Annotated in this window: 57 protein-coding genes and 1 pseudogene; 39 read left to right on the top strand and 19 right to left on the bottom strand. The window is 62.7% G+C overall.

Translation table 11 applies throughout. The features are described from left to right. Positions 1-176 precede the first annotated feature (176 nt). From ABMA32_RS22765 to ABMA32_RS22755, 3 genes are all read left to right on the top strand, one after another. Positions 177-362: a hypothetical protein gene (locus ABMA32_RS22765; RefSeq protein WP_034462712.1), complete on the top strand. Its 186-nt coding sequence runs from the start codon at positions 177-179 to the stop codon at positions 360-362. 323 nt (positions 363-685) lie between these two features. After that, entirely contained in the window at positions 686-844 is a 159-nt protein-coding gene (locus ABMA32_RS22760) for a hypothetical protein (RefSeq protein WP_349016040.1), read from the top strand. A gap of 684 nt (positions 845-1528) precedes the next feature. Next, positions 1529-1843, top strand: a complete 315-nt coding sequence (locus tag ABMA32_RS22755; RefSeq protein WP_349016039.1) for a DUF736 domain-containing protein — start codon at positions 1529-1531, stop codon at positions 1841-1843. Between the two features lie 68 nt (positions 1844-1911). Here the strand turns inward: ABMA32_RS22755 and ABMA32_RS22750 are convergent, their stop codons facing one another. Then, positions 1912-2175 (bottom strand): WGR domain-containing protein, encoded by a 264-nt coding sequence (locus ABMA32_RS22750; RefSeq protein ID WP_349016279.1) that lies wholly within the window; start codon positions 2173-2175, stop codon positions 1912-1914. A 125-nt stretch (positions 2176-2300) separates the two neighbouring features. Further along, entirely contained in the window at positions 2301-2498 is a 198-nt protein-coding gene (locus ABMA32_RS22745) for a hypothetical protein (RefSeq protein ID WP_349016038.1), read from the bottom strand. 176 nt (positions 2499-2674) lie between these two features. On the opposite strand from ABMA32_RS22745, the gene ABMA32_RS22740 reads away from it, so the two are divergent. After that, positions 2675-3568: a hypothetical protein gene (locus ABMA32_RS22740; protein WP_349016037.1), complete on the top strand. Its 894-nt coding sequence runs from the start codon at positions 2675-2677 to the stop codon at positions 3566-3568. A 214-nt stretch (positions 3569-3782) separates the two neighbouring features. Here ABMA32_RS22740 and ABMA32_RS22735 read toward each other — a convergent pair whose 3' ends face one another. The 6 genes from ABMA32_RS22735 to ABMA32_RS22710 all read right to left on the bottom strand — a co-directional run bounded on the left by ABMA32_RS22735 (position 3783) and on the right by ABMA32_RS22710 (position 8852). Beyond that, positions 3783-4739 (bottom strand): hypothetical protein, encoded by a 957-nt coding sequence (locus ABMA32_RS22735; RefSeq protein ID WP_349016036.1) that lies wholly within the window; start codon positions 4737-4739, stop codon positions 3783-3785. 5 nt (positions 4740-4744) lie between these two features. After that, positions 4745-5395 (bottom strand): DUF2971 domain-containing protein, encoded by a 651-nt coding sequence (locus tag ABMA32_RS22730; protein ID WP_349016035.1) that lies wholly within the window; start codon positions 5393-5395, stop codon positions 4745-4747. 70 nt (positions 5396-5465) lie between these two features. Then, positions 5466-6713, bottom strand: coding sequence for an abortive infection family protein (locus ABMA32_RS22725; RefSeq protein ID WP_349016034.1), 1248 nt, complete (start codon positions 6711-6713; stop codon positions 5466-5468). Position 6714: 1 nt separating this feature from the next. Continuing rightward, positions 6715-7869, bottom strand: a complete 1155-nt coding sequence (locus ABMA32_RS22720; RefSeq protein WP_425475578.1) for an RHE_PE00001 family protein — start codon at positions 7867-7869, stop codon at positions 6715-6717. A 263-nt stretch (positions 7870-8132) separates the two neighbouring features. Further along, on the bottom strand, positions 8133-8579 hold the full coding sequence (locus ABMA32_RS22715; RefSeq protein ID WP_349016033.1) for a plasmid maintenance toxin (PemK-like): 447 nt from the start codon (positions 8577-8579) through the stop codon (positions 8133-8135). A gap of 3 nt (positions 8580-8582) precedes the next feature. Next, positions 8583-8852: a type II toxin-antitoxin system Phd/YefM family antitoxin gene (locus ABMA32_RS22710; RefSeq protein WP_159602504.1), complete on the bottom strand. Its 270-nt coding sequence runs from the start codon at positions 8850-8852 to the stop codon at positions 8583-8585. Between the two features lie 62 nt (positions 8853-8914). Between ABMA32_RS22710 and ABMA32_RS22705 the strand changes: the two genes are divergently transcribed. From ABMA32_RS22705 to repC, 5 genes are all read left to right on the top strand, one after another. After that, positions 8915-10009: a hypothetical protein gene (locus ABMA32_RS22705; RefSeq protein WP_349016032.1), complete on the top strand. Its 1095-nt coding sequence runs from the start codon at positions 8915-8917 to the stop codon at positions 10007-10009. A gap of 7 nt (positions 10010-10016) precedes the next feature. Next, positions 10017-11186 (top strand): site-specific integrase, encoded by a 1170-nt coding sequence (locus ABMA32_RS22700; RefSeq protein ID WP_349016031.1) that lies wholly within the window; start codon positions 10017-10019, stop codon positions 11184-11186. A 496-nt stretch (positions 11187-11682) separates the two neighbouring features. Then, positions 11683-12906 carry a plasmid partitioning protein RepA gene (repA, locus tag ABMA32_RS22695; protein WP_349016030.1) on the top strand — a complete coding sequence of 408 codons (1224 nt, stop codon included), beginning with the start codon at positions 11683-11685 and terminating at the stop codon, positions 12904-12906. Continuing rightward, positions 12903-13889, top strand: coding sequence for a plasmid partitioning protein RepB (gene repB, locus ABMA32_RS22690; RefSeq protein ID WP_349016029.1), 987 nt, complete (start codon positions 12903-12905; stop codon positions 13887-13889). The genes repA and repB overlap by 4 nt, the downstream gene beginning before the upstream one ends. A 193-nt stretch (positions 13890-14082) precedes the next feature. Further along, complete coding sequence (gene repC / locus ABMA32_RS22685; RefSeq protein WP_349016028.1) at positions 14083-15315, top strand: plasmid replication protein RepC; 1233 nt, start codon at positions 14083-14085, stop codon at positions 15313-15315. A gap of 746 nt (positions 15316-16061) precedes the next feature. On the opposite strand, the gene ABMA32_RS22680 is transcribed toward repC, so the two are convergent. From ABMA32_RS22680 to ABMA32_RS22660, 5 genes are all read right to left on the bottom strand, one after another. After that, the gene (locus ABMA32_RS22680; protein WP_349016027.1) at positions 16062-16922 is read right to left on the bottom strand and encodes a TniQ family protein; all 861 of its coding nucleotides are present in this window, start codon (positions 16920-16922) and stop codon (positions 16062-16064) included. After that, positions 16919-17800, bottom strand: a complete 882-nt coding sequence (locus ABMA32_RS22675; RefSeq protein WP_349016026.1) for a TniB family NTP-binding protein — start codon at positions 17798-17800, stop codon at positions 16919-16921. Before ABMA32_RS22675 ends, ABMA32_RS22680 begins: the two co-directional genes overlap by 4 nt. 12 nt (positions 17801-17812) lie before the next feature. Then, the gene (locus ABMA32_RS22670) at positions 17813-19426 is read right to left on the bottom strand and encodes a Mu transposase C-terminal domain-containing protein (RefSeq protein ID WP_349016025.1); all 1614 of its coding nucleotides are present in this window, start codon (positions 19424-19426) and stop codon (positions 17813-17815) included. Between the two features lie 240 nt (positions 19427-19666). After that, positions 19667-20599, bottom strand: a complete 933-nt coding sequence (locus ABMA32_RS22665; RefSeq protein WP_349016024.1) for a recombinase family protein — start codon at positions 20597-20599, stop codon at positions 19667-19669. Between the two features lie 131 nt (positions 20600-20730). After that, positions 20731-21969 (bottom strand): site-specific integrase, encoded by a 1239-nt coding sequence (locus ABMA32_RS22660; RefSeq protein WP_349016023.1) that lies wholly within the window; start codon positions 21967-21969, stop codon positions 20731-20733. A 113-nt stretch (positions 21970-22082) separates the two neighbouring features. Here ABMA32_RS22660 and ABMA32_RS22655 point away from each other — a divergent pair, with 113 nt between their 5' ends. The 3 genes from ABMA32_RS22655 (at position 22083) to ABMA32_RS22645 (ending at position 25104) form a co-directional block, all read left to right on the top strand. Continuing rightward, positions 22083-23111, top strand: a complete 1029-nt coding sequence (locus tag ABMA32_RS22655) for a DUF1403 family protein (protein ID WP_349016022.1) — start codon at positions 22083-22085, stop codon at positions 23109-23111. 2 nt (positions 23112-23113) lie between these two features. After that, on the top strand, positions 23114-23839 hold the full coding sequence (scpB, locus tag ABMA32_RS22650) for an SMC-Scp complex subunit ScpB (RefSeq protein ID WP_349016021.1): 726 nt from the start codon (positions 23114-23116) through the stop codon (positions 23837-23839). A 68-nt stretch (positions 23840-23907) separates the two neighbouring features. Then, a complete protein-coding gene (locus ABMA32_RS22645) occupies positions 23908-25104 on the top strand; it encodes an alpha/beta hydrolase (RefSeq protein ID WP_349016020.1) in 1197 nt (398 codons plus the stop codon). 388 nt (positions 25105-25492) lie between these two features. Here ABMA32_RS22645 and ABMA32_RS22640 read toward each other — a convergent pair whose 3' ends face one another. From ABMA32_RS22640 to ABMA32_RS22630, 3 genes are read right to left on the bottom strand one after another with little or no spacing between them, the layout of a single operon-like run. Further along, on the bottom strand, positions 25493-27076 hold the full coding sequence (locus ABMA32_RS22640) for a DHA2 family efflux MFS transporter permease subunit (RefSeq protein ID WP_349016019.1): 1584 nt from the start codon (positions 27074-27076) through the stop codon (positions 25493-25495). Beyond that, positions 27066-28235 (bottom strand): HlyD family secretion protein, encoded by a 1170-nt coding sequence (locus ABMA32_RS22635; RefSeq protein ID WP_349016018.1) that lies wholly within the window; start codon positions 28233-28235, stop codon positions 27066-27068. The genes ABMA32_RS22640 and ABMA32_RS22635 overlap by 11 nt, the downstream gene beginning before the upstream one ends. 1 nt (position 28236) lies before the next feature. Beyond that, entirely contained in the window at positions 28237-28638 is a 402-nt protein-coding gene (locus tag ABMA32_RS22630) for a MarR family transcriptional regulator (protein WP_349016017.1), read from the bottom strand. A gap of 85 nt (positions 28639-28723) precedes the next feature. Here ABMA32_RS22630 and ABMA32_RS22625 point away from each other — a divergent pair, with 85 nt between their 5' ends. The 5 genes from ABMA32_RS22625 (at position 28724) to ABMA32_RS22605 (ending at position 31231) form a co-directional block, all read left to right on the top strand. Further along, positions 28724-29221: a universal stress protein gene (locus tag ABMA32_RS22625; protein ID WP_349016016.1), complete on the top strand. Its 498-nt coding sequence runs from the start codon at positions 28724-28726 to the stop codon at positions 29219-29221. Continuing rightward, a complete protein-coding gene (locus ABMA32_RS22620; RefSeq protein WP_349016015.1) occupies positions 29218-29727 on the top strand; it encodes a MarR family winged helix-turn-helix transcriptional regulator in 510 nt (169 codons plus the stop codon). The genes ABMA32_RS22625 and ABMA32_RS22620 overlap by 4 nt, the downstream gene beginning before the upstream one ends. Positions 29728-29811: 84 nt before the next feature. Then, on the top strand, positions 29812-30108 hold the full coding sequence (locus tag ABMA32_RS22615) for a hypothetical protein (protein WP_349016014.1): 297 nt from the start codon (positions 29812-29814) through the stop codon (positions 30106-30108). Between the two features lie 170 nt (positions 30109-30278). Then, positions 30279-30761 carry a PaaI family thioesterase gene (locus ABMA32_RS22610; protein WP_349016013.1) on the top strand — a complete coding sequence of 161 codons (483 nt, stop codon included), beginning with the start codon at positions 30279-30281 and terminating at the stop codon, positions 30759-30761. A gap of 8 nt (positions 30762-30769) precedes the next feature. After that, positions 30770-31231, top strand: coding sequence for a PaaI family thioesterase (locus tag ABMA32_RS22605; RefSeq protein ID WP_349016012.1), 462 nt, complete (start codon positions 30770-30772; stop codon positions 31229-31231). Between the two features lie 126 nt (positions 31232-31357). On the opposite strand, the gene ABMA32_RS22600 is transcribed toward ABMA32_RS22605, so the two are convergent. Continuing rightward, positions 31358-31750 carry a winged helix-turn-helix transcriptional regulator gene (locus ABMA32_RS22600; protein ID WP_349016011.1) on the bottom strand — a complete coding sequence of 131 codons (393 nt, stop codon included), beginning with the start codon at positions 31748-31750 and terminating at the stop codon, positions 31358-31360. A 115-nt stretch (positions 31751-31865) separates the two neighbouring features. Between ABMA32_RS22600 and ABMA32_RS22595 the strand changes: the two genes are divergently transcribed. The 9 genes and pseudogenes from ABMA32_RS22595 to ABMA32_RS22555 form a co-directional block, all read left to right on the top strand. Then, complete coding sequence (locus tag ABMA32_RS22595; RefSeq protein ID WP_349016010.1) at positions 31866-32276, top strand: DoxX family protein; 411 nt, start codon at positions 31866-31868, stop codon at positions 32274-32276. Continuing rightward, a complete protein-coding gene (locus ABMA32_RS22590; RefSeq protein ID WP_349016009.1) occupies positions 32273-33100 on the top strand; it encodes a DODA-type extradiol aromatic ring-opening family dioxygenase in 828 nt (275 codons plus the stop codon). The genes ABMA32_RS22595 and ABMA32_RS22590 overlap by 4 nt, the downstream gene beginning before the upstream one ends. 18 nt (positions 33101-33118) lie before the next feature. After that, the gene (locus ABMA32_RS22585) at positions 33119-34018 is read left to right on the top strand and encodes an SDR family oxidoreductase (protein WP_349016008.1); all 900 of its coding nucleotides are present in this window, start codon (positions 33119-33121) and stop codon (positions 34016-34018) included. A gap of 77 nt (positions 34019-34095) precedes the next feature. After that, positions 34096-34725: a TetR/AcrR family transcriptional regulator gene (locus ABMA32_RS22580; protein WP_349016007.1), complete on the top strand. Its 630-nt coding sequence runs from the start codon at positions 34096-34098 to the stop codon at positions 34723-34725. Positions 34726-34769: 44 nt separating this feature from the next. Further along, positions 34770-35720 (top strand): HlyD family secretion protein, encoded by a 951-nt coding sequence (locus ABMA32_RS22575; protein WP_349016006.1) that lies wholly within the window; start codon positions 34770-34772, stop codon positions 35718-35720. Between the two features lie 2 nt (positions 35721-35722). Further along, positions 35723-36697, top strand: a complete 975-nt coding sequence (locus ABMA32_RS22570; protein WP_349016005.1) for an ABC transporter ATP-binding protein — start codon at positions 35723-35725, stop codon at positions 36695-36697. Further along, positions 36694-37863 carry an ABC transporter permease gene (locus tag ABMA32_RS22565; protein WP_349016004.1) on the top strand — a complete coding sequence of 390 codons (1170 nt, stop codon included), beginning with the start codon at positions 36694-36696 and terminating at the stop codon, positions 37861-37863. The genes ABMA32_RS22570 and ABMA32_RS22565 overlap by 4 nt, the downstream gene beginning before the upstream one ends. Positions 37864-38254: 391 nt before the next feature. Further along, positions 38255-38905: a hypothetical protein gene (locus tag ABMA32_RS22560; RefSeq protein WP_349016003.1), complete on the top strand. Its 651-nt coding sequence runs from the start codon at positions 38255-38257 to the stop codon at positions 38903-38905. Positions 38906-38995: 90 nt separating this feature from the next. Continuing rightward, positions 38996-39414, top strand: a pseudogene (locus ABMA32_RS22555) (IS66 family transposase); the annotation flags it as partial. Between the two features lie 816 nt (positions 39415-40230). On the opposite strand, the gene ABMA32_RS22550 reads toward ABMA32_RS22555, so the two are convergent. Then, positions 40231-41160 (bottom strand): LysR family transcriptional regulator, encoded by a 930-nt coding sequence (locus tag ABMA32_RS22550; protein ID WP_349016002.1) that lies wholly within the window; start codon positions 41158-41160, stop codon positions 40231-40233. A gap of 85 nt (positions 41161-41245) precedes the next feature. On the opposite strand from ABMA32_RS22550, the gene ABMA32_RS22545 reads away from it, so the two are divergent. The 7 genes from ABMA32_RS22545 to ABMA32_RS22515 are packed head-to-tail and all read left to right on the top strand — an operon-like array spanning position 41246 to position 48432. Beyond that, on the top strand, positions 41246-42769 hold the full coding sequence (locus ABMA32_RS22545; RefSeq protein WP_349016001.1) for a sulfatase: 1524 nt from the start codon (positions 41246-41248) through the stop codon (positions 42767-42769). A gap of 23 nt (positions 42770-42792) precedes the next feature. Beyond that, the gene (locus ABMA32_RS22540) at positions 42793-44133 is read left to right on the top strand and encodes an extracellular solute-binding protein (protein ID WP_349016000.1); all 1341 of its coding nucleotides are present in this window, start codon (positions 42793-42795) and stop codon (positions 44131-44133) included. 55 nt (positions 44134-44188) lie between these two features. Continuing rightward, positions 44189-45109 (top strand): carbohydrate ABC transporter permease, encoded by a 921-nt coding sequence (locus ABMA32_RS22535; RefSeq protein WP_349015999.1) that lies wholly within the window; start codon positions 44189-44191, stop codon positions 45107-45109. Beyond that, positions 45106-45933: a carbohydrate ABC transporter permease gene (locus tag ABMA32_RS22530; RefSeq protein WP_349015998.1), complete on the top strand. Its 828-nt coding sequence runs from the start codon at positions 45106-45108 to the stop codon at positions 45931-45933. The genes ABMA32_RS22535 and ABMA32_RS22530 overlap by 4 nt, the downstream gene beginning before the upstream one ends. Before the next feature lie 43 nt (positions 45934-45976). Next, positions 45977-47062, top strand: coding sequence for an ABC transporter ATP-binding protein (locus ABMA32_RS22525; RefSeq protein WP_349015997.1), 1086 nt, complete (start codon positions 45977-45979; stop codon positions 47060-47062). Between the two features lie 12 nt (positions 47063-47074). Continuing rightward, entirely contained in the window at positions 47075-48058 is a 984-nt protein-coding gene (locus ABMA32_RS22520) for a DUF4432 family protein (protein ID WP_349015996.1), read from the top strand. Positions 48059-48108: 50 nt separating this feature from the next. Then, entirely contained in the window at positions 48109-48432 is a 324-nt protein-coding gene (locus tag ABMA32_RS22515; protein WP_349015995.1) for a hypothetical protein, read from the top strand. A 183-nt stretch (positions 48433-48615) separates the two neighbouring features. Here the strand turns inward: ABMA32_RS22515 and ABMA32_RS22510 are convergent, their stop codons facing one another. Further along, positions 48616-48903, bottom strand: coding sequence for a DUF433 domain-containing protein (locus ABMA32_RS22510; RefSeq protein ID WP_349015994.1), 288 nt, complete (start codon positions 48901-48903; stop codon positions 48616-48618). Positions 48904-48940: 37 nt separating this feature from the next. Between ABMA32_RS22510 and ABMA32_RS22505 the strand changes: the two genes are divergently transcribed. From ABMA32_RS22505 to ABMA32_RS22480, 6 genes are all read left to right on the top strand, one after another. Continuing rightward, entirely contained in the window at positions 48941-49438 is a 498-nt protein-coding gene (locus ABMA32_RS22505; RefSeq protein WP_349015993.1) for a cation transporting ATPase C-terminal domain-containing protein, read from the top strand. Positions 49439-49917: 479 nt separating this feature from the next. Continuing rightward, positions 49918-50103: a hypothetical protein gene (locus tag ABMA32_RS22500; protein ID WP_349015992.1), complete on the top strand. Its 186-nt coding sequence runs from the start codon at positions 49918-49920 to the stop codon at positions 50101-50103. Positions 50104-50389: 286 nt separating this feature from the next. Then, entirely contained in the window at positions 50390-51382 is a 993-nt protein-coding gene (locus ABMA32_RS22495) for a DUF3991 and toprim domain-containing protein (RefSeq protein ID WP_349015991.1), read from the top strand. Positions 51383-51495: 113 nt separating this feature from the next. Beyond that, complete coding sequence (locus ABMA32_RS22490) at positions 51496-52101, top strand: DUF1419 domain-containing protein (RefSeq protein WP_349015990.1); 606 nt, start codon at positions 51496-51498, stop codon at positions 52099-52101. Positions 52102-52113: 12 nt separating this feature from the next. Then, positions 52114-52512, top strand: a complete 399-nt coding sequence (locus tag ABMA32_RS22485; RefSeq protein WP_349015989.1) for a DUF3085 domain-containing protein — start codon at positions 52114-52116, stop codon at positions 52510-52512. 86 nt (positions 52513-52598) lie between these two features. Continuing rightward, on the top strand, positions 52599-56341 hold a 3743-nt coding region (locus ABMA32_RS22480; RefSeq protein WP_349015988.1), incomplete at its 3' end, for a DEAD/DEAH box helicase family protein.

Below are 56341 nucleotides of genomic sequence, written 5' to 3'. Positions count from 1 at the left end.
CCGCTCTTCAGCGATGGCGTCCTGGCCCGCCTCCGGGTCTTCCACGATCAACCCGCAAGGGGTCGGCTAGCAAGCTGCCGCCGCTACGGCTTCGCCTTCGCGGTGATCGCGACCGAAGGCGGTCCTTCGAGGAGCCATCGAGCGGGAATTGGCCCGCTCCGGATGGAGCCTTCGAAATGTCGCACGATCTTTCCCTTGCCCAGAACCACGCCTTCCAGCTCGCTCGCACTCTGATGGTCCCGGTGACGCTCTTCAAATCCGGCGATGCCTACGGCGCGCTGCCCTCGAACGAGCTCGACGACAGCGACGACCTCGAGCTGATCCACGAGTTTGATCCTTACGAGCGCGGCCCGGCTCACTGAGCCGGTTCCGATGGCGCCGCGCGACGCGGCGCCTCGACTGTTGCTTCGCGACGACCGCGGCCTTGCGCGGCCGGGGGAAGGAAGAGGCAGCCAGCCGCACCGTTGTGCCAGGGCCATCTCTCTCTCAGAAACGGCCGATGATACCGGCAGTCGGACCGCGTCAAGGACGCGCGGTCATCCCCCAATTTTCCGCCGCCACCCGCCGGGCGGCGACAGAAAATCGGCACCCCCGCGCGCCGGCTCTGCCGGTCGCTGCGCGATCCCTGACCCGGCCCTCCAACGCCCGGCGGCCTGCCTCCGTCATCGAGACGAAGGAGGTTCACATGGAAAACGTTCACGACATCTACGCAGAAATCGCCGAGCTCCGCGCTGAGCTTGCGCATTGCATCCTGACGCGTAAGGAGCGCCGCGAAACGCAGCAACGCCTCGATCAGGCGCTCACGGAAGCCGAACGCCGGCAGCGCGAGGCGGAGGGGGCTTAGCCCCCTTTTTTGTCGGCGATGGCCGGCGATGATGCTGCATCGGGACCGAAGCGCTTGCGTCCCTCGGGCCAAGGTCACGCCTTGCGACGTGGACTTTGTCGGGCGGGTGGCCGCGCCGCCGGCGCAGAGGCATCTGCAGGGCCAGCCTTTGGCAATGACCGGCGTTTGGCGCTGGCGAGGCCGGGAGTACGGGGCGTCGGCTCGGTTGGACATGAGGGGCGGCAACCTGCCGATCGGGTGCCTGGCAAGGGCAGGCGCATGACATTCGAGCGAAGGCTGGGGATCGTGGGTCCGCTGCGGGGATGCGGTTGCGGTTGGCGAGCTGGACGCCGGCCTGGGGGAGAGCGAGTGCACCGTGATGGTGCCGTCGGGCGTGATTGTGGCAGCGATAGTGACGCGCATGTCGTCATTCCCAAGGCGTTTACGACAGCCACCCCCAATACGAACCCGATTGGCCTGGTCTGACCGAAGGACGAGCACGCCGCGCGTTCTCTCGATCTTGTCCCCGCAACGTCCTGCGACGACTTTTTTCCGCCGCCTTCGGCTTTGCATCGCGAGGCAAAAAAGCCGTCTCCGGCCGCCTTCCACTTCGTTTCAGCCCTTCGGGTGCGGGTCGATCGCCTCCGGTCTCACGACCGCCATCGGGTCGCGATGGGCGCGGCCCTGAAACAAGGGAATGAGACAATGGCTAACATCGGCACCTTCACCTCCAACGGCAACGGCTTCACGGGCACCATCCGCACCCTGACCCTGAACGTCAAAGCTCGGCTGGTCCGCATCGAGAACCCCTCCGACAAGGGTCCGCACTTCCGCATCTTCGCAGCGGCGAATGTTGAGCTCGGCGCCGCTTGGCAGAAGCACTCCGACCAGACGGATCGCGACTACCTCTCGGTCAAGCTCGACGATCCGAGCTTCCCGGCCCCGATCTACGCGACCCTGGTCGAAGTCGAAGGCGAGGAAGGCCTGCAGCTGATCTGGTCCCGGCCGAACCGGGACTGATCCGGGCGACAAGAGGGCCCCGCCGCAAGGCGGGGCCTTCGGCACGCTCGTGACGCGCCTCGAAGGCCCTAACTGCGAGCTGGAACGTCGGCATCGCGATAGCCGCGGCGCCTTTTTGTACGCTCGAGCCGGCCGAGCGCGGCCGTCGCCTCTTCCGGCTCGTCGAAGGTCTCCATCATCGACTGGCCATTCGTTCCGATGCGACCCCAATTCCGAATGAGCGACGCGCCGCCGAACAGCGTCGGCTGAAGCGCAAGCGCGTAGAAGCGCCGCATGTTCAGGTCCGGATCAATGCGATGCAGATGGAGCTGTTCGGGATCCTCGCTGGCCATGTCGTGAGTCTCGCTTCCTTTGGAAGCGACGTCCAACGCCATTTATGAATCGATCTGATCTGATCGATTCACCGGCTTGATCAATCCGTCACACCAGCTTCGGCGCGATCCGCCTCTCGAGCCAGTTATGCGTCGCTGGGATGTGATCGATCCAAGGCCGCGAGGCGCTCTGGCATCGCGAGCAACTTCTGCGCGGCGGCGGTGATTGCCTCCGCGATCGTTGGATAGGTTTCCGCCGAGCTCACCGAAACGCCGCCCGGAAACGTCACCGTCGCCTGATAGCCGTTGCCCTTCGGCGTCGCGGAGAGTGTGATTTCCGTCATCTCAATTCCTCCCAGCATTTGAGCGGCAATCGAATTGCAGGCGTTCGTGTTCTTGCTATCAGCGCCACATGGCGCCGCGAAATCGCACGCTCGCCCGGCCGTTGGCGAGGCCGGGAAAAATCTGTGACACAGACTTTCAAACGCGGCCTGGATGAGTAATCGTCGAGGTCATTGCAATGACGCGCGAGACGACGATGCCCTTTAATGAGTTCGGGTTTCAAGAAGTCGAATATGAAAGGTCGTATCGGCAGTTTGCGGCTCCTTTCCTGATCGAAGGAAATGCGGCGAACAATTTATTCTTCATACATGAAGCGCAGCAGAACCACATTTACGGGGTCAACAATGCGCTGCTTGAACTAACGGGAGACGCCCTGACCCTCCTGTCACGAATAGCGTTCACCGCGGAGGCTTCCCACTTTTGCCGGTTCGGGGTGATGCGTCGCTTGCGCATGATCGATTCATCGTTCAAAAGCTTCCAGAGCATCGTTCCGCCAAACCGAACCGTTCCACTATCGCAGGAGCAATCCGATCGGGTCTGCCGCGACCTCAACGCGATTTACATCGACCTCCTCGGCCTTCTCGACAACTACGCTTGGGTGGCGGTGCATCAGCTCGGGTCAGAGGCGACAAAAACTGCGAAGCCCCTGTCGATCGGCCTGTTCAAACAGGCCTTCGCCGCCGATCCTGCCTTGAAACCCATAGCCGACGCCTTGCAGCCGTTCAGTGGCTGGGAGAAAGATGTGAAGACCCGCCGCAATCCGGCTGCGCATCGCATGCCGCTCTATGTACCGCCGGCGGCGCTGACCCCTGAGGACATTGTCGAGTACGAGCGGTTCGAGGCTTTGATCTCCGAGGCGCTTCATGCGCAGGAGTTCGACAAGCTGGACGCTCTGCGCGAGGGCCGTCGTCGTGTCGGAACGCTTGTTCCAAAATTCCTTCACGATCCGGGCGAGCCAGTGATTGATATCTATCCTACCGTCCCGGAAGATATCGGTCAGGCGGTGAAGATCGGTCGGACCATGCAAACGTTTTTTCTGGAAGCGGGTGAGGCGGCGGCTCGGCCCCGATAGTGCTAGCAGCCGATCGCTATGGTCGGTTGGGCGAGACGCCTGCGGCCGTCTCGCTCTACTCGCATCGCTCCGCGACACTCCCGGAGCCCGCTGCGCAGTCTCCGCCCTCACGGGTGACGATCCATCTCGCGGGATGAGATCGTCGAGGGCAACATGGAGTCTCCTTACGCTGGGCTCACCTATGCGGCAGCGCGGCTATCGTTCAAAGGCCGATTCAATCGTCCTTTGACGCAATGTGGGCATGATAGCTGCATAGCCCATCGTGCTCGTAATATTCTTCAGCACTCAGGCCGGTTCCACAAACCGCGCAAGCAGCGTCTTCAGGCAGTGCAAAATCGCAAGCCGCACATCGTCCCTCCTCAAGCACATACGTTTCTTCGCTGCATTCTGGGCAGGTCGATATCGGCGGCTCCCCGCCATCTTTTACCGCGATGTGGGCTTCGCCGCCGAAGGTCTCGTCGAAAGCCTGGCTGAGGACGGGTCCAAGTTCCGCCTCTTTGCCGCATGCGCTGCAGATCAATACAGCCTTCTGTTGCGACGTGTTCGCGGGATCGCGCTGTCGGATGAGCGCGGAGCGGCAGGACGGGCACGCGAAGTCGGGAAGTGCGCGCGCTGCGGCCTCGGTCTCCCAGTCGACAGTTTCCAGCGTCGCGCGGCAGGTCTGCAGCTCCGCTTCAAACAAATCGGCGTTTTCCAGGAGTGCCGTCCAACATTCCGATCCGAGAGCGTTCCGGGGATCCTCCCGCAATGCCTCGACGAGGAGTTGGCGAATGACGAGCAAGGCGTCAGCGACGGCTTGGCGTGCCCGTTCCCGGCTGCCCTTATAGTAGGAATGTTCCATGTGATGGCGAATGTCGGCCATCGCGTCGAATCGCTTCCAGTCCAGCGATACGCCGAAGGCCTTGAAACGCTTCTTAATGTCATCGACGCCGACGGTGTTTCGTCCGACAGCTTCGATTGAAACGTCACCGTTATTGTCCGGCTGCGGCTCAAAACGCTGGGCGAGCAGGATCTCACCGTCGGGCGATAGCCGCCGCAGCTTTTCCTTACAGAGCAGAAGAACCCCCGCGTGGACGTTCCGCACCGCCGATAGCACTCGACGATCGTCGTTCTTCAACAGGTCTTCAACGCCGATCTGAATTGATTCGAGTGCATTGGCGAATAGGGTCACTAACTTTACTCCCACAGGCGATCGTTCTTCTGACGCACGACATCGAAGCTCCGAAACGCAAGCCGAGCCTTGTAGGCGGTGATCTGTGGCGTGAGCGGTCCAAGCGCCTGCGCGATATCGGCTCGACTGATCGCGGATCGGTGGCCGACGATCACCTCGCGTAGAGCAACTTGATCGTCGAATTCCAAGAAGTAGTGCCCGCTCGGATCCCGCTCCTGTAACCGCGGAAACAGGCGGTACTCGTCCTCGTAGCTCCAATGTTCGAACTTGGTCGTCAGAATCTCGGTCACGTGAGCCTCCGCCTTCGGCCCCTCGATTTCCATGGCCGACGGCCGCGCCAGCAATCGTTCCGAAACGTAGGAGACCTTCTGCGCCTGAGCGCTCACTTCAAATCCCAGACATATGCCCCGATGACGATCGGCGTAATGAGCCCACTGCACCGGATTGTTCCAGTTAGCGCTGAAACAGACCACGCCCATATACTCGTTGAGTCCGTCTTTGAGGCGCTGATAACGCCTGCGCAGACTTGTGCTCTTCGTTGCGACTCCGAGAAACTCGAACGGATCGTTCAGTTCGTTGATGCGCCCGATCTTGAGGCGCCGATGGCGGATGTTGAGGAGGCCGTATTCCGCATTCAGGAAATGATAAAGCCGCATCGCTCCCCTCCCATCGAGAGGGCGATCAGTTGCCGTGCTGCTGCTGCTGCGCCTATGGCTGCTAGCATCGTCATGCGCTCTTTTTCCCGCCCGTCGCGGACGATCCTGGCGCCGTCGTTGGGCTAACCGGATCGCTCTTGCGCGCCTCCCAGGTCGCAACAAGAAACGTTGCCATCGCGCCAGCCAGATTGACTGCCAGCTCCGCGTGCCGCGGCTGCGGGCGCGCGCGCTTCGGTCCAGGGCTGTGCGCATCACTGAGCTTGTTGCGCAGCGCGCCCAAGGACTCGACGACAGACTGGCAGCTTCCCAGAATCTGTTTGAAGACCTGTTCCGTGTGGTCATCGGGTGCGAGCTTCAGGACTTTGGCGAGCTTGCGATAGAGGGCAGGCAGATCGTCAGCCTCCTGCCAGGTCTCGCCCGCCTGATCGAGAATCCATTTGCAGACGTCTTCGAGCAGAGTGCGTGCCAAGGTGATCGCGCCGGCAGGCTCCGAGGCGCGCCGCTCCATAGCCATGGTCCAGCGCGCGTGGACCTGGGTCGGGTCGAAGGCGGCCAGCGTCGCGGAGATGCTCGCATCCGCTGGCGATCCGGTCGGGGCCGGCCGCACAGCGTAAAATGGACTTCCTGAGATTCGGCCCGCCAACGCCAAGGTGTAGCCATCGGCCCGCAACAGGCCGTCGATTTTCTCGGCCAATTCGACCTGCTCATTGCCCGAAAACGCATCCGGCGCCGTGACAGCCGCCAGGAATTTGAACAGATGCGCGCGCGAGCAACTGAGTATGCCCAATGTCTCCAACACGTCGCGCTGGCTGAGGTCGTCGTTGCGGACGGTATGTCGATGCAGATAATCCTCCAGCGATGCCTCATCACTCGGATGCGGCGCGCGCATCGACGCGATTGGCCACAGGCTGCGAATGAGCTCCATGTCGTCGATCTCGCGCGCCAGCGGACGGCCTTCGAACAGCGCGATCAGGCGTCGTCGCGTGAGTGTCGTCACCGCCGGGCCGTTTAGCTCGTCAATCTTAGCCAATTGCTCACTGAGCTCGAAATGCTGCTCTTCAGCAGCGAGCTGGCGCGCGCTCGCTACAACCTGTTCGGCCGAGACCTCTACGAGCCGCTTCTGCGCATATTTGTACTTGCTGGAGAACGCCTCCTGTTCGTCGCCGTCCGCCAGGTTCAGCCGACGGCATAAGCCCGGCACGTCATAAGCCTTGGCGTCAGAGATCGCTGATGCCAACAGGTGGCGAAGCTCCTTGATCATGGCGGGCGGAATGGCGACGGGCATCGGTGCTGATTTCGGCTGGCGTGAGGTCGTCATACTAGAGGATTCCCCACGCCCGATAACGCCCTCGGCCTGTCGCCTCGCGCAACCCGAGCTCCGCCACCAGATCCTGGGCGGCGCGCGACGTGATTTTCAGTTCCTCCGCGACCATGCCGGCCGAGACGATCGGGCGGGTCAGCACGTAGTCGAGCAGCGCCGGCAGCCGGGAGGTGGAGCGGCGGCCGTCGAGCTTGCGGGCCAGCAGGGTTCCGGCGGTCAGCCAGCGGTCGTGGTCCTTCAGCCCGGCCGCGGCCGCGGCGGCGATCGCCTCGAGCTGGACGGCAAGGCGTCCTGCCCTGTCGCGCGGCCGCCGCCGTTCGCGCGGGATCGCCTTCAGGCCGTCGTGCAGGCATGGCAGATGCACGCGGCTCTTACCGCGTGCGCGTAGCAGGCTGGCGCCGAGCAGGCGTCCGAGCCAGGGCGTATGCTGCAGCGGCTCGATCGCGGCCCAGGCGTCTGCCGCGATTGCCGACGCCAGCGTCGGGGGCAGGTTGCGTGTTTGGTCGACGACCGTACGCCAGGCGTCGAGACGTTCGTCCTCGTCCCAGTCGATGTCGTAGACCAGCGGGTCTCGCTCGGGCTGCGGCTGGCGCGGACCATTGTTTTCGCCCGCCAGCGTGCGATCGGCCTGGGCGATCGCGGCGTCCACGGCCGCGAAGACGTCGGCCAGCCGGTCGTCGGTTGGGGCCACGCGAAACGCCTCACCGGTATCAGCGTCGCTGTCTTCGTCCTCCGAACCGCGCGCCTCATCCTCTTCCCCATTCCGGTTGACCCGTTCCGCTTCCCGATCGCCCTGCCCTCCCCTGCCCCGCAGCCCGGCGAGGCCGGCCGCCGACAGCGCCCAGTCGGGCTTGGCCGCGGCGATGCGCCGGCGCGTGCGCAGCACGGCGTGGGCGCGGGTCAGTTCGTGGGTTGGGGCGCGGATGTCCATGCCGGCATCGTGGAGAACGAGATCGTCGAGGTGGACGAGCTCGCCTTCCAGCCACAGACTGGCGCAGGCGTCGGTGAAGTGGGTGCGGGCCATCCAGCCGTCGCGGATCGGGCTTTTGGCCAAGCGCTCGTCGAGCCGGGCCAGTGCGTCCTCGGCCGCCGCGAGCGGTCCGGCGAGGGCCGCCCAAGGCAGCGGATCGGGGATCTGGTAGTTGGAATGCAACGTCTTGATAACCTTAATGGGAATCGTTCAAACGGAAGCTATCACGGCTTTCGCTTCCGTCATAGCGATGCCCTCCGGCGCACCCTTCTCACTATCGATAACCACTCCTTATCGATAGTGATGGACACCGAATCGCAAATCAGCGATTCTCAGCGTCCTCAGCCCGGCAAATCACGCCCGCCGGGCCTCAGATCGACGCGAGGACGCCGCCGCTGCCAGCCCCCTACCCTCTTTCGGATGCAATCGGCCGCCGCCGGCGGCCGTCACTCGGTGCGCGGCACGCTCCGGTGCGGCGCGCTGGTCGCGACCTCACCGCGGGCGATCGCCACGAAGCGGCGCTTCACCTCGGCGAACAGGCCCGGCGTCAGGGCGCCGTAATAGCCGCTTTCGGTGTCGATATTGCGCAGGTCCGGCCCCGGCCAGGTGAAGCGGTTGCTCTCGGTCAGCACGATCCACGAGCGCTCCGCGTCGAGCCGCAGGCGCGTCTTGACGTCGGCCGGGATCTCGATCGCGTCGGCCGGATTGGTGGGCGGCGTGTGGGTGATCGGCAGCACGCGCACTACCGGATCGCCCGCCTCCGTCGTCATGACGATCGCCAGCACCAGGCACGGGCGGTCCTTGTCGCCCTCCTCCCGGCCCTCGCGGTGCTGCCAGTCCCAAAGGTAGGCATAGCGGAAGACCCAGCCGAGCCTGATGTCGGTCGGCAGCACCCCTCAGCCGGCGGTCTGCTTGGCGGAGGCGCCGACCTGGTCGGGGTCCGGCGTCATCTCGGCGGCCTCGACCGCGGCGATCTCGGCGTCGCTGAGGTCGACGGTGCGCTGGACGCGGCGGTCGCGCTTCGACAGGCGGACGAAGTCCTCGTAGGCCATCAGCACGGTGCGCGGGCGGCCGTTCTTGGTGATCACCACCGGCTCGCGCACGGCGGCGTCCTGGTAGGCGCCGAAGTTCTTGGAGACCTCGGCGGCGGTCACGGTGGAAGCCATGATGGGTTCTCCTTTGTTCCGGAATATACGGAAATCCCGCTAATCCCGCAAGAGGTCCGCTAATGACCCCTCCTCCCGTCCGCTTGCCTGATTCAGCCTCGCTGCAAGCCGCGCTGGCCGCCCTCGACCCAGCCACGGCCGACTCCGGCCTCGTCCCTGCCCTCGCCGCCGCCTTCCCGGGCTTCGACTTCACCCTCGCCCAGGTCGACGACGAGTACTGGCGAGATACCCGCACCGTGATCCGGCCAGACGGCACGAGCGTCGGCGAGCTACGGCCATGGATGACGGCCGAACTCGCCAAGGACGGCGGCGACATCAAGGCGACCTGGGCGCGCTTGAAGGACACCGACCTGCAGATCACCGAATGGCGTGGCTCGAGCGCTTTCGTCTTCGCGCCGACTGGGCCCGCGCCGGCCGACTACATCCAGATTGCGCTCGGTCGCGAGATCGAGTGGCGCGCCGGCCCGGTCGTCAACCCGGACTACCGGCCCTGGGGTGAGCAGGAACTGCTCGATCCGAGCTGGCCGCGCCGGGATACCCTGCCCGAGAAGGACCGCCTCGCCGGCCCAGTCTACCGCTCGCTCGACCGTGCCGGCGGCGCCTTCATTCACGTCCGCAGCTTCCTCGACCGCTGCGGCCGAATCGAGCGCGAGAAGCGCGAGGCGAAGCGGCCGGAGATGGAGCGGCGGGTCGTTCGCGAAACCGGACCCCATGGCGCCACACGCGAGACCCCCTTCCTTGAGCTGGTGCCGGACTATTTTGAGTTCGTACCGCGCGAGCTGCGCTTCTTCCAGGATTGGGAGGAGTCGGGCGCGCGGTCGCAACGCGTCTTCGCGCACTGGGCGCTCGACGCGCGCGACTATACCTACAAAGGCGAGCGCGAAATCGGCTTCATTCCGCGGCCGCTGAAGCCACCGCGAGAGCGTCTCCTGATGGTTCCCGAGACGTCTGTCCACCAGCTGATGGATCGGATCGAGGCGGTCGACGGCGAGGTTGGCCTGCCCTTCGGATGGTTCTTCCTGATGACCCACGGCCACTGGGTCGAGCCCGACGTCGGGCTTGCGATCGCCGAAGGGCTCAAGGCGCAGCGCGTCCGTCTGCCCGACCCGGACGCGGCCGTGCTGCTGCGCTGGGCCGAGCGGACCTACGGATTCTGAGGCGCGCATGGACGATATCGTCAAAGGCCGATCTCTCGACGCCGAATCCCGCCGCGCCCTTGAGCTCGACACGCTCTCGGCCATCCTGCCGATGGACCGGCGCGACCGGCTGGCGCAGCTCCTCACCAACGACGACGTCGCAACACTTAAGCACCTTGCGCGCGAGGGCATGGGCGAGAACAGCCTGCGGGCGCTGGCGTCGGACCTTGCCTATCTCGAAGGCTGGGCGGCGGCCGCGACGGGTGAGCCGCTGCAGTGGCCGGCGACGGAAGCGCTGGCGTTGAAATTCGTCGCCCACCACCTGTGGGACCCAGCACAGCGTGAGAACGACACCAGGCACGGGATGCCGGCGGAAGTCGCGCAGGCGCTGCATGAGGAGGGGCTATTGCGGAGCGACGGCCCGCATGCGCCGAGCACCGTGAAGCGGCGCCTGGCGAGCTGGGGCACGCTGCACCGCTGGAAGGGCATCGACGGACCGTTTGGCTCTCCAGCCTTGCGGTCGGCTGTGCGCCTCGCCGTGCGGGCTTCGCCGCGGCCGCGCCGCCGCAAGAGCAAGCGCGCCGTGACGCGCGACGTCCTCGACCGGCTTGTTGCGACGTGTGCGACGGACCGGCTCGCCGACACGCGCGACCTCGCGATCCTGCTGCTGGCCTTCGCCTCCGGCGGGCGCCGGCGCAGCGAGGTGGCGCGCCTTCGTGTGGAGCAGCTGAGCGATGAGGCGGCCGTGCCGCTCGATCCGACCGACCCGAAGTCGCCGATGCTGCCGTGCGTCTCTATCCAGCTCGGCCGCACCAAGACCGGGGACGCCGAAGACGAGGGCAGGGTGTTCCTGGTCGGCCCGCCGGTCGAGGTGCTGCGGGAATGGCTCGAGCGCGCCGACATCCAGAAAGGGCCGGTCTTTCGTGCGATCGATCGGTGGGAAGCGCTCGAGGAGCGGGCTCTTACGCCGCAGTCGATCAACCTGATCGTCAAGCGGCGGTGCCAAATGGCCGGGCTCGACCCGAGCGAGTTCGCGGCGCACGGCCTGCGCTCAGGATATCTCACTGAGGCGGCGCGGCAGGGCGTGGCGTTGCCCGAGGCGATGCAGCAGTCGCAGCACCGGTCGGTCCAACAGGCCGCGAGCTACTACAACGAGGCCGAGCGAGCGCAGGGGAGAGCGGCAAAACTGGCGGTGTAGCTCACCGACGAGGCGTGGTGGTCGACCAACCACGATCGCACCTCGGCAGCGGTGGCTAACCCGGTCGCGGAGGAAGTTCTCAGCTGAGAACCGCGGGCTTACCAGCCTTGGATCTCGCCGCTATGCAAGATTTCCCTCGCGTGCGAGCTCCGGAGGCCTGAGCATGAGATGCCGGAGCGAGTCGTCGGGGGGAGGGGGCGAAAACCGGCTGAACAGCAAAGTTCTCAGCTGAGAACTTCCGATTGGCAGGAATTGAAACAGCGCTCGTGCCATCGGTCCTGCCCGACTACCCAAGCGTCTTATAGCGAATCGGATATGATCTGGAGACCACGTGCTACGGCAAGTGGGCGACCCCGCGAACGCAGCTTTGAGACGTCCCGGATGGTGCCTGCGCCGTGCCCTAATGGTTAATACGCGTTAACCCTAAATCGCTTGACCGACTCGGAAGAACGGAAGAATTTACGCTCAACACGAAAAATAGCGGCATCGAGCGTAGATGACAGAGCAAGCACAAATCGACCCTAGTCATCGCACCGGGAAAAAGGTGCGCTCGCTGACGCGCCTCATCGAGTCGGACGCGGATCTGCTGAGCGCGCAGCTGAAGGAGTTACGCACCCGCGCATTTCCGCCGGCCGCTCAAAAAGAGCTTCGCAGATTCACCTCAGGCGAGGCCGCCAAGTTGGTGGGGGTCACCGACGCCTACATCCGGCAGCTGTCCATCGCAGGCGACGTTCCCGAAACCGAGAAGAACTCTCGCGGCCGTCGCCTTTTCACGCTCGAGCAAATCCACGAGGTGCGAAGAACGCTCGCCCGCTCGAAGCCGAACTACCTGCCGACTCGCCGCCCCGGCGACCACCTCCAGGTGATCGCCGTCACAAATTTCAAAGGCGGGTCCGGCAAGACGACGACTGCTGCGCACGTCGCGCAGTATTTTGCGATGCGCGGCTTCCGCACCCTCGCAATAGACCTCGACCCGCAGGCATCGCTCTCCGCCCTGTTCGGGCTACAGCCGGAATTCGATCTGCAGGAAAACGACACTCTGTACGGCGCAATTCGCTATGACGAGCACCAGCGCGCGATGAGCGAGGTGATCCGCAAGACCTATTTCGCTGGCCTCGACATCGTTCCCGGTAACCTCGAACTCCAGGAGTTCGAGCACGACACGCCGCGGGTACTTGCCGAGGGACGGAGAAGTTCCGATCGGATGTTCTTCTCCCGCATCGCGACGGCGTTGGCCTCAGTGGAAGATCGGTACGACATCGTCGTCCTCGATTGCCCACCCTCGCTCGGCTTTCTGACGCTGTCGGCGCTTTGCGCGGCCAGAAGTGTGCTCGTCACCATCCATCCGCAAATGCTCGACGTGGCCTCGATGTCCCAATTCCTGCACATGACGTCCAGCCTCCTTGACGTTGTCGAGCAGGCAGGCGGGGACGCCGACTATGACTTCTTCCGCTATGCAATCACCCGGTACGAACCCTCCGACGGACCGCAGGGACAGATTGTCGGCCTCATGCGTAGCTTGTTCGGAGAGCGGGTACTCACGACTCCAATCTTGAAGTCGACCGCAATTGCGGACGCCGGCCTCACAAAGCAGACGCTCTATGAGATCGGGCGGGAGAACTTCACCCGGACCACTTACGACCGTGCGATCGAGGCGTTGGACACCGTCCACGCGGAAATCGAGGCCCTTGTTCTCGACGCATGGGGGAGGGCGGCATGAATAAGCGTCGTGACCAACTCAAGGCGATGATGGCGCCCATCACTGCGCCGCCGGCACCGAGTGAAGAGCGGTCAGCGCGCCCCCCTGTGACATCGGGCTCGCTCAAGGCCATGGGGCTTTCGCTGAAAAGCCTCTCGGATGACGCAGACGAGGCCCAAGCGCTCCGGGCACAACTCGCGTCGGGCGCACAAGTTGTCGAGCTTGATCCAAAACTTGTCGATCCCTCCTTCATTCGAGACCGTCTGGACGATGTCGAAGGAGCGGACTTCGAGTCGTTTAAAGCAGGCCTCCTGGAAGTTGGACAGCAGGTCCCAATCCTAGTCCGTCCGCGCACTGACGCGCCGGGGCGCTACCAAGCTGCATACGGACACCGGCGGGTCGCCGCACTTCGCTCCCTTGGACGGCCGGTGAAGGCGATCGTACGAGAGCTCAGCGATGAAGAGCTCATTGTCGCGCAAGGAAAGGAAAACACCGATCGCAAAGACCTCTCATTCATCGAACGGGCACTGTTCGCCGCTCGTCTCGAGGATCGAGGGTTCACGAGAGCGGCCTTGATGTCGGCGCTGTCGGTGCAAAAGGGAAACCTGTCGACGATGATATCGCTGGCAAGAGACTTGCCGGAAGAGCTCATCGTCGCAATTGGCGCAGCCCCGAAGATTGGTCGGCCGCGATGGGAGCAACTAGCGTCGCTCGCAAAGCAAGGCGACGCGAAATGGCGTGAGATCGTCTCAGGCCCGACTTTCCCAGCCTTGGCGAGCGATGCTCGATTCGAGCGCGTGTTGAAGGCGCTGGTACGCCGGCCGAAGCGGCCAACAGCACATATCGTCAAGAGCGATGACGGCAAGCAAGTCGCGCGCGTCGAGCGTGCGAAGGATCAGATCCGACTTACCATCGATAATCGGCACGACCCGGACTTCGGTCCCTATCTCGTCGATCAGCTCCCAGAAATCTACGCGGCGTTCAAACGCCGTGAAGATGCGTGAACCGCGTACCCTGAACACACGAAAGGAACCATAGCGGCAAAAGAAAAAGGCCCCCGAAACGTCTCCGTCCCGGAAGCCCTCGTCTTGTTTGGCGACAGATAGAGAATCACTTCCGCGAATCGCAGTCAAGTGTCTCATGCGAGACAGCGTCGTTTCGGCGAGCAGATTTCCTTTGCCCGGATGAGGGCAAGACATGGAGCCACACACACCAACGACGCCCTTCGGGCGGCGATCGCTGACGCTTGCCCACGTGGCAACGCAGATCGCCGCATCGTCGCGGCCGCCTGAGAAGGTTGTACACAAGTGGAAGATCTTCCAGGCGATCTGCAAGGCGCGGCCGAGCCTCGGCGTGACGGAGCGCGCGCTCTCGGTCTTGAACGCGCTTCTCACATTCCACCCCGAGACCGCGCTGACGGGTGAGGACGACCTCGTCGTCTTCCCTTCGAACCAACTCCTGTCGCTTCGCGCGCACGGCATGCCGGCGTCGACGCTGCGACGGCATCTCGCGGTCCTGGTCGACGCGGGCCTCATCGTCCGGCGCGATAGCCCGAACGGCAAGCGCTACGCCCGCAAAGGCGCTTCAGGCGAGATCGAGCTGGCGTTCGGCTTCGACCTCTCGCCGCTCGTCGTCCGCTCAGAAGAGTTCGAGAGCCTGGCGGCGGCCGTGGAAGCCGAAGCGCGCGCCATTAAGCTCGCGCGCGAGCGCATCACGCTGTGCCGGCGCGACATCGCCAAGATGATCGCGACCGGCATCGAAGAGGGCGTGCCGACACGCAGGGGAGGGCAGGGGCCTGCGGACTGGGCTGAGGTGCATGCCGGTTTCCGCTCGATCGTCGAGGGGATTCCACGCACAGCGACGCGCGACCAACTCGAGGCGGCTGCCGAGGAACTATCGCAATTGGCTGATGACGTCCTCAACTTGCTGGAAACGCATGTCAAAACACAAGATATGAGCGCCAATGAGTCCCGAAGTGAGCGCCATATACAGAATTCAAATCCAGACCCCTTAATTGATCTTGAACCTGGCTTTCGAAGAAGCCGGGCGGCGACGGCGGTGCCAGATCCTGAAACGCCGAGGGTTGCGGAAACGGCCTATCCGCTTGGGTTGGTGATGAAGGCCTGCCCCGACATCGCCGACTACGCCAAGGGCGGGATTTCGAACTGGCGGGACCTGCTGGCGACGGCGGCCGTGGTGCGGTCGATGCTCGGGATCAGCCCCAGCGCCTGGGAGGAGGCGCAAGCCGTGATGGGCGAAATGCAGGCGGCCGTGGTTGTGGCGTGCATCCTCCAGCGCGGCGCGGCCATCCGATCGGCCGGCGGCTATTTGCGCGGCCTGACCGAAAAGGCGCGGGCCGGGGAGTTCTCGCTCGGGCCGATCCTGATGTCGCAGGTCAACGCGCAGCTGCGCACCAAACGATCGGCGTGACGGCGTGGCGGTCTCGAGGGGAGGGAGCGCCCGATTCTGGCGGGTCGGTGCACGTTTGCGACGGCGCGGCCGGAATTTCGCGGACCGGCTTCCGGTCGTGCCCGGGCCGTTTGCGCTGCTGTCCTGCCGTTTGGCCAAGGCGCACGGTAGCTGGTCGCTGCTGCTGTCTCCGTTCGGTGTGCCGTCGACTGCTTGGATCGCCCCGAAATCCAGCGCTGCGTTTTCTCGCTGGTGCAACGTCCTCGATGGATTGGCATCGACAACGCGGATTCTTGCCGCCGAATTTTGGCCCGGCGCGGGGCGATGGCGGTACGGCGACGATTGCTCGCTTCTCCCCGTTGGGCAGCGCTCCCGGTTGCATGGCTGGATTCCTATGGCCGTCGCCGGCACGTCGGTCCCTACGCCCGAGAATTTTCCCGTGCCGCCACCCGCAAGCGGGTCCCGTCGGCATTCCTCGCGCACGCGCCTGCGGCGCCAAAATTCACGGGCTGACGGGACGCAGCGCTGCGCTCGCCCTTCGCCCGCGTCTCGCGGGCTTCGGCTCTGTGCTGTCTTCCCGGCCATAACGGATCGCCATCGCAACGGGGCGCAGCCCCACAAGATGGAGAAAGACTATGCGCAACATCGCCGAATTCACCCTCATCGGTCGCGTCGGGACCATCATGTCGTTTGGCATTTAAATACAAGAATGCGGCGATTTTGTTCGAGGTGGGCACTTAATCGTGAGAGTCCCAACAAGCAGATTCTCAAATTAACTGCATTTGCCTGGAAGCTCGCAGCTTGGCGGCTCGAGCTATCATGTTCTCGGCGGCGTCAGAGAATCGGACTTTGTTGTCGCCCATCATGTGCCCTCGCAACATCCGGAGCATTTCCGGGCCGGCGCGCTCGACAATGGCTACACCGGCCAGCAGTGCCGGCCGCAGGTGAAGCGGGAGAATAGGCCTTGCAGGGGTTGGGAGGTTCTCGTGTTCTGCGGCAACGACATCGTCGAGATCGGGAATGATGGCACCGAGCACCCTGTAGCGCCAAAGCTCATGCTCGCGCGGCAGGGGCCAGATCACTCGCCGCATCAGGAGAAGCCGTGCGATTTCGGCAGGCGAAGTCCAGGTTCGGACGCCACGTTCGGCTTCATCATCGAGCAGCTTTTCGCCACGAAGAGCTGCACCGTAGTATTGCCGGAAGGGGGAGGGGAGTTCGCGCCCACCGGCATCCCGGAGTTGGTTTCCACACAGAGGGCAAGTGATGCGCCATCCGAGCAGCTGGCTTCGCAGGATTGGCGCAGTGTGACCAGGGCTACAGTTCGTGCAGTACTGCGCTGGCATCGCGGCGAGAAGCCGATGCGATGATTGCACGACATTGCCGAAGGTCATTCGGCGCACGATAGCCGGCTCTGTAGCGAACACCCTGGCGAGACGGATTTCCTGATCACCGCTCAAATGGAGATCGGTTGCTCGCAATGAGGAGGCCTCCGGCAGGCAATGTTGGAGCATGACCAACGGCGGGACCGCATAGAAACTGGCGTGCCGGCCTATCCAGGAGGACAGCAGTTCGTCCGCATAGGGCGCTAACCGCACCGGCAATTGCCGAGGCGGCGTGGTCTCCGTCATGCGAATGCCGCCTCGGCATCGAATTCCGGCTCCCATCTCTCGATCGCTTCGTCGGCGATGTGCTCGCGACCGCTTTCGACGGCGCCGATTGCGAGGCTGTTGATCATGTGGAAGATGTTTGCCGTGATCCCTTCGGTGATCTGAAGTATCCGACGCAGCGATTTCGGGGTGAGCATCGAAGGCTGACGCAGTGGCGTGTTGCGCAGGATCGACGCCACAAGGTTCTCGAACTGCTCGTTCGCAGCCCACCTGTTCAGGGTGAATTGCTCGAACCGGCGCGCAAGCTGAACGTCGCCGCTAATCGCCTCGCGCGCCTCGTTGACGCCGAAGCAGACCAGCGAGATCTGCAGACGATTGCTGAGGAAGCGAAGAGTGTTCAGGACAATGCGCTGCTCGCGATAGGATCCAGCGAGAATGTTGTGCACCTCGTCGATCACCAGCACCTGTACGCCGATGGCCTCCATGATGCGTAACGCAGCCTGTTCCATCTGGGCGATGTCAGCGCGGGGCCGTTGCGGTGCGCCGAGAAGGGTGAGCAGTTCGGCGTAGAACCGCCGCTCGCCGGGCCGGCTCGTCATCTCCATGGCCAGAACGGGCGTCTTTAGCGTACCCGTGACCGGGTTGAAGCTCGGCGGGTGTTCGTCCCGGAACCGCTTCATAATCATGGTCTTGCCCATGCCGCTGTCGCCATAGATCGCGACCGAGGGCATGCGCGTGCCACGTGGATGGTCGAGGAGCACGCTCAGCCGATCGAGCGCCTGCTTGGCGCGTGGGTAGAGCACCCAACGGCGCGATCGTATCGCGCGAATGCGCCGCTCGTCCGTTTCGACAAGCAGTGCGCCGGCGCCGGCGGTCAGGTGGGAGATTTCATCGCTCATGTTTACTCCAGCTCAATCTGTATCCTCGACAAAGGGTACAGGTTTGCTGGAGTCGACACCGCGGAGCGAGCCCAATCCCCGATCATCCACGTTCGATTTCGAAGAAGTCTTCCCGCGTCGCGCAGCCGCCGTCTTCTTGGTTGCCGCCTCGACCAATTCTCGCTGCGCGACGGCTGTGCGGACGATGGCGCGTGTGTCGACTTCGCGACGGCCTTTTGCACGTAAGGTACGCCGGGCGGTTAGTGCCTCGTGCAGCGTTATCGAGGGCAAAGTCACGTCGGCATAACGGGCCTCCACGAAGTTTCCCGATGGCCGTCGGACGAAGACGCGCCCCATGTCGCGCGGATCGTATTTTACGAGTAGGCGCCGGTCAGAACGTCCAATGTCAGCGCTCAATGCCGGCGACCAGTAGCGCAGTTTGAACAGATGAATCCCGTCCGGCATCAACGTCCGCTCCTGCTCCGGCAGGAACGTCAGCCAGAAGCGCATTCGGTCTTGCGGCAGTCGAAGCGGGATTTCGCCCTCGTGCTCCCGCCACACCGCGATCGGCGGGCGGCCCAGAGTGCTGTGGATCGATTGATGGTAGGCGCCGACGATGTCGAGAGCGATGTATCGCTCAAGCTCCCTCAAAGTCAGTGCCGCATGCCGCTTGGAGTCGTAGTCGCCCAACTCCTGTTCGTTGCTGAAGGTTGTTCCGGGCAGGAGATGCAGCCTCCCCATCTGAGTGCCGATCAGGCGCTCGATGTGACCGCCGAAACGCGGCTCACCCGGTGGCCGCCAGTCGATCGCGATGCCCGCGTCCTGGCATCCTCGTTTGAAGGCCCGGCTGCGGAAGTCGGCACCATTGTCGACATGCACCATGTCCGGCAGACCGGCGACGGGCCAAGGCTCCATTATCTCGCGTTCACGCAGCCATGCCGATTTGTCGAAGACGGAGTGTAGCAGGCACAGGCTGGTGGACAGGCGGGACGGCGCCTCCATCGTGAGATAGAAACCGGTCACCATCCGACTGCAGACATCCATCGCCAGCGTCAGCCATGGCCGTCCGATCGGCCTCCGTGTCTCCTCGTCAACGACAAAGATGTCGGCCTTCGTATGGTCGATCTGGACCACCGCCAGTGGACGAGAGGCCTCGAACGATCCGGGAACGGCCGTTGTCGCCTTGACGACTTTCTGTTCGCCGCGCCGCTTTGCGCGCTTCTGCAGGTCGATGTCCTTGACGCGGGCGACGATCGTTCGGCGATGCGGCTGCTTCAGTCCGACCGATACGCAGTTCGTCTGCACGTCCCGCACCAATTGCGAGATCGTCGGTCGGGTCCGCTTCAGGAAGAATCTTTTGATAGTGTTGCCAACGATCTCCTCCCGCTTCTCGTCCAGCGTACGATGACCCTCAGGCCGTCCGCGCCTACGATCGACAAGAGACAGAACGGTCCCGCCGACGCGGAACAGCTTGATCAGCCGGTAGGCCGTCGCCTGGCTCACATTAATCTCAGCCGCGAGCCCGGAAACCTCTGCGGCGGTCGCACCGTCAGGATTGCGCTTCAGGAAGCTGCGGATCGCATCTGCCCGTCGGCAAGCTTCATCCCAAGGCGCCTCGTCGATTTCGTCAGGGAACCGATCGTTCATGGCAGGCTCGCGAGGAAAACATCACAAGACTCATTCTCACATTAAGTAACAAAAGCCAACACACATTATCGAATAAACTGCCCATTCGCAAATTAAGTGCCGGCGTAAGCGTCTGAAATCATAGAGGCATGATTCTCATATTTAAGTGCCGAGCGACACCAAGGGAGGCGCCAGTTCGTTGGAGATCAGCAGCGCGCTGCGTGACAGCATGAAGAAAAAGGGCTGGTGACGATGGCTCGGCTACCCGGCGGGCGCGTCGGCGATGAGCCCGGATCGCGTAGCTCGGTCGATCAGGTTCTTGACGGATGACGGCGACCATTTCGAGCCGCCGCGAGGCGTCCGTTCATGCAAACGCTCAAGCTGGGCGGCGATTTCTCGCAGCGTCAAGTCCGGGTTTGAGGCGTGGATGCCGGCCACCAGGGTCATCAACCGGTCTTCGGGCACGCGGGGCGGAGACTTCCTGAGCAAACCCGCATCGGCGAGATGCTCAGCGACGAGCCACTTGACCGCCCGGCGCAGGCGCTCAGGCGTCCAGTCGAGACCCCGCTGCTTCAGGAGCCTGGCGATGTCGTCCCAAGTATGATCCGGCCGCCTCCGGCGCACCGTCGGCAGCCATTGGTTCATCGTCGCTTGTACACGGACGCCGAATGCCGCCTTCTGGGCCGCGGTGACCTTGGCCAGGGCTTCCGGCCGGCGCTCGCGGATTCCAGGGTTGCCCGGCAGCTTTCCTTTAGACTTCGCCGCTCTGATCCCGGCCTTGGTGCGTTCGGAGATCAGCGCCCGCTCAAGCTGGGCGACGGCGCCCAGAACTTGCAAGGAGAACATGCCCTGGGGCGTGGTCGTGTCGATCGGATCCCGCAGCGATCGAAAATGCGCTCCTTTCGTCGTCAGGTCCTCGATGACCTCGAGCAGGTGGCTGACCGAGCGCGCCAGACGGTCGAGCCGCACCACGACGAGCGTGTCGCCGGCGACGATCTCGCGGATCAGCCTGGCCAGGGCAGGGCGGGCACGCGAGGCGCCAGAGCCGTGCTCCTCGACGATCGTCTCGCAGCCGGCCGCGCGCAGCTCGATTTCCTGTGCGGCGGTCGCCTGCTCGTCCGTTGAGACGCGCGCGTAGCCGATCTGCCGGCCCTGTGGTCGACGGGAGCTTCGATTTTGCGTGTCAGCGGCCATCCCGAGCGCCTGAGAGTGCGTTATAGAGAAGGTTTTCCAAACAAAGAGGATAAGGATAACCGATCTTTTGACGACATCTCTTGAGGTCCCCCAAATCGGAAATGCCAGCAGTAGGGCAGGGGAGGGGGGCATTAGAGCCCCGACGCCTTTGTCAGATTCACCCGGAACCGATCACGGCGTCGCTGATATTTACGCGTCATCTCCGCGGAGGCATGACCAAGCTGCTTCTGCACATAACGCTCGTCGACTTCGGCCGACGAGGCGAGGCCGGATCGCAACGAGTGTCCGGCGAACAGCTTGCCCCGCTGGCTCTCCGGCAGATCGCCGCGCACGCCGGCAGCCAGCGCGGTCCGCTTGACAAGGCGCGCGACCTCCTGGTCGTTGAGCCGCTCCGCACCGACGGCCTTGCCCTGACCGGTCACCCGGCGGAACAGCGGGCCGTGGACGATCCGCGCGAACTTAAGCCAGGTTTGGAGTGCCACGACAGGACAGGTTGCATCGGAGGAGCCCCGGCCAATCTCGACCTCTCGCCAGCCGGTCTTGCCGCGCAACGTCACCAGCATCCCTTTGTCCAGAATCTCCACCCAGCCGGAGAAATCCTCTGTCTGGTCGCGGCCGACGTCGAGGCCGACGATCTCGGAGCGGCGCAGGCCGCCGGCAAAGCCCAGCAGCAGCATGGCTCTGTCCCGCAGACCGCGTAGGGCGCCGCGGTCAAGCGTTTCCAGCATGGCAATCAGATCCTCGGGCAGCACCGCTTCCTTTTGCCTAGGTGGGGCGGCGTGCTTGTTGCGAATGCCGGCCATGACGGTGGCGATATGACGATCCTTGCGATCCAGCGAAAGGCCGCGTTGCGAATAATTCCAGGAGAGGGAAGAAAGCCGGCGTTCGATGGTCGACACGGAGTTCGGCTTCTTGTCGCCCGTCACGGTCCCGGAGGCGCAGGCGGTGATGTAGAGGCCAACGGTTTGCGGGTCTGCTGGCAAGATTTCGACACCCTGGCGCCTGCACCAGCTGGCAAAATGCTTCCAGTCCGAGGCGTAGGCGCGGCGCGTGTTGGTCGAACTTGCCGCCTCGACATAGCCGCGAGCCCGATCGGCGAGAGCGTCGAGATGCGCGGGCAGGCGCGAAGTTGCGGCGGCCGGAAGGGGAGGGGAGGGCGTCTGGGCTTCGGCAGCTGCATCCTCGGGAACCCCGCCCATTTCCAGGACGAGGTCGACAATGTCGGGCAGATCGTCGGGGGAGCCTTGCTGGGACGCGGTGTCGGCCGACATCTTCCCCGCGGGAACATCACCTTCGGCGGCGGTGCTGTGGGACGGTCCGCAGGGTCGCGCGACGCGATTTTCGAGGTTCTGCTCGACGTTTTGGGCCATTTCTCATATAAAGAGCAAAATGACCGATAATGCAATCTTATCGTTCATTATTCACACACGACAGGCACAGCGCTTTTTGTCCATTTCTGTTGCCAAAAGCGCCGCGATGATTCATGGTTCTGCCGATGATTCTCCATCCCGGATTCACTTCACGCCAACCCGTCACGGTGCGCGACGCAACGTCCGCAGCGCCGGGTGCGGCGGTGCCGGCGTGGCTGCGCGCGGCGGTCCCGGATGCGAAAACCCTTGGCAGCCATGGCATCGAGGACGTGGCGCTCGCTGCCGGCGCCGCGCTCGGCGCGCTCGACGCGGTGGTTCGCCGGCAGGAGCGATGGGCCGGTGCCTGGCGGCAACGGCTGGCAGTGACGGCGGCCGCGGTGACGGCAAGGCAGGCAGGCCGCATGGAGGATGAAAATGCGCTGCGCGACGCCGTGCTGCTGACGCGACCCGGGGACGATGTCGGCCCCGCCGGCCGGTTGCTGCTGGCCTGGCACCGGCTGGCCACGCGGCCAGCGGAGGAACTGCTGACGAGGAGACATCTGGCTGCCGTGCTGGACGCGTTCGGTTATGCCCCGGAGGACGCGGTGGTCGGCGCTCTGGCCGACGATGTGCGGCAACGCGCGGCCGGCACTGGGACGGTCGGCATGCTGGCCGGCGCGTCGATGGTCGCCGGGCGACACGGGTTCGGGCACGCCGTGGGAGCCTGGCTCGCCGACGCCCTCCTCGCGCAACGGCTGGGTTGGTCCCATGCGGTGCCGCTGCAGGGCGGCGAGGCTGGGGTGGGCACGGGCGCCCGTTCGCGGCGATCGGCGGGCAGCACCGGGGTGACAAACGTCGAGACAGATGCCGAGCGCGCCAAAAGCCTGCTTGCCGCGCAGGCGCTCGCTGCCATCCGGGCGATCGATCTCTCCACCGATCTCGGGCGCCGCGCGGAACGACTGCTCGGCGTCGCGCCAAGACTCCGGGCCAAGGCGGCGGACGCCGTCGTCGAAAGGCTCCTATCCGACGACGCGATCGTTGCCTCGGACAGGATTGCCGGCATCAGCGACCGGGGCTTGCGCCGGCTGTTCGACCGTCTGGTCGAGCTCGGCGCCCTGCGCGAATTGTCGGGCCGCGCGACCTTTCGCATCTACGGGCTGTGACGATGGCGGGGGAGAGTGCGCGTCGGGGAAGGGCGGACGAAGACGCGCTGTTCGACCGGGAGCTGGATCAGTTGCCGCCGGAAGCGCGCTGGCGCGAATGGATGAACCGCGTCGAGGCGGTCATCTTCGCCGCGAGCGAGCCGGTGGCGCGCGAGACGCTGGCGCGCATCGTCGGCAAGAGCTGCAGCATCGACCTTCTGATCGACGACATCCGCGAGGAATTGCGCGGCCGGCCCTATGATCTGGTCACTGTGGCCGGCGGCTGGAAACATCTCACTCGGCCCCCCTATGCCGATGCCATCCGCAGTGCATTCGGCACGGCCGCCGGCGGCAGCGGCCGCGCCAAAGACCTGACCCAGTCCGAGGTGCTGGTGCTGATGTGCATCGCCTATTTCCAGCCGATCACGCGGGCAGAGTTGTCGACGTTCTTCGGCAAGGAAGTTTCGCGCGACCTGATTGGCCATTTGCGCGGCGCGAAACTGATCGCCTCCGGCCCGCGCAGCCCGACGCCCGGCGCGCCATACACCTATGTCACGACAAAGGAGTTCCTGCTCGAGTTCGGCCTCAATACGCTGCGCGACCTGCCGGATTTCGAGGCGCTGGAAGATGCCGGGCTGCTTTCAAAGGAAAAGCTGCTGTCGGGAGATATACCGGTCGGTCTGGCGAGCGGAGAGGACAACGGTGAAGAACAACCAGAAGACGATATCGTCGAGGACAAGCTATCTTGAGCGGATCGTTGCTGCTATGGCCGGGATGACTAGGCAGAAACGTTCGCGTTCCTGAAAAGGAAGAGATTTTGTTCAGACTGAAGGTCTTCCCGAACATGCAAGGATCCTGGGCAGATTTTCGTGCTCCGTTGCTGCGCCTCTTGCACGAGGTTGTGTTTGGCCTCCAGCTACTTGCCGTCGGCGTCTCGCTTTCCGCCTGTGCAAGCCGGCCGGGTCCCGAAATTTTGGAGCCGGTGCAAGCCCATGTCGACGGAGCGCAGATAGTCACCGTCTACACAGCAACCACCCGCGCCAGGGAGGCGCCTGGCGTCACCCGGTTCACTGGCGAACGCGCGCGGCAGACGAATTACGCCACCTTCGACATCTCGCTGCCGCCTGGCAGGCAGCCGGGGAAAATTGACTGGCCACGGAATCGACCGGATCCGTCAAGGACGGTCGCGGTCGTCGATCAGCAGGGTTTGGACGAGCGCGAGTTTCTCGCGAGACTCTCGGCCTCGGCGCGATCGACGCAAGGCGAGGTCTCCCTCTTTGTGCACGGCTACAACCAGAATTTCCAGCAGGCGCTCTTCCGGCTTGCGCAGATGGTCGGGGACAGCCAGCAGGAAACTTCATCCATATTGTTCGCATGGCCCTCGCAGGCCACGGTTGCAGGGTATGTCGCCGACCGCGACGCAGTTATCTATTCGCGCGACTATCTCGTGGAGATGCTCGCCGCCCTTGCCCGCGATCGCAATGTATCTAAGATCAATCTTTTCGCACATTCGATGGGCGGCCTGCTGACGGTCGAGGCGCTGCGGCAACTGCGTCTGACAGGCCAGGATCGTGTTCTCGACCGTCTTCAGGTGGTGCTCGCCGCACCCGACATTGACGCTGACGTGTTCCGTGCCCAGATGAACGTCGTCGGCCCGATGGAGATGCCGTTGATCGTACTCGTTTCGCCGGACGACCGAGCCCTTCTGGTCTCGCAGCGTCTGGCGGGGCAGCACGAGCGCGTGGGCGCTCTCGATGTCAACGATCCGCGCGTCGAGGAAGCCGCGCGACAAGCTAATGTTGCCTTCATAGATATTTCCTCTCTCGACACGTTGGATCCCCTGAACCACAACCGCTATGCGCTTGTTGCCTCGATTTACGCGCAACTCGAGGAAACGGGAGACTTGAACGCGGGACAACCGCTTCGGCAGGCCGGCGCTTTCGTCTTCAAATCAATTGGTTCGACAATCTCGAGCCCATTCGTTCTCGTTGGAAAAGCGCTGGCCGGCGATTGAGACGCCGTGCGACGGCGACGGACATCGCAATTGTGAGGGTACTGAGCCCTGCGAAGTTATGGTTAGACCAGTGTGTGCGCGTGGATCTGAACCGGCATTGATATGCTCAGCTTGCTCGTTCAGTGCCGAGAGTGGCAAGCGACTTCAATCGCCCAATTGGCCGGCAGGCGCTTCAGGCGCGTGGCGCGAAGCAACTGACCCCCTCGCCAAACAATCCTGGTGGCGCCGATGACAGGGTTGCATTTTCTGTTGCGCGGTCCGTCGCCGTCCCGCGAACGCTTTTTGCGAACGGCTTGGCTCCAGACTGCGCCTCTCCATAGAAGCTACTACGGACTGCGCACCGGGTAGCCCTCCGCCTTCAGGAAAAGCACTGACCGGATTGTTGTTTTTACGCCCTGCCTTCCACAGGCGCCGCGTGGGATTGAAGCCGGTGCCGCGCTTCGGCACGATGCAGCAGCCACGTCGGCCCAAGGGCGACCAGGAATACGATCGTCACGACGATGAACCCATCCCGGAACGCGGCGGTGTTGGCCTGAATGATGATGGTTTGCGCCAGAAACGACGCGGCCGTCGGCAATTGCTGGAAGTCGGGGACACCCGCTGTCTTGACCATTGCAGCGACCTGGCTCAGCAACGTCATCGTCGCGGAGTTGTCGCTGGTTTGGGTCGCGGCGAACGCGTCAGCGTGCATGACGGTGCGCCGTTCCATGAATACGGCTAACAGATTGACCCCGAACGCGCCGCCAAGCTGTCGAATGAAGTTGATCGCGCCTGATCCCTGCGCGACCAGTTCTCTTGGAAGAACCTTAAGCGATGCGGAGGTCAGAGAGGGAAACACCAGCCCGAGGCCAATGCGCGAAAGAACGGTGAGCCAGGCAAGCATCCAGAAGGTGGTGTTGATGTCGATGTCGGCCGTCAGGTAAGAAGAATAGGCGAAAATGGCCATCCCCGAGCCGATCAACCAGCCGGATGGGAGCTTATCAGACATGCGTCCGGCAATCGGGAAGACAAAGACCAGCACGAATCCCGACGGCATCAAAAGCAATCCGGCCTGGGTAGGGGTGAAACCCTGAATCGTCTGCACGAACAGCGGGACCAGATAGGTCGATCCGAACAGACCCGCACCCATGATGAAGCCGACCAGGCAAGCCGAAGCGAACGGCAGCTGCCTGAATAGCCGCATGTCGAGCATGGGCTTGGCCGCCCTGATCTCCCACCAGACAAAGCTTGAGGCCGCGATCGTAGCGATCGCGAATTGCGCGAGGATCGGATCGGACGTCCAGCCTTCTCGCTGAGCGTTCGTCAGCGCATTCAGCAGAACACCAAGGAACACGCTCAAAAGCAGCACGCCGAACCAGTCGAATCCTGGACGAGGACCCTTGTCGGCGCGGGTCGGCAGAAACAGATTTGACAAGAAAATGCCGAGGCCGGCAAACGGAAGCCCGAGATAAAAGACGTAGCGCCAGTTGAAAGCGTCGATCAGGATCCCGCCGATCCATGGGCCGAGCGCCGGCGCAAGCACAACGCCGATGCCGAATATGCCCATGGCGGCGCCGCGCTGGTCAGCCGGAAAGACCTGGAACAACAGGACCATGGCGAGAGGCTGAACGATGCCAGCGGCGGCGCCCTGGATCACCCTTGCGACAGTCAGGACGGTTTCGTTCGGCGCGATACCGCCAAGAACGGACCCCGCAGCAAACAAGGCCAGGGCCGCTATCATGCTGGCTCGCTGGCCGAATGCCTTATTGGCCCAATCGGCAAGCAGCATGGTCGCCGTCATTGCTGCAAGGAAGCCGGTCGAAATCCATTGTGCCTCGACCTGGCTGATGCCGAAAGCGCCCATGACGCCGGGTATCGCGACATTGACGATGGTCGTCGACAGAACGACGGCGATGGCCGAGATCATCACAGTGCCGGTCGCGAGCCAGCGATAGGCCGGACCGTAGCTGTCGAACAGGTCCTCAATCGACATCGATGCTGACTTCCACCATCATTCCGGGGCGCAGGAGACCATCCTGCTGTTCGATGGATATCCGCACCGGCAGGCGCTGGGTGACCTTGGTGAAGTTGCCGCTCGGATTGGGGCTCGGGAGCAGAGCGAACTGGCTGGTGGCGGCTTCGCCGATCCGGACGACTTCGCCGAGGAATTCCCGATCCGGATACGCGTCGATGGTAATCTGCGCCGCCGCGCCGGCCGTCAGCCGCCTGAAGTCCGTCTCCTTGACGTTGGCGTCGACCCAGACTGTGCTCGGGTCGTGGTAGATCAGGAGCCGCGTGCCGGGCGATACGTACTCCCCCGCATCGATAAAGGTGCTATCGATAACGCCGTCAAACTCTGCCCTGATGTCGCGGCGGCCGAGGTCGATGCGTTTCTGTTCGATCTGCGCGGAAAGTGCCTCGACCTGCGCATCAAGGGTCGCGATCTGCTGGTCGAGCACGCCAATTTGCGCCTCTTCAGCCGTCACGACTTCGAGATTGGCGCGGGCTGTCAGTATCCCGGCCGCAGTCAGCCGTTCCTGCTGGGTGGCGGCAGCCAGCCGGGCGTCCGAGTCTTCGAGCTGCTGGGCCGATAGCACGTTTCGACCTGCGAGCGCCTTTACACGGTCGAATTGAGATTGCGCGTTCTGAAGCGCGGCCTCGGCGGCGGCATGGGAGGCTTGAGCCGCGGCAATCTGGGCTTCTGCCGCCTGAAGCTTTGCCGCGACCTGACCTCGAACGAAACCCTGCTGGGAACGCAGCTGGTCCTGCTGGGATTTGACGCCTGTGACCTGTGCTTCCAGGCCCTTCAGTTCCTGTGAGGCGGATGCCGCATCGATAGTAGCCAGAACCTGTCCACGAACGACCTTGTCGCCCGCGATGACGGGAAGCGATATGATCCTGCCGGACACTTCGCTGCTGACGGCGATCATATTTGCCGCGATGCGGGCGTCATCGAGAAAGACATGCGTCCACCGCGCGGCCAGCCAGGGATAGGTGAAATAGGCGACGACGCCGAGCACCGCGAAAAGCGCCGTCGCGCGGACGAACCTGCGCGCTCGCCCGCTCTTCTTCATAGCGGGTGGTGTCTCGGCAGTGCCAGCATCTGCGTTCGCAGCCCCGGAGAATTGCAACGGCTTTGCTTCCATGTTCATTCTACGATCTTTCCAGCCTGTCGCCGATGAGAGCCAGCACGCGGTGCGCTGTCGCCAGATCATCCGCGGGAACGCCTTCGAGCAGTTCTTCCCTGAACGCATCGGAAATGCGCGTGATCTCCTCGATAAGTGGCTTGGCGCTTTCCGCGAGATGGATTTTCTTGACCCGCCGGTCATCATCGGAATCGACGCGCTCGATCAGACCGCGCTGCTCGAGCGCATCCAGGAGACGCACCAGGGTCGGTCCCTCCACCCCGATCTGCTCGGCGAGATTCCTTTGCGACATCGCCCCCGACCGCCGCAGATGCAGCAGCGCGATCCATCGCGCCTGCGTCAATCCGAGATGTTTCACGCGCGCATCGAGGCCGGTTCTCCAACGACGCCCAACCCGTGCAAGCTCCATGGCGAATTCCTGACCGATGCCCACTTGATAGCTTTCTTATTGATAGTATGCTACCGACATAGCGCAACTCCGGTTATGGTGCAACGTGGCAACGCAGGTACCCATGTATCGACGCATTCTCCTCGCCTATGACGGGTCCGTCGAAGGTCGTCTGGCGCTGCGCGAGGGCGCACGCTTGGCGCGGCTCTGCGAGGCCCAGGTGTGTCTCCTGGCGGTTGTGCAGATTTCCACCGGGATTGTCTTTGCCGAAGGTGTTTATCCCGGAGTCGTGGGCGAGCAGAGCGAGGTCTATAAAAACATCCTCGCCGAAGGTGAACGGCGGTTGCGGGAAATCGGATTTGAACCCGACACGCGCCTCAACATGGGCGATCCCGGACCGGAAATTCGCGCCGTCGCGACGGAAATCAACGCCGATCTGGTCGTTATCGGGCATCGCCAGCACGGGACCCTGGCGCGCTGGTGGTCAGGGTCCGTTGCCACATACCTCATCGACCATCTCGACTGCAGCATGCTGATCGGACGAATGGAGGTTTCCGACGCGGAGTTCGACAGACTCAAACCGAGCTATGGGGTCCCAGAGTGACTGTCCTCGACCCGGCGCCGAGCAGCTCCGCGGTGACGCCACAGAGGGATACTGGCGTCGGCTTCCTCCCTGAAAAGTTCGCTCTGGCCCTTGAGGCTATTGCCTTCGTCAAAGCATTTCGAAAGAAACTCTTGGTCGAATTCGAGTTTGCAGGACTGGCTCTTACGCCGGCCGAAGCGCGCGTGCTAATGTTTTTGGCCCGTAACGAGGGTCTCAGCCAATCCCAGCTGGCTCAAATTCTTTCGTGCGAACCAATGACGCTTGTCGATAACCTCGACCGGCTCGAGGCTGCAGACCTGGTCGTCCGCAAGCGCAATGAGGTGGACCGTCGCGTCAAGTGCATCTATCTGCAGCCCCGGGGCAAAGCTCTTGCGCCAAGGGTCCAGACGATTGTGACGGACCTCCTCAACAGAGCGGAACAGGGTGTTGCCGAACGACATATCGAACTGATTCGGGTCGGGCTTTCGCATATGACGGGGAACCTGGCCAATCCGCCGAACATTTAGTGCGAGGCGCCTGTCACATGCTGACCGGCAGGTAGGCGCGAGATTCTGGAATCCCTCATACTCGCTGGAAGTGGAAGTTCTCCGATGCGTTTCCTTTCTCCCCTCCTCGTCTCTGGATTGTTATTCGGATCTCTTGTTTCTGCCTCCGCTCAGGATAGAGATCCGCTCTCGAAGTTGCCGCCACCCGACAGCATCAAGCTGTCGTCTGTGATCGAGCAAGTTGAAGGTCGTCCGGGCTTCTATGGCATCGAAAGCATTACGTTTGCAGATGGCGAGTACCGAATCGTCTATTTCATGGGGGATGGTGCGGAAGTGCGCATCAACTACGATGCGAAAACCGGGGCCAGCCGGCCGCCGCGGCGCGGCCTGTTTGGCAACTAAAGGGTGCGCATTTATCTTTCAGCGCTGACCCGCGATTGTCGAGCCTGCAAATACGATTTGCGAATTGCGAAATTTGGCATAAACCAATCCGGCAAGAGGATGAGGCTCTTTCCACGTTGCAAATCGCTATGACAGTTCGGCTATGATTAGTCTAAATATAGGTGCGAAGCGTGCAGAACAATCTCGTAGATAACTTATCAGCCAACGCACAATCGGACCGCCTAGACATCCTCGCGAGATACTTTTTGACGAGCAATCTGCTCTTTGAATCTCTTCGCCTGGAGTTCATTCATTTTGATGCTTCGCGAGCCGAAATCCGAATCCCGTTCAACGGTGAATTTGAGCTGGCGTCGGATGAGGGTCTCTCGACCGGGATACTCACGACCGCTCTCGATTCCATTTTCGGACTTGTTGTGCTCGCAAATCTCAAGCAACTGGCTCCCGTGGCGACGATCGGCCTGAACGTCGACTTCACATCCACGCCTCGCCGGGGAGAATCTGTCATCTGCCACGCAGAATACGGCGGATCGTCTGAACAGGTAGCTCATGTGCGCGGGCATGTCGTCGGTGAGGAACATGGGAAGATGTTCGCATTTGGAAGTGCCACGTTCATGATCGGCACGCGCGGACCTGCAATCAATCCCATATCATGAGCACAATCATGTCTTCCACAGTCGGCCAGACCGAGGCTGGGTATCTCTCTTTGGCCGACTGCCTGGCGATCTCACCTTTCGCCCGGTTCCTGAATATCCAGCCACGGATTGACGGAGATTGCGTCGTCCTCAAGCTTTGCTTTGCCGAACATCACATTGGCAATCCGATGATCAGGGCTCTGCATGGCGGCATCGTCGCCAGTCTCTGCGAACTTTCGGCGTCCACCCTGCTCGCTTTTCAGACGCGGGCGCCCTCCATGCCAGGAACTCTCAATCATAACATCAGCTATCTGCGGTCGACGATCGCCGCAGATTGCTATGCGCAAGCCTCGATCGAACGCATCGGAAGACGAACTGCGACCTTGTCTGCGCGGGCGTGGCAGGAGGATGTGGAGAACCCGGTGGCGATTTCACGCCTCACTTTCCGGACCAAGGGAGTCTTTGACGTTTCTGATCAGCCCCCCGATTGACGGTGCCTTTGCAAAGCTTCGTCACTTGAAATGCATGTCGAACAAGTAAGAAAGACCAGCGCTCGATTGAACACCCTTATCGCGGGGCTTCGTATTAAAACGTAAGATGCTTGCGGTATTCCACGCTCACAAAGTCTTCTGGTCGTAGAGTTCGCGACAACGCTGTATGTCGGGCCAATTGGCTTCCAGCCAGCCGATCAGCGTACGAACGGGAATGAGAAAGCTCTTTCCTCTTTCGGTCAGCTCGTACTCGACCCGAGGGGGGACTTCCGCGAAAACGTCACGGGTGACAAGCCCGTCGCGCTCGAGGTTGCGGAGCGTCGTCGTCAGCATGCGCTGGGATACCCCTCCAACAGCGCGCATCAATTCTGAGAAACGCAGTCGGTTCCCGCTAGCCTCAGCCAAACGTGCGATCACGAGAAGGCTCCACTTGTCGGCCATCCGGTCCAGAAGCGGTCGTACGGGGCAGAGCTCGGGCGCGATGGGACCGGCGGCATCGATCGAGATATCAATGTTCACGGCTTCTCCTTTCATGGTTACACGCAGGTAACAGACTTATCCGCACGTGCCTACTTCCCATGGCGTTGATTACGAATAGGATGAAAGTATCAAAAACGCACTATGGAGGGAAGCGATGTCGGCCAGGAACCTGAACATCGCGCTGTGGACGGCCCAGGTCCTGCTCGCCCTGGTGTTCGGGGCAGCCGGAGTTATGAAGGTGACCATGCCTCTGTCCGACCTTGCGGGGATGTTGACCTGGCCGGGAAATGTTCCGTCATGGCTGGTCCGGTTTATCGGAACGGCGGAGCTGGCCGGTGCGATCGGTATTCTCGTGCCTGCCTTGACCCGCATACAGCCATTGCTCACGCCGCTGGCGGCGTTGGGATTTGCCATCATTCAGATCCTGGCGGTGCCCGTTCACATATCGCAGGGCGATATCGCAATGGTCGGGCCGGTCAACGCCATTTTGCTGGCGCTGGCGCTGTTCGTTGTCTGGGGCCGCTATCGCAAGCTTCCTTTCCCGCCGAAAGGGGCGCTTGGATGAGCAGGATGCCCACCCTGTTCATCCCACACGGTGGCGGACCATGTTTCTTCATGGACTGGGATCCTCCGCACACCTGGGACAAGATGGCGGCGTTTCTGCGCGGGGTGCCGGCCAGTCTCCCGGAAAAGCCGAAAGCAGTACTGATCATCTCGGGCCATTGGGAGGAAGCGCGGGTCACAGTGCAGACCGGCGCCAAGCCGCCGCTGCTGTTCGATTACTACGGCTTTCCCGATCACACTTATCAGTTGACCTTTCCTGCGCCTGGATCACCGTATCTGGCGGCGCGCGTGTCGGACCTGCTGGGGGCGGCGGGGTTTTCGGTGCGGGGCGACGCCGTGCGGGGCTATGATCACGGGGTGTTTATTCCGCTGAAGCTGGTATTTCCCGAGGCGGACGTGCCGGTGGTGCAACTGTCGCTGCGTGCCGATTATGACCCGGCAGCGCATCTGGCGATGGGAGCCGCTCTGGAGCCCCTGCGTGACGAGGGCGTGCTGATCCTGGGCAGCGGCATGAGCTATCACAACATGGGCGTGCTGATGAAGAGGATGCGCGGCGGGACGCAGGACGTGGAGCCGACTTCGCAGGTCTTTGACGACTGGCTGACCGGGGCGGTGACCGACCCCGATCCGAGCGCGCGCAATGCGACGCTGATGGACTGGACGCGCGCGCCCGCTGCCCGCGATGCCCACCCCCGAGAGGAGCATTTCCTGCCGCTGCATGTGGTGGCGGGAGCCGCCGGAGCCGATATCGGCCTCAAGGTGCTGGACGATGTGGTGATGGGCGCCGTCGAATCCGCATTTAATGCGACATCAATTCAAATCTGAACCTCAAGGAGCAAGATCATGACAGCAATGCAGAACGGGCCGTTCCTGGTCACCGGAGCCTCGGGCCATCTGGGACACCGGGTTGTGGAACTGTTGCTGGAGGGCGGAGCCGGGCCGGTGATCGCTACGACGCGGTCGGTGGATAAACTAACGCGGCTGGCCGCGCAGGGCATCGAGGTGCGCAGCGCCGATTTCAATAATCCGGTGGGCCTCAAGAATGCTTTCGCCGGAGCCAAGCGGTTGCTGATCATCAGCACCGACGACCTGGAGCCCGGAAAGCGCCTGGTTGCTCACAACGGAGCCATCGAGGCCGCAGTGGCCGCTGGCGTTGAGCACATCGTCTACACGTCGCTTACCAACCCTGGCCCGGAATCGCCGATCACATTTGCCGTTGATCATCGGGAAACCGAGGCTCTTTTGGTTGAAAGCGGCATCCCCCATACCATCCTGCGCAACAACCTTTACGCCGATCTGTTCCTGATGAGCGCACCGCAAGCGATTAAATCGGGACAACTGTTTGCCGCTACGGGCCAGGGCCGAGCGGGCTATGTCACCCGCGAAGATTGCGCGAGGGCGGCAGCTTCCGCTTTGATGCGCGAAATCGAAACAAAAACCTATGATATCACCGGTCCGGACCTCGTCTCGCAGGCCGATCTGGCTGCGATACTATCGGACATATCGGGCAAGACGATCGCCTATGTCCCGATTACCGTGGATGACCTCAGAGCCGGGATGATCGCCAACGGATTGCCCCAGACGATGGCGGAAGCCTTCGGGTCCTTCGACGATGCAATCGCAACAGGCCATATGGCCGTCAGCACCGGCGCGGTGAAAGATCTCACGGGGAAAGCGCCTGCCAGCGTGCGCGATTTCCTCGGCAAGAACGCCGCGTCGCTGCTGGAACCGGGCGCGGCTTAAGAGCCCGGACCCGAAATTCAGCAAGGCTCGCCATGTCGAGCCTTGCTGACTGACTTTTCAGTCACTATCTTTCTCCTATGGCTCAGAAATTTCGGGCGGCGCGTTCCGACGAGGAACGCCAAGCACGGCTTCAATCAATATTGAGTGCGGCTCTGGACGCTTTCGCCGAGAAAGGTCTTGGCGCATCGCGTCTTGAGGATATCGCTACCAGGGCGGGCATCGCCAAGGGCACGATCTATCTCTACTTCCCCTCGAAGCAGGCGGTGTTCGAAGAGCTGATCCGGACGTCCATTGTGCTGCCCGTCGATAGCTTGCGAACTGAATTGCTGGCGCAGGATTTATCGGCCCAAACAGTATTTGGTCTCCTTTCCCACTGGGTGCGAAACGAATTTCTCGGAACGGATCGGGAAGTTATCGCGCGACTCATCCTGTCGGAGGTCGGTCGCTTTCCGGAGATTGCGGCCTTCTGTCACCGGGAACTCGTGCATCCTGTCATGGAGTTCCTGAAGCAAATCGCGCAGCGCGCGTGTGAGCGGGGGGAATTCGGATCGGATGTCCTGGTTCGCTTTCCACAGCTTGCGGTCGCATCCGTCCTGGTGGCGATAACCTGGAACGATCTGTTCCAAAACGTCGAGCCCCTCGATTTGGGAGCCATGATTGAATCCCACCTCGACCTGCTGCAGCGCGCAATGCGATCGGACATATGACAATGCGCCGGGCCGGCCTTTTGATGATAGCAGCAGGAGTGGCGGTGCCAGCCCTCTTCCTGACGAACCCGAATAGCGATGCGCCGCTGCCCCGATTCCAAGGTTATGTCGAGGGTCAGACGATCTATGTTTCCGCGGAAGAAGGGGGAACGATCTTTCGGATGCACGTAGATTCTGGCGATGACGTTCAACGGAATCAGACGTTGTTTAGACAAGATACTGCTCTCAAGGAAATACAACTTCAGCAGGCAGAAGCTCGTTTGCGCGAGGCGCAAGCAAGATTGCGGAACGTCGAGGCTCCCCAGCAGAGGCCTGAAGAGATCGAGGTTCTCAGGGCGTCGGAGCGCCGCGCCGCAACGGCAAGTCAGCTCTCCGCCATCGAACTCGACCGTCAGCGCGAACTCTTCCGCAAGGGGGTAGCGTCGAAGGCTCTTGTCGAGCAGGCCGAAGCGGCACATCAACAGAATAGCGCTACCCAGGAGGAAATTCGGCGGCAGATTGATGCTGCCGGGCTCGGTGGCCGTGACAACGATATTCGCGCGGCCAAAGCCGCTGTCGACGCGGCAAAAGCCGCGCTGGCAGAGGCTGACCAGCGGCTCGCCAAAGCGGAAGTCAGGGCCACCGAGGACGGCCGTGTGGAAGATGTCTTCTACCGCGCCGGTGAGGTCGTCCCGGCGGGTACCCCTGTGCTGGCCCTTTTGCCTGACGGCAATCTGCGGATTCGTTTTTTTGTGCCCGAGCCTGCTCTCTCTGCGCTTTCGCTCGGCGGCGCAATCCTGGTGAGCTGTGACGGATGTGCGCCCGACATCGAAGGCCGCATTACTTTTATCGCCAGGGAAGCCGAGTTCACGCCGCCGGTCATTTTCAGCGAGGAAGAACGTTCCAAGCTGGTGTTCAAGGTCGAAGCACGCCTCACCGGCAACGAGCATACCCTGCCCGTCGGACTTCCGGTAACTGTGGTTCCGACACCTGATGCCGTGGCGGAGAAGAGGTAGTTATGCGTGACGCGCCCAGCCCTGCGCAACCAAGCAACACCGCCGATGCGTTTGCGGGAGACATCGCCATCGAAGTTTCCGGCCTGACGAAATCATTCAACGGCCGAACGGTTGTCTCCGACCTTAGCATGGAAGTCCGTCGCGGCCTCATCTACGGATTTCTCGGTCCGAACGGCAGCGGCAAGACGACGACGATACGCATGCTTTGTGGCCTGCTGACGCCCGACGCTGGCCGCGGGACCTGCTTGGGCTACGACATTCTCACCCAATCGGAAGAGATCAAGCGTCATGTCGGCTACATGACGCAGCGCTTCTCGCTCTACGAGGATCTTTCGATCCGCGAGAACCTCGAATTTGTGGCCCGCATTCACGGTCTCGACGATCCGCGAGGAGCAGCAGGAGATGCCTTGCATCGCCTCGGGCTGGAGAACCGGGCGCATCAGCTTGCTGGCGAGCTGTCAGGTGGCTGGAAGCAGCGTGTCGCGCTTGGCGCCAGTATCCTGCCGGGTCCGCAACTTCTTCTTCTGGACGAACCAACGGCTGGTGTCGATCCGAAGGCGAGGCGCGATTTCTGGGACGAGATCCATCGTCTCGCGGGAGAAGGCCTCACAGTGCTCGTGTCGACGCACTACATGGACGAGGCGGAGCGCTGCCACGAGATTGCCTATATCGCCTACGGCCGCCTACTCGCCGCGGGAACAGTTGCGCATGTCGTCGCGCAGTCCGGCCTTGAGACCTGGACAGTGACCGGTATCGCCTTGCGTCAACTTGCCGAGACACTTCGAGGGCGGCCGGGGGTCGATATGGTCGCGCCCTTCGGTTCGGCGCTGCATGTGGCCGGTCGAGACCCCGCGCTGCTCATGCGCTCCACTGAGGCGGCAAGAGCTGACGAACGCTACAGTTGGCGTCGCGACCAGCCGACGCTCGAAGACGTCTTCATCGACCTGATGGACCGCGGCCGGGACAACTTCAGATGACCCCGGTGCTGACATATCCGCGAACCACGCAAGGACCGGTGGCGGCATGGCGGCGCTTTGTGGCGGTCCTTGTCAAGGAATTCATCCAGTTGCGACGTGATCGGGTGACGCTGATTTCGATGATTTTCATCTCCCTGGTCCAGCTCCTTCTTTTCGGGTATGCGATCAACACCGATCCGAAGGAACTTCGAACAGCCGTGCTGGCGCAGGACGAAAGCGTCTTCACACGGTCTTTCCTCGCCGCGATGCGGACGACCGGCTATTTCGACATTCGCGAGAGGGTGGCGAGTGAAAGCGAACTCGACGACTTGATCCTGTCGGGAGCCGTCCAGTTCGGAGTTCAAATACCATCCGACTTTGGCCGCCAGCTCGTTCGCGGCGAGCGTCCCGCGGTTCTCGTCATCGCCGATGCCACGGACCCTTCCGCCACGGTGAACGCTGTCGGGGCTCTGGAAGGGATCGCAGCGCGGGCTTTCGAACGCGATCTCATCGGACCAACCGCGTCTCTCGCCTCGACGCCTCCGCCCTACGAGATACGAATTCATCGACGGTACAATCCGGTGGGGGACACGCATCTCAACATCGTTCCAGGGCTAATGGGCACGATCCTGTCCATGACGATGCTCATCTTCACCGCGCTTTCAGTCACGCGCGAGATCGAGCGCTCGACCATGGAGAGCCTTCTGGCGATGCCGATCAGGCCGGTCGAGATCATGCTTGGCAAGATCGCCCCCTACGTTCTTGTCGGTGCATTCCAGATGGTGCTCATTCTGTCGGCGGCCTGGCTGCTGTTCGACGTTCCGATCGTCGGAAGTCTTTCACTGCTGTTGGCGCTCACGACGCTGTTCGTCATCGCAAATCTTGCCGTCGGCTACACGTTTTCAACCGTGGCCGAGAACCAGTTGCAGGCCGTTCAGATGTCCTTCTTTTTCTTTCTGCCCAACATACTGCTCTCGGGCTTTATGTTTCCTTTCAATGGCATGCCCGACTGGGCCCAATGGATTGGCGAGACGCTGCCAATGACCCATTACCTCAGGATCGTTCGCGGCATCATGTTGAAAGGGGCAGACCTGTCGCATCTGGCAATACCCGTCGGCGCGCTAGGCCTGTTCACGCTGGTCGCGATGGCGGTGGCTGTCAACCGGTTCCGGCAAACGTTGGACTGAGCGGGACCCGCCGCTCTCCTTGGGCAGGTGGGAAACGAGGGCGCTCGTAGCCGACCGGAGACCTCGAACCACGCTGGTTCTCGGACCTTGGACACGCGTTGAGAGCAACGAGCGCTGACCGGTGCCCCATTCCGCATTCACCGGCTTAAGAGACCGCTGAATTTCGGCGGCTTTTTCCGGCGGCTAAGGTAAAGACCCGACTGCCACGGGCATCACATCATCGCAGTGTCGCCTGGCCAATCTTGCTCGGCGCCGTTTCCGCCCGGCCTCGGCCGCCAATAATCCCGGCGAAATTATTGTCTCGATCATGAGCACGCGAGAATAGGGTTGTGATCGCGGTCATACAGATGTCAAACTTGCTGCCCGATCGGTAGTGTGATTCGGGGGTTCGATGAGCGATATCAAAACCAGCCTCACTGCAGCCTTGCTGATGGCGTCAGTGAGCTTAGCCCATGCGGGTGAAAGCGCCCCCTTCATCTATCTCGCGACGCAAGACCCGTTCGTCAGCCCTGAAGCGCCAAACGCGAAGAACGATATCCATGTCTTCGGCGGCGTCTTTGCCGGCGGCTCTTTCGGCAGCGTCATCCAATTCTGGGACGCCGATTACACCGACAATTTCATGATCGGCGGCATCTACGGCCGCGATTTCAAAGATCTCGGGGCAGGTTTTGTCCTTGGCGGCGTGGCGGGCGCGGCGATCCGTTTTGGCGACGATGACGATACTAGCGGAGAACTTTGGGCCGGATTACGGATCCGCCACCACGGCTTGGTGATTGGCGACCTGGCAATCGCGCCGGGGTTTACCGCCGGCTTGAGCGTCGTTACCGGACCGACGGAGATCGAGCGCGCGCGCGAAATTCACTACGACGGCGACGCGAGCTTTCTGGGATTCCTCGGGCCCGAGGTCGCATTCAAGCTTCGGCAGGCTCCGCATGTCGAGTTCGTCTATCAGCTTCACCATAGGTCAGGCGCTGACGGGACTTTCGGCGATTTTGGCGAAGGATCCAACGCGAGCACCTTCGGCCTTCGCTATCGCTTCTAAAGTAAGGAAGGGCGTTCGGCCGACCCGTTAGATGGCCGCCCTGCCCGCCGAGTGTCAGAATTCGGCACTACTGTCGCTTGGCAGTCCTGGCTCGCCGGGTGCCGGGCTCACCTGCGGCGCAAATTCTAGGATCTGCACATCAGCGGGGCCTCGCGCCCGCGACGATTCGATCATCGCCATGACCGAATTGTGGAAGGTCCATGGCATGGTTCGTGGCAAGGATGTTGGGCGCCGCGCTGCGTCAGGAAAAGTCCGTGGCCATTGTCGCGTGCGTCTTCGATCTATGGGAAGCGGAACTGGGCAAGGCCTCGGGGAAATCCAAAACCGCCGAGGCGATCCGCTGCGCGCTCACCCCCGCGGGAGGCGCTGGAACGCTTTCGGGCGGATGGCCGCCATCGAAATCGACTCCAACATCGTCGAGCGTGCAATTAGTTAGGCTCCAGACGATCGCGCGAACGAATAGTCTATTTGCCGGCAGCCACGGTGGTGGACGAACCTGGGCGACGGTAGAGCGGGAACAGCGCCGCCAGGAAGTGCTCGTGCCGCGGTCGCACAGCCGGGCATGGGCAGACCGAATATGGCGACCGGTCGGGACCCGATGAGGTTCGGCACGCGTCCTGATGGGTGGTGATCGCTCCGGTTTCAGTCGCCGGAACCGGAACCGGTGCCATCTACTTCGACTGGATTGTCTTGGCGGTATCCTCCATAGGCGTGGGCATAGTCTTGTACTTCGACGAGCCAGATTGCCGACACCCTCTCGTTGATCCTTGTGTGCACCTTTCTTGGATCGTCTGTTGCTGCTCGGCTATGGATCGGCTTAACGGCCTACCCGCATCGAGCTGATTCTCGCCTCTGGCTGCTTGGGCGCTACAGCGGACTGTGCATCGTTGCAGTGTGGATCTTTCGCATGCCGCCGGCGCCATCGGTTATACTCGCCTTGGATGGACTGCTGCAGGGCCTTGCTATCCTTGGATTTTGGCGCCTCCCTTAGAGAGAAACTCGATGAGGCAGCAGGCTCAGCGGCTCCCAATATCTACGTCCCAGAGCCATGCCGTGGCTGGATTGATGATTTCTTCGACGACCTAGAGGCAACAGAGGGCGCAACCACCGCGACCCGCCGTCTCGGAGTCGCCACAAGCCCGACAAGGAAGGCGGTTTGGCTGAGGCTGATCGTGGCTTCGCCGACAATCCAACAGAGGTGGTCCCGCCCGGTGAGACAGCTTGGCGGCTTGGCTAACGTGGATCCGGGTTGTTTCTACGCCGCAATCGGCTTCCTCGAAATCGCCTATCGTAACCGTGACGCGACATCCTCAACGCCAACGCGACTACTCTTCAGCCGGCTTAGCCAAGCCCAGTCCAGCAACATCTTCCCTCAGCATGCGCAGTATCGACCTTACCGGGGCAAGCGACCGCATCGAACTGCGATAGGTGACGCCGCTCCTGATTGTCCACTCGTAGCCGCGCACGTTCAGCGCTGACAAATCGGTATTGATGTCGAGGTGCAGGAGCGGCCGAGGCAGGCTTGTGAGAAAGCCATCCCGCCGCACGAGTTCCAGGGCCAGTTCGAGCGATTCGGTGGACACGACGGATTTCGGACCGACGATCCCTCTGGATTTAAACAGCCGATCAATCTGTTCTCTCGCGATACTGTCGTAGCTCAGCATCACCCAGGGTCGCCGCACGAGTTCCTCCAGTGGGACTTCGGTTTGCGCCGCGAGGGGACCGGCGCGCGAAGCCACGATGCAGTTCGACTGGTCATATAGAAAGAGCTCCTCGAGTATATCGCCACTCGCCTCGTCAGGATTCCGCAGACCGCCCGCGTAAAGGCTGATCTCTCCGGCCTGAAGTGCAGGGATTAGCAAGGCCCCGACCCCTGTCCTCACCGAGACACGCAGATTGGGATAGTCGCGTGCAAGCCGGGCCAACGCACGTGGCATGAACACTACCGCGTAAGTCGGGCCGACGCCGATGCGCAGTTCCCCTTGCGCGCCGTCGCGCGTCGCGGTGAGTTCGATCAGGGATCCGTCCCATTCGGCCTGGATGTCGCGCGCACGTCTGTAAAAGACCTGTCCCATCTCGGTCAGAACGACGCCGCGTGCCGACCGGTCGAAGAGCGGCGTGCGCAGATGCTCCTCCAGCAGGCGCAGCGATTTCGACAGCGCCGGTTGGCTAATGTTGAGGTTGCGCGCCGCGCTCTGGACGCTGCCGAACTCGGCTACTGCGAGGAAGTGCCGAATGCGCCAGATCTGATCCATAGATGTCAGTTATATCCAATATATCGGGAACTATTACCCCCTCTGCTCCGGCGCGTCTAGGATGATTGCTAATGGGAGGACCTGCATGCGTGCGATCTTCGTGCTCTTCGATTCGCTCAATCGCACCGCACTCGGCTGCTATGGCGGCGAGCAGGTAGCGACGCCGAATTTCGACCGGTTCGCGCGCCGCGCCGTGACCTTCGAGAAGCACTATGCGGGTTCGCTTCCCTGCATGCCGGCGCGCCGGGACATTCATACCGGCCGCCTGAACTTCATGCACCGCTCGTGGGGGCCGCTTGAGCCTTTCGACAATTCGATGCCGGAAATCCTGAAAGCTTCGGGGGTCTACACTCACCTCATTAGCGATCATTTCCATTATTTCGAGGACGGGGGGGCAACCTATCACAGCCGTTACCGGACATGGGAATTCGTCCGCGGCCAGGAGTATGACCCGTGGATCGCAATGGTCGAACCTCCGATCGAGCGCTTCAAGGACATGTATTCGGACCGACACTACAATGTGCCGACCGAGCCAAAGCGGCGGCAGCACCAGATCAACCGCGAGAAGATCGCACTGGAAGAGGAGTTTCCCGGCCCGCAATGCTTCGAGCGGACATTCCGCTTCCTGGACGACAACCGCTGCGCCGACAACTGGATGCTGCACCTGGAATGCTTCGATCCGCACGAACCCTTTCATGCCCCGGACCGATACAAGGATGCCTATCGGACCGCCTATAACGGCCCGATCCTCGACTGGCCCAAATATGCTCCGGTCCGAGAGAACGCGGCCGAGATCGCCGAGATCAGGGCAAACTATGCGGCGCTCGTAGCCATGTGCGACGCCTATTTCGGCAAGCTGCTCGACTATTTCGATGAGCACGATCTGTGGAAGGATACCTGTCTCATCCTCACCACCGATCACGGCTTCCTGCTTTCCGAACACGACTGGTGGGGCAAGAACCTGACGCCCTACTACGAGGAGATCTCCCACATTCCGCTGATCATGCATCACCCTCGCTTCGCTGACCGCGCTGGCGGGCGCATCGCTGGGCTGACGCAGACGACGGACCTGATGCCGACGCTTCTCGACATGTTCGACCGCCCCTGCCCGCCCGAGGTCACCGGCCGCTCGCTGCTGCCTCTGATCGGCGGCGCGTCCGGTCCGGACGCCATCATTTTCGGCATGTTCGGCGGACCAATCGGCGTCACCGACGGCGAATACAGCTATTTTCGCTATCCGGAGAATCTGTTCGACGAGCGGCTCGGCGAGTACACGCTGATGCCGACCCACATGACCGGCTTCTTCAACGGCAACGAGATGAAGACCGCCGCGCTGGCCGAACCGTTCGACTTCACCAAGGGCCAGCGGCTGCTGCGCTTTGACGCGCTTAACGAGGCTCGGCGGCCACCGGGACTGGACGGGACGAAGTTTGGCGCCTTCAAGTCCGCGATCTACCACAACGCGAGCGATCCAAATCAGATCAACCCGATTCACGATCCGGCGGTGGAAGCTCGGCTCCGCCAAGCGGCGATCCGCATCCTGCGTGAGCACGATGCACCGCCGGAATATTTCGGGTGGATGTCGCTCGATACGGCCGCGGCGGAATAATCAAACAAAGGGAGGAAATTGCAATGCCGTCTTTCATCACCCCATTCTCGCGCCGGAGCATGCTCCGCGCCGGCGCGGCCGCCTTCATCGTCGCGGCAGGCGCCGGCGCAGCCCTTGCCCAGAGCCAGCCGCCGATCACGATGGCGATCAACCAGTCGCCATGGCTCAACTCGTTCGTCGCCATGGTCGACGAATACGAGAAGGAGACCGGGAACAAGGTCGAGCTCGATGTCACGCCTTTCGGCGGCCTCCTTGAAAAAATCCGCAACTCCGTGCGTGGCGCGCAGGGCGCCTACGACATCGTCAACGTGAACTCGCTTTGGCTGTCCGAGATCTATTCGGGCGGATTCCTCGCCCCCCTCGGCGATGTCCAGACCGGCTATACGCTCCCCGAGGGAGTGTTGACCTATGGCGATACGACGAATTGGGACGCTGCCGCCGGCACCTTCGCTGGTGGCGGCGCGCTAATGGGCGTGCCAGTCAACGGCAATGTGCAGGTGCTCTACTACAACACCGACATCTACGCGAAGCTCGGCCTGCAGCCGCCCAAGACGTGGGAAGAGCTCCTTGCCAACGCACAGGCGATACAGAAAGAAGGCGAGGCCTATGGCTTCGTGCCGCGGGCCGCTCGCGACTCGATCGTCTATAACTTCACTCCCTACCTCTTCAGCCACGACGCGGCCTTCTTCAGGATCACCGGCTCCGGCAAAGCGGATGTCGTCGTCAACAGCCCAGAAGCCCTCAAGGCTCTGGAAACCTATGTAAAGCTGGCCACGGAATCGGGCCCTCCCGGACCCGGCAACATCGCACAGGGCGAACTGATCCAGCTTCTAGCCACCGGCAAGGGCGCGCAGGCGATTGCCGTCATCGCCGCCTGGGGACAGCTCGAAGACCCCAATTCTTCGCGCGTCGTGGGAAAGATCGACGCCGCGCTGCTGCCCGCCGGTCCGGCCGGCACGGTCGCATCGAGTGCCGGCCATTGGGTGGCCGGCATCCCGAGGAATGTCCAACCCGAGAAGCAGAAGGCCGCGCTCGCGTTTCTCGATTGGTTCGCCGCCAAGGAGCGGCAGGTCGACTATGTGCGCAGCGGCGGCGTGCCGGTGAGAGGCGACATAACCAGCGCCGACCTTGGCGGCGAGGAGGAGTTCCGCTTCATTGACGCCTATTCGCAAAATGCCAAGCACGCGGTGATGGGTCTACCCTTCGCGCAGGCTGCGGAAGCCTCCGACGCGATGGCGCTCAGCCTCAACCGCGCCGTCATCGGCGAAATAACGCCGGCCCAGGCGCTCAACCAAGCCGCCGCCGACCTGGCCGGCGTTCTGGAGCGCAACGGCTTCGCAGTCGGGAAGCTGCCGGCTCTATGATGCGAAGCGGCGTCGGGCGAGGCCGGCGTCGTTCCCTCAGCGCAGGACTGATGCGATGATTTCCAATGGGCTAAGCTTCAAAGAGCGGCGCAACACACGCTGGATCGCGATCTCGCTGGCGCCTGCCGCCGCCCTGTTCATCGTTCTGACCGCTTTTCCGGTCGTGTATCTTCTCGTCCTGAGCTTCTTTCACGTCGAATGGCGCGAGGCGGCCTCGGCTTTTTCCTTCGTCGGCCTCGACAATTACCACCGGCTGTTTTCGACCGAAAAAGTGTTCTGGGACGGCGTTCGCAATACGGCCGTCTTCGCCGTGACTGCCGTGTCCTGCCAGATGGTGCTCGGTTTCTCCATGGCGCTCGCCGTCAGGACCGCTGGATCCTACGGAAGGGCCGTGCTGACAGGCATCTTCCTGCTGCCGATCGTCGTTCCGCCAATCGTCATTGGCACCATGTGGCGCCTCATCATGGGGCGTGAGTTCGGGCTCGCCAACACGCTTCTTGGGCTTCTGGGGCTCGGTCCGGTCGACTGGCTCGGCGACCCCGATATCGCACTCGCCTCGGTCATCTTCGTCGACATCTGGCACTGGACGCCCTTCGTCTTCCTGCTGATGCTGGCCGGGCTCGAGTCGCTCGATGGCGAGGTCATCGAGGCGGCCCGAATGGACACGAGGAGCCGTTGGCAGCAGATCCGCCACGTCGTTCTGCCCATGATGATGCCGACCATCGTCGTCACGCTGATGTTCCGCGTGATCCTGTCCTTCAAAGTCTTCGACGAGGTCTACCTGCTGACCTCCGGAGGCCCCGGCACCGCCACGGAAGTCGTCAACTTCTCGATCTATCGCACCTTCTTCCGCCAGGACCAGGTCGGATATGGCTCGGCGATGTCGATCGTCACTCTGTTTGCGATCAGCGTCGTCATCTTCCTTGCGCGCGGCTTCGCGCCGCGCCGCGCCGCGCGGCGGAGTGCTGTGTCATGACGTTGCGTCTCGGCTCCCGTATCCTTGCCAACACCGTCGTGTGGGGTTATGCGCTGGTCATCCTCGGGCCGACGCTATGGGTGCTGTCCAACGCCTTCAAGTTCAAGATCGACATCATCACCGGCGCCACCATTTCTCCATTCACCTGGATTAATTTCAACGAACTCCTGTTCTCGCGCCAGTCCGATTTCCTCGCGAACCTCCTCAACAGCGCGGTGATTGGGATCGCCTCTACAGCGATCGTCATTGTCGTCGCGACGATGGCGGCCTTCACGCTGACCTGCCTCGATGTGCGTCCCTGGGTGCGCTGGGCGCTGCTTGGCTGGGCGCTGCTGTTCCACATGCTGCCGACGCTCACCTTCGTGGGCTCCTGGTACCTTATGTTCTCGTCGGTCGGGCTGCATGGCACCTACTTTGCCGTGATCATGACGCATGCCGTGCACAACCTGCCGATGGCGCTGTTCCTGATGATGAGCTTCGTCGGCGCGCTACCGCGCGAACTGATCCAGGCGGCAAGGATGGATGGCTGCAGCTACGGGCAGGTGTTCTGGCGCATCGCTTTCCCGCTCGTGCGCGGCGGCATGATCGCCGCAACCGCGCTTACCTTCATCTTCTCGTGGAGCGACTTCGCCATCTCGCTGACCCTCACGTCGCGCGACACGATGACGGTGCCCGTGGCGATCGCGACCTTCGCGCAGGAATACGACATCCGCTACGGAGAGATGGCCGCCGGCACGCTGCTTTCGATCATTCCGGCGCTGTTGCTCATTCTGCTCGGCCAGAACTTCATCGTGCGCGGCCTGCTTGCTGGAGCCGTGAAATGAGCGTCGCGAGGCCAAAGCGGCCCGGCGGGCGCGGGAGACATTGATGGCCAACGTCACCGTTCAGGGGTTCCAGAAATTCTACGGCAGCCTCGAAGTCATTCCGCCGCTCGACCTCGAGATCCGAACGGGCGAGTTCGTCGTGCTTGTGGGTCCCTCGGGAAGCGGCAAGTCGACGCTGCTGCGGATGATCGCCGGCCTGGAGAAGATCGACGCCGGAACCGTCTCGATCGACGGCGAGGACATCACCGGCCGCGATCCCGGCGACCGCGACATGGCGATGGTGTTCCAGTCCTATGCGCTCTATCCGCACATGACGGTTGCCGAGAACATGACTTTTGCGTTGCGAATGCGCGGCACAGGGGACGCGGTGATCCGGGAGCGCCTAGCCGAGGCGCTGCGCATGCTCTCCCTTGAAGGCTATGAGAACAGGAAGCCCGCGCAGCTTTCTGGCGGCCAGCGCCAACGCGTCGCAATGGGACGCGCCATCGTTCGCCAGCCCCGTGTGTTCCTGTTCGACGAGCCGCTGTCGAACCTCGACGCGAAGCTGCGCGCCCGGACGCGGCTGGAGCTTCGCGAACTGCACGACAGGCTCGGCGCGACGTCGATCTTCGTCACGCACGACCAGATAGAGGCGATGACGATGGCCGATCGCATCGTATTGCTCGACCGTGGACGCATCCAGCAGATCGGCTCGCCTCGCGAAATCTACGAGAAGCCGCGAAACCGGTTCGTCGCAAGCTTCATCGGCTCGCCCGAGATCAACCTGCTGGAGGGTGGCCTCCATGTCGACGGCGACACGATGCTGTTCAACGGTCTAACGCTGCCCGGAAGGAAAATGGAGATGCCGACAGGCAGCGAATATACGCTTGGCATCCGACCGGAAGCCTTTGACGTCGCGCCCGAGCCGCTCGCCGGAACCGTGCCTCTCGCGATCCGCGCCGTCGAATACACCGGGTCGGACGTCTTTGTCTTCGGAACCATCGATGCGGGACCGTTGACCGTCAAGCTGCCGGCCGAAGGGCACGCCCTGAGGGACGGCATCGGGGCAGGCGCCTTCATCCACGTCAGGCCGACAGCCGAGGGATGGCATCTCTTCGATCGGTCGGGCCTGCGCGTGGCGAATACATAGAGTCCGGCGTCAATGACAGCGAAACGAACCGCGACAGCGCCGACGAAGAAGGCGCTACGCGCGCGTGTCGGTGATTTGAGGCAGGTCGCCAGCGTCAGACGGTTCATCCTGTCGGATGGGCCTGAAGCGGGCATCGAGACGCTTGCCTTCTCGACCGGTGGCGGCCTCGATTTCTGGGTCACCGCGGGACGGGGGATGGACATCGCCACCCTGTCGTGGCGCGGCATTCAACTCGCATGGCAGAGCCCGGCGGGTTTTCGGCTTCCGCCTGCCACGGCCGGGACAGGCGACCGGACGTTCAATCGCGCCTTCGGCGGATTTCTCAACACGTGCGGGTTCGACCACGTCCGTCAGCCGGCCGAAGGAAATCCCCTGCATGGCTCGGCGCCCTTCACGCCGGCGCGCCTCAACAGCTACGGCGAGGATTGGAACACGGCTGAACCTCTCCTTTATTGCGAGGGCGAACTCGTCGTGTGGGCGTTTGGAGGCGGTGGCCATCGGCTTCATCGGCGCATCGAGGCCCCCATTGGCGGCTCGACGCTCCGATTCGTCGATACGGTCGAGGTGATTGGGCCCGATCCGGCGCCGATCATGGCGCTTTATCACTTCAACCTCGGCTATCCGCTGCATCAGGAAGGCACCGAAATCAGCCTCGACGGCGACCCATTGGTGGGGCCTCTGCCACGGCACGAGCAAGCCACGGCGCAACCGACCCTGCGCGCGGCTTCTCCGGGCCGGTCTGTCTGCCGCGTCGAGGGCGGCGGGTCGATCATCGCGTTCCACTGGTCGAGCGATACCCTGCCCTGGCTTCAACTCTGGCGGGATTTGCGGCCCCGTTGCGGCGTGCTGTCTATCGAGCCCTGCTCGATCGCCAGGTCAGAAGACGGTAGGAACACGAGCACGCCCTGCATCGAACCGGGCCGGCCGGTTCGGTTCGAGATCGAGGTTATCCTCGCGGATGCGGTCTCACACCCGTACCCCGGTAACATTCGATGATCGCGAAAATTGCTCCAGGAGTTTGCGCGGCCTCCGCATGTGGCCCCCGCGTGACAATTGCAACGCGGACGACACTGCGGCTGGCGGCGACGATCGTCGGGCGTGTGAAGGGTTTGGCGCGCATCGTCTCCCGGCTCGATCTGGAACGGACGATCACGGAATGGATCAAGCAGACGCACGCCGCGGCCCTCGAAATCCTTGGTGTTGCGGGTCACGAGGACGAGACCGTGAACCCGCGCAGTCGCAGCGAGCGCCATGTCCCACCCGTCCTTGTTCTTGGCGCCGAGCATTCGCGTCCATTCCTCGACGATCGTGGCGTCGACGGGAATGATGCGGTCGACAAAGGCCTTTTCGGCGGCTGCGATCTGCCTTGAGCAATTCCGCCGACCTCTGCGGGTCGCGACGCTTCAGCGCTTCCGCGCCGCGGCGCTTCTCGAACATGGTGACGACGCTCAGCCTCAGATCCGCATCGTCGACGGTGGCGAGCCATTTGCGCACATTCGCATTGCCCCGCGCGCCGAATTCGCGGAGCACATTCTCATCGATCAGATAGGCAGTCACGGAATCCTGCGCGGCACGACCTCCGTCGTCGGCGCTTTGTCGTCGAATGCGCCAAGGTCGGCCAATTCAGCGAGCGCGCGCTTCAGGCTCCGGGCGGGATAGGGCCGTCCGCGCTTGGGATAGGCCTTCGCATATTCGATCGCGGATTCCGCCTGCTCGGGAGTCAGCGATGGAAAGTCCGCCACGATCTCAGCGATAGACTGCGTGCGGGCCAAGGCCGCCACCATGTGAACGGGAATGGTAGTGCCCTCAATGAGCGGGTCGCCTCCGTCATCGGCCTCCACCCATCGGCGGAGCTCCTTGAGGCGTCGGAGCCGGCCCTTGAGGTCGGCTGTCGCTTGGCATTTAATTGTAAGAATGCGCCGGTCATCCCTGCTGACGGGCGCGTTGATCTGGCAGGTGGCCTTCGTCGCGGTCCTTTTCGTCGCGGCAATCTTTGGAATCTTTTCCTATGCGATAGACAAGGGGAATGACCTTGTCCTGGCGCAGACGATGGCGATGAATATGGTCGTGGTGCTGGAGATATTCTATCTCTTTTTCATTCGCAACGTCTTCGGCACGTCGCTGACCTGGGCCGCGATCCGCGGTACCAACGCGGTGTGGATCTGTGTGGCCATCGTCGTACCTGCGCAATTCGTCGTTACCTACCTCCCGCTGGCACAGGGTATCTTTGGCACCGCTTCGGTGTCGTTGACCGATGGTCTCCTGATTGTCGGGATAGGCGCAGTATTCTTTGCAATAATTGAGGTTGAAAAGCAGATTCGGCTCAGTCTGTCTGCTCCTGACGACCAGCCATTGATCTCCGATGTCAAAGGCTGATTGAACCCTGGCCGCGATCTCGGTGAGGAGTGCGCTAATCACCGCCGCCCCTGCTTCCAGTCGTCGAGACGGGCGTAGATCGTGGCCGCGACGCCGCCAAGCGCCACGGCGATGAACACCCAGCGCAACGCGTCGAGATACGGGACGAGCGGCAGGATGGCGGTCTGGGTCTCGGCCAGGACGCTTTGGTGTAGGTCGCCGCTACGATCATGAGGGGATCATAAGTCCGGTCTCTGCAACAGCTCTTCGCTACCGGGAAGGATGCGACAGGGCGTGGATCCATCCACGCGCAGGCCCGCCCCCGCTTGCTGTGCTGGCTTCCTGGTCCAGGTCCGTCCTCCTCCAATCAACCCACAAGGGGTCCGCTACGCGAGCGTGCGGCCGCTGCGGCTTCGCCTGCGCGGTGATTGCGGCCGGGCCCCGGACCCAACGGGCGCCAGAGCGGGGATCGGCCCCGCGCCAAAAGACGGAGCCCTTCAATGTCGCAAGATCTTTCCCTCGCACAGAACCATGCCTGGAACCTCGCCCGCACCCTGATGGTGCCGGTCATTCTCTTCAAGGTCGACGACGAATACGGCGTCATGCCTGCCGACGAACTCGACGACGCCGAAATCGAGCCGCTCTTTGAGTACGATCCCTACCAGGGCGGTCGGCCGGCTCATTGAACCGGCCTTCCTCTCGCGCCAGGCGCCCGGCCCGTCAGACAGGCCGGGTTGCGCGCCGCACAGTCCTTTCCCTGCTGGTGGCGGGACGCCACGAGCCCTCATTGGGACGAGGTTTTGCCGCTTGCGCCGGGAAGCCCGCAAGGGAGGCTGCGCCGCCCCGGCAAGCCGGTGCGCCCTTGGCAAGCTTCCGGCTTCGCGGCCGACCTCGAGGCCTGCCGGAAAGGTAAGAAAAACAGATCTGGACAAGGAAAGGGCCGGACGCCCCGCGGCGCCGGCGGGATCGACCATGGAACAGCATGAAATCGAGACATTGCGAGACAAGGTGCCCTGCGCCGCCGTGCTCGAGCGCGAGGGGTGGAAAGTCGACGTCAAGGAGAGCACCACGCGCGCCGTGAAGTACCGGCACGGGGCAGGCGAGATCATCATCGTCATCCACAATGGCAGGGGCTGGTTCGATCCCCTCTCGGATGCCAAGGGCGACGTCTTTACGTTGGCCGGTTACCTGGCCGGTATCGCCTTTCCGGCGGCCGTCGAGGCGGTTCGCAGTCTCGTCGGCCATGTTTCGGCCACGCCGACCTGGAACCGCCCGAACCGGACAGGCACTCCGATTTCGATCATTGAGCGATGGCGGCGCCGACGACCGCCGACCATCGGATCTCGCACCTGGCGATATCTGGCAGATGAGCGTGCGATCCCGATATCCATTCTGCAGACCGCCAACGCTCAAGGCCTGCTGCGCGAGGGTCCGAGCGGCAGCATCTGGATGGCGCATGTCGACCGAGCCGGCCAACTGATCGGATGGGAAGAACGCGGCCCGCAGTGGCGTCGTTTCTCCACCGGCGGAGCCAAGGAACTGTTCCGCCTCGGCAACGAAGCGGCGCTTCGGTTCTGTGTCACCGAGGCGGCGATCGACGCCATGAGCCTTGCCGCGATCGAGGGTATGCGCGCCGACACGCTCTACGTCAGCACAGGGGGCGGATGGTCGCCCGCCAGCGATGCCGCGATCCGGGCGATCGCCGCGAGTCCCGACATGTTGATGTCCGCGGCCACCGACAATGATCGGCAGGGCGAGATCTATGCCGGTCGTTTGCAGGAGATCGTCCGCGAGACCGGATGCCGCTACGAGCGGCTGCGGCCATCCACGCAGGATTGGAACAGCGACCTAAAACGACAGGGGAGGGGAAACCCGGGAATGAAAGCGGAAAGGAGAGCGGAATCGCTGCCGCATGCCCGGCCGTCGCGTCAAGGGAAGCTGCGCCCGGCTAGCGCCGGCCCTTGACGCGCCGGACCGGAGAGGCGGCCGCGGGAAGGGGTGATGAGAAGGCATGAAGGTGATGATCCGGTCGGGTGGACAGGATCGCGCTTGATGCCGACGGACGACAGGAGCCGCCAATGATCACCCAATCTTCCTTCCGCAAGGTCTTCGAGGGCGTCGCAACGCGCCGAGAGATGTTCCATATGTTCGACCGCCATGGCCAGGCATCGATAAGCAAGGCGCGGCTCACTGGCCGACTCTATGACGGCGAGTGGTTCGAGATCAGCGCGGCCGAGCACGACTATATGTTCGAGATTCTGCCGCCGCTCTGGTTGCGCGGCGACATGTTCGCCATGCGCGAGTTCATGACCGGCTCGATCACCAGTGTCTTCTTCGCGCTCCCGATCGATGGCCGCACCCGCTATTTCCATGGCTATTGCGATATGTTGGCCAGGGGTTCGGCCGAGCGCATGCGCGATGTGATCGTCGAGCGGGAATCCCGCCCGGTCCGTGCCATGACGCGCACCGAGCGGCTCGACCACATCTGGAGCACGACCCATGCCGACTATCGCGGCTATGCAGGTGAGCGCTGGCCTGAGTGTGACCGCGGCTCTCGCACCGTCACCGTATACGGTGGCTCGCAGGGCACGGTGCTGAAGCTGCTCGACGACCTCACCGAGGTCGAGATCAGCGCCAAGCTACCGGTCCATCTTCGCTACCTTCCCGCCGCAATTGCAGCCTGATCGGAGGCTGTCATGTTCACATTTCCTATTCTCGGCGTTCGCAAGGTCATCGAGCGCGGCATAGCCGATGCCACCGCCAACGGCGGATTTCGCAATCCCTACTACGGCATCAAGCCGGGTAAGGATGAAAAGCCGGGACTCTGGCTGGTCGGTGACCAGGGGGTCTATCTCCTCTCCAACGGCAAGCTTGCCGAGGGTGAACGTGCCCTCGTGGTCTATTCGGATGAATGCCACCCGGTCGGCAATCCCGACTGGTGGCACTACAAGAACCGTCATTTTGGCGGCGACGACGGCATCGAGTTCATCGACGCCGACAGACTGATCCCGCTGTTCGATCGGAACATTCGTTGCACGCACTTGCGCGTGCAACTGACCGAGACGGACGTCTCGCTGTCGCTTATCGCCCGCTAGCCCATCCGACATCCTCGTCAGCTTTTCACGCGGCCGACAACGCCGTCCGCGTGATCGCGCTCGCCAAAAATCCAAGGAGATTTTCCATGTCCCACGACGACCCCTTCACTCTCGACCTGTTCGGAAATACGGCACTTTCCTCAGGACTCGGCCTTGGCGTGACCGCCTTTTCCGACAGTCCGGCCAATGATCCGGACGATGGCGATCCGTCCCTGCATTCTCCCGCGCCTGCCGTGCCGGCCACGGCCGACGCGCAGCTGTCGCGCCGGGCATGCAAGGGCGAGAATTTCCACCTTGCCGGCACGCGCGGCCTCGCAAAGTCGTGGCGGGAGCGCGCCCGCGACAATCTTGCTGCGATCCGGCTTGCCGCCTCGATCGTCGATGAGCAGCGCCCGGCTTCGGTCGACGAGCAGGCCGCGCTGATCCGGTTCACCGGCTTCGGCGCCTCCGAGCTTGCCAACGGCGTGTTTCGTCGCCCGGGCGAGCTGGAGTTTCGCGAGGGCTGGGCGGAGATCGGCGCCGACCTTGAGGACGGCATCGACAGCGGCGACTACGCCTCGCTGGCCCGCTGCACCCAGTATGCGCACTTCACGCCGGAATATATCGTCCGGGCCATCTGGTCGGGCCTGCAGCGGCTCGGCTGGCGCGGCGGACGCGTGCTCGAGCCCGGCATCGGCACGGGCCTGTTTCGGGCGCTGATGCCCGCGGCGCTACATCCCGTCACCCATCTCACGGGCATCGAGATCGATCCGGTTACCGCCCGGATCGCCCGTCTCCTGCAGCCCCGCGCCAAAATCCTCAATCAGGATTTCGCGCGGGTCGAGCTGCCGGCGCATTTCGACCTCGCGATCGGCAATCCTCCCTTCTCCGACCGCACCGTGCGCAGCGACCGTACGTTGCGCGCGCTCGGCCTGCGCCTGCATGACTATTTCATCGTGAAGGCGGTTCGTGCGTTGAAGCCCGGCGGACTTGCCGCCTTCGTGACCTCGAGCGGCACGATGGACAAGGCCGACAGCAGGGCGCGTGAGCACATCGCTGCGATGGCCGATCTTGTCGGCGCGATACGGCTGCCGGCGGGCAGCTTCCGTGCCGATGCCGGCACGGATGTCGTCGTTGACATCCTGTTCTTCCGCAAGCGACGGGATAGTGAGGCCGTGGGCGACGCCTCCTGGCTCGACCTTGTCGAGGTCCGTCCCGCAACCGAGGATGAGGGCGCGGTCCGCGTCAATCGCTGGTTTGCCGAACACCCCGACCTGGTGCTGGGGGACCACGCGCTGAGGCGCGGCATCTACGGTCCCAATGAGACCTATACCTGCCTTCCGCGCGCCGGAGTCGATCTCGACACGGCATTGTCCAACGCGGTCTTTGCCCTCCCGGAAGCGATTTACGATGGCGATCCGGAGATCATCGACGCTGATGCCGAGGACGAGGCCGACGCACTCGATGTCGCCACGGTGGCGGAGCGCTCTATTCGCGAGGGCAGCTATTTCATCGGCAAGAACACCGCCCTGATGCAGATGGTCGACGGCAAGGCCGTGACCATCACCATCCGCAAGGGCAGGAGCTCGGAAGGTGTCCCCGAGAAACATGCCCGCATCATCCGCAAGCTGATCCCGATCCGTGATGCGGTGCGCGAGGTGCTGAAACTCCAGGAATGCGACCGGCCGTGGAAGCCGGCGCAGGTCAAGCTGCGTATTGCCTGGTCGAACTTCGTGCGCGAGTTCGGGCCGATCAACTTCACCACCGTCTCGACAACGGAGGATGAGGAATCCGGCGAGGTGCGCGAGACGCATCGTCGCCCGAACATCCAGCCGTTCTTGGACGATCCCGATTGCTGGCTGGTGGCGTCGATCGAGGACTACGACCTCGAAACCAACACGGCCAAGCCCGGGCCGATCTTTACCGAACGTGTGATCGCGCCGGCGCCGGCGCCGATCATCACGTCGGCTGCCGATGCTCTTGCCGTCGTGCTCAACGAACGTGGCCATGTCGACGCCGATCACATCGCGGAATTGCTGCATCGCGATGTCGCCGATGTCGTTGACGAGTTGGGGCAAGCGATCTTCCAGGATCCGACGTCCGGTTCCTGGCAAACCGCCGATGCCTATCTCTCCGGCGCCGTTCGCTCCAAGCTTGCTGCCGCCGAGGCCGCCGCTGCGCTCGATCCAGCCTTTGCCCGCAATGTGGTCGCGCTGCAGGCGGTCCAGCCTGCCGACCTGCGTCCCTCCGACATTACCGCCCGGCTTGGTGCACCGTGGATTCCGGCCGCCGATATCGTCGCCTTCGTCAAGGAGACGATGGACGCCGCCATCACCATCCATCACACGCCGGAACTGGCCTGCTGGACCGTCAATGCCCGCCAGCTCGGCTGGAGCGCCGCCGGCACTACGGAATGGGGCACCCACCGGCGCGACGCCGGGCAGCTTCTCTCCGATGCGCTGAACAGTTCGGTTCCGCAGATCTTCGACACCATCAAGGACGGCGACACCGAGCGGCGCGTCCTCAATACGGTCGAGACAGAAGCCGCCAAGGAGAAGCTGGGAAAGATCAAGACGGCGTTCCAGAGCTGGATCTGGAGCGATCCGGATCGCACCGACCGACTGGCGCGGCTCTACAACGATACCTTCAACAACATCGCGCCGAGAAGTTTCAACGGCGACCATCTCCAGCTTCCAGGCGCCTCGGGCGCCTTTTCTCTTTATGGGCACCAGAAACGGGCGATCTGGCGCATCATCTCGGCCGGCTCGACCTATGTCGCCCATGCCGTCGGCGCCGGCAAGACGCTCTCGATCGCCGCGGCGATCATGGAGCAGCGCCGGCTCGGGCTCATCAATAAGGCCATGCTGGTCGTTCCCGGCCATTGCCTGGCGCAGGCCGCGCGCGAGTTCCTGGCGCTCTATCCGAACGCGAGAATTCTGGTCGCTGACGAGACCAATTTCGTCAAGGAGAAGCGGCATCGCTTTCTGTCGCGGGCAGCAACCGCGAATTGGGACGCGATCATCATCACCCATTCGGCGTTCCGCTTTATTTCGATCCCGTCCGCCTTCGAGAGCCAAATGATTCAGGACGAGCTCGAGGCCTATGAGGAACTACTGACCAAGGTCGACCGTGAGGACCGGCTTTCGCGCAAGCGTATCGAGCGCATGAAGGAGGGGCACAAGGAGCGGCTGGAGGCGCTATCAACCCGCAAGGACGATCTGCTCACCATTTCCGAAATCGGCATTGACCAGATCATCGTCGACGAAGCACAGGAGTTCAGGAAGCTCAGCTTTGCCACCAATATGTCGACGCTGAAAGGCGTCGATCCCAATGGCTCGCAGCGGGCCTGGGACCTCTATGTGAAGTCGCGGTTCGTCGAGACGAAAAATCCGGGCAGGGCGCTCGTGCTCGCTTCCGGCACGCCGATCACCAACACGCTCGGTGAAATGTTCACCGTGCAGCGACTGATGGACAATGCTGCCCTGACCGAGCGTAGACTGCACGAGTTCGATGCCTGGGCGTCGACCTTCGGCGACACTTCGACGGAACTCGAGTTGCAGCCGTCCGGTAAATACAAGCCGGTCACGCGCTTTGCCCAGTTCGTCAACGTCCCCGAGCTGATCGCCATGTTCCGGTCATTCGCGGACGTGGTTGTCGTTTGGCATTTAAATACAAGAATGCGGCGATTTTGTTCGAGGTGGGCACTTAATCGTGAGAGTCCCAACAAGCAGATTCTCAAATTAACTGCATTTGCCTGGAAGCTCGCAGCTTGGCGGCTCGAGCTATCATGTTCTCGGCGGCGTCAGAGAATCGGACTTTGTTGTCGCCCATCATGTGCCCTCGCAACATC

The sequence above is a fragment of the Mesorhizobium quangtriensis genome, assembly GCF_040081925.1.
Classification (GTDB): domain Bacteria; phylum Pseudomonadota; class Alphaproteobacteria; order Rhizobiales; family Rhizobiaceae; genus Mesorhizobium_K; species Mesorhizobium_K quangtriensis.
This window is presented reverse-complemented; position numbering and strand designations above follow the sequence as displayed.

Excerpts from the sequence above, each read along its gene's own strand:
- ABMA32_RS22765 (WP_034462712.1), top strand. The coding sequence starts at position 177 with ATGTCGCACGATCTTTCCCTTGCCCAGAACCACGCCTTCCAGCTCGCT.
- ABMA32_RS22760 (WP_349016040.1), top strand. The coding sequence starts at position 686 with ATGGAAAACGTTCACGACATCTACGCAGAAATCGCCGAGCTCCGCGCT.
- ABMA32_RS22755 (WP_349016039.1), top strand. The coding sequence starts at position 1,529 with ATGGCTAACATCGGCACCTTCACCTCCAACGGCAACGGCTTCACGGGC.
- ABMA32_RS22750 (WP_349016279.1), bottom strand. The coding sequence starts at position 2,175 with ATGGCCAGCGAGGATCCCGAACAGCTCCATCTGCATCGCATTGATCCG.
- ABMA32_RS22745 (WP_349016038.1), bottom strand. The coding sequence starts at position 2,498 with ATGACGGAAATCACACTCTCCGCGACGCCGAAGGGCAACGGCTATCAG.
- ABMA32_RS22740 (WP_349016037.1), top strand. The coding sequence starts at position 2,675 with ATGACGCGCGAGACGACGATGCCCTTTAATGAGTTCGGGTTTCAAGAA.
- ABMA32_RS22730 (WP_349016035.1), bottom strand. The coding sequence starts at position 5,395 with ATGCGGCTTTATCATTTCCTGAATGCGGAATACGGCCTCCTCAACATC.
- ABMA32_RS22725 (WP_349016034.1), bottom strand. The coding sequence starts at position 6,713 with ATGACGACCTCACGCCAGCCGAAATCAGCACCGATGCCCGTCGCCATT.
- ABMA32_RS22710 (WP_159602504.1), bottom strand. The coding sequence starts at position 8,852 with ATGGCTTCCACCGTGACCGCCGCCGAGGTCTCCAAGAACTTCGGCGCC.
- ABMA32_RS22705 (WP_349016032.1), top strand. The coding sequence starts at position 8,915 with ATGACCCCTCCTCCCGTCCGCTTGCCTGATTCAGCCTCGCTGCAAGCC.
- ABMA32_RS22700 (WP_349016031.1), top strand. The coding sequence starts at position 10,017 with ATGGACGATATCGTCAAAGGCCGATCTCTCGACGCCGAATCCCGCCGC.
- repA (WP_349016030.1), top strand. The coding sequence starts at position 11,683 with ATGACAGAGCAAGCACAAATCGACCCTAGTCATCGCACCGGGAAAAAG.
- repB (WP_349016029.1), top strand. The coding sequence starts at position 12,903 with ATGAATAAGCGTCGTGACCAACTCAAGGCGATGATGGCGCCCATCACT.
- repC (WP_349016028.1), top strand. The coding sequence starts at position 14,083 with ATGGAGCCACACACACCAACGACGCCCTTCGGGCGGCGATCGCTGACG.
- ABMA32_RS22680 (WP_349016027.1), bottom strand. The coding sequence starts at position 16,922 with ATGACGGAGACCACGCCGCCTCGGCAATTGCCGGTGCGGTTAGCGCCC.
- ABMA32_RS22675 (WP_349016026.1), bottom strand. The coding sequence starts at position 17,800 with ATGAGCGATGAAATCTCCCACCTGACCGCCGGCGCCGGCGCACTGCTT.
- ABMA32_RS22670 (WP_349016025.1), bottom strand. The coding sequence starts at position 19,426 with ATGAACGATCGGTTCCCTGACGAAATCGACGAGGCGCCTTGGGATGAA.
- ABMA32_RS22665 (WP_349016024.1), bottom strand. The coding sequence starts at position 20,599 with ATGGCCGCTGACACGCAAAATCGAAGCTCCCGTCGACCACAGGGCCGG.
- ABMA32_RS22660 (WP_349016023.1), bottom strand. The coding sequence starts at position 21,969 with ATGGCCCAAAACGTCGAGCAGAACCTCGAAAATCGCGTCGCGCGACCC.
- ABMA32_RS22655 (WP_349016022.1), top strand. The coding sequence starts at position 22,083 with ATGGTTCTGCCGATGATTCTCCATCCCGGATTCACTTCACGCCAACCC.
- scpB (WP_349016021.1), top strand. The coding sequence starts at position 23,114 with ATGGCGGGGGAGAGTGCGCGTCGGGGAAGGGCGGACGAAGACGCGCTG.
- ABMA32_RS22640 (WP_349016019.1), bottom strand. The coding sequence starts at position 27,076 with ATGTCGATTGAGGACCTGTTCGACAGCTACGGTCCGGCCTATCGCTGG.
- ABMA32_RS22635 (WP_349016018.1), bottom strand. The coding sequence starts at position 28,235 with ATGAACATGGAAGCAAAGCCGTTGCAATTCTCCGGGGCTGCGAACGCA.
- ABMA32_RS22630 (WP_349016017.1), bottom strand. The coding sequence starts at position 28,638 with ATGGAGCTTGCACGGGTTGGGCGTCGTTGGAGAACCGGCCTCGATGCG.
- ABMA32_RS22615 (WP_349016014.1), top strand. The coding sequence starts at position 29,812 with ATGCGTTTCCTTTCTCCCCTCCTCGTCTCTGGATTGTTATTCGGATCT.
- ABMA32_RS22605 (WP_349016012.1), top strand. The coding sequence starts at position 30,770 with ATGTCTTCCACAGTCGGCCAGACCGAGGCTGGGTATCTCTCTTTGGCC.
- ABMA32_RS22595 (WP_349016010.1), top strand. The coding sequence starts at position 31,866 with ATGTCGGCCAGGAACCTGAACATCGCGCTGTGGACGGCCCAGGTCCTG.
- ABMA32_RS22590 (WP_349016009.1), top strand. The coding sequence starts at position 32,273 with ATGAGCAGGATGCCCACCCTGTTCATCCCACACGGTGGCGGACCATGT.
- ABMA32_RS22585 (WP_349016008.1), top strand. The coding sequence starts at position 33,119 with ATGACAGCAATGCAGAACGGGCCGTTCCTGGTCACCGGAGCCTCGGGC.
- ABMA32_RS22580 (WP_349016007.1), top strand. The coding sequence starts at position 34,096 with ATGGCTCAGAAATTTCGGGCGGCGCGTTCCGACGAGGAACGCCAAGCA.
- ABMA32_RS22570 (WP_349016005.1), top strand. The coding sequence starts at position 35,723 with ATGCGTGACGCGCCCAGCCCTGCGCAACCAAGCAACACCGCCGATGCG.
- ABMA32_RS22565 (WP_349016004.1), top strand. The coding sequence starts at position 36,694 with ATGACCCCGGTGCTGACATATCCGCGAACCACGCAAGGACCGGTGGCG.
- ABMA32_RS22560 (WP_349016003.1), top strand. The coding sequence starts at position 38,255 with ATGAGCGATATCAAAACCAGCCTCACTGCAGCCTTGCTGATGGCGTCA.
- ABMA32_RS22550 (WP_349016002.1), bottom strand. The coding sequence starts at position 41,160 with ATGGATCAGATCTGGCGCATTCGGCACTTCCTCGCAGTAGCCGAGTTC.
- ABMA32_RS22545 (WP_349016001.1), top strand. The coding sequence starts at position 41,246 with ATGCGTGCGATCTTCGTGCTCTTCGATTCGCTCAATCGCACCGCACTC.
- ABMA32_RS22540 (WP_349016000.1), top strand. The coding sequence starts at position 42,793 with ATGCCGTCTTTCATCACCCCATTCTCGCGCCGGAGCATGCTCCGCGCC.
- ABMA32_RS22535 (WP_349015999.1), top strand. The coding sequence starts at position 44,189 with ATGATTTCCAATGGGCTAAGCTTCAAAGAGCGGCGCAACACACGCTGG.
- ABMA32_RS22530 (WP_349015998.1), top strand. The coding sequence starts at position 45,106 with ATGACGTTGCGTCTCGGCTCCCGTATCCTTGCCAACACCGTCGTGTGG.
- ABMA32_RS22525 (WP_349015997.1), top strand. The coding sequence starts at position 45,977 with ATGGCCAACGTCACCGTTCAGGGGTTCCAGAAATTCTACGGCAGCCTC.
- ABMA32_RS22520 (WP_349015996.1), top strand. The coding sequence starts at position 47,075 with ATGACAGCGAAACGAACCGCGACAGCGCCGACGAAGAAGGCGCTACGC.
- ABMA32_RS22500 (WP_349015992.1), top strand. The coding sequence starts at position 49,918 with ATGTCGCAAGATCTTTCCCTCGCACAGAACCATGCCTGGAACCTCGCC.
- ABMA32_RS22495 (WP_349015991.1), top strand. The coding sequence starts at position 50,390 with ATGGAACAGCATGAAATCGAGACATTGCGAGACAAGGTGCCCTGCGCC.
- ABMA32_RS22490 (WP_349015990.1), top strand. The coding sequence starts at position 51,496 with ATGATCACCCAATCTTCCTTCCGCAAGGTCTTCGAGGGCGTCGCAACG.
- ABMA32_RS22485 (WP_349015989.1), top strand. The coding sequence starts at position 52,114 with ATGTTCACATTTCCTATTCTCGGCGTTCGCAAGGTCATCGAGCGCGGC.